At 64.2% G+C, this 55,070-nt stretch carries 57 protein-coding genes (1 of these 57 running past the window's edge); 23 read left to right on the top strand and 34 right to left on the bottom strand.

Translation table 11 applies throughout. The features are described 5' to 3' along the window. Positions 1 to 604, bottom strand: the 5' portion of a protein-coding gene (locus CRO75_RS27000; protein ID WP_097139345.1) for an L-cystine transporter. 788 nt of this gene lie to the left of the window's left edge; only the first 604 of its 1,392 coding nucleotides appear in the window; it begins with the start codon at positions 602 to 604; its stop codon lies beyond the left edge, outside the window. Positions 605 to 845: 241 nt separating this feature from the next. Between CRO75_RS27000 and CRO75_RS26995 the strand changes: the two genes are divergently transcribed. After that, a complete protein-coding gene (locus CRO75_RS26995) occupies positions 846 to 1,901 on the top strand; it encodes a phosphorylcholine phosphatase (protein ID WP_097139343.1) in 1,056 nt (351 codons plus the stop codon). 100 nt (positions 1,902 to 2,001) lie between these two features. Here CRO75_RS26995 and ilvD read toward each other — a convergent pair whose 3' ends face one another. Continuing rightward, the gene (gene ilvD, locus CRO75_RS26990) at positions 2,002 to 3,843 is read right to left on the bottom strand and encodes a dihydroxy-acid dehydratase (RefSeq protein WP_097139341.1); all 1,842 of its coding nucleotides are present in this window, start codon (positions 3,841 to 3,843) and stop codon (positions 2,002 to 2,004) included. 310 nt (positions 3,844 to 4,153) lie between these two features. On the opposite strand from ilvD, the gene CRO75_RS26985 reads away from it, so the two are divergent. Beyond that, the gene (locus tag CRO75_RS26985) at positions 4,154 to 4,717 is read left to right on the top strand and encodes a hypothetical protein (protein ID WP_097139339.1); all 564 of its coding nucleotides are present in this window, start codon (positions 4,154 to 4,156) and stop codon (positions 4,715 to 4,717) included. 84 nt (positions 4,718 to 4,801) lie between these two features. On the opposite strand, the gene CRO75_RS26980 is transcribed toward CRO75_RS26985, so the two are convergent. Continuing rightward, complete coding sequence (locus tag CRO75_RS26980) at positions 4,802 to 5,998, bottom strand: class I SAM-dependent rRNA methyltransferase (RefSeq protein WP_007921262.1); 1,197 nt, start codon at positions 5,996 to 5,998, stop codon at positions 4,802 to 4,804. Positions 5,999 to 6,274: 276 nt separating this feature from the next. On the opposite strand from CRO75_RS26980, the gene CRO75_RS26975 reads away from it, so the two are divergent. Both CRO75_RS26975 and mutM read left to right on the top strand, forming a co-directional pair. Further along, positions 6,275 to 7,087, top strand: coding sequence for an HDOD domain-containing protein (locus CRO75_RS26975; RefSeq protein WP_164486322.1), 813 nt, complete (start codon positions 6,275 to 6,277; stop codon positions 7,085 to 7,087). 35 nt (positions 7,088 to 7,122) lie between these two features. Then, positions 7,123 to 7,935: a bifunctional DNA-formamidopyrimidine glycosylase/DNA-(apurinic or apyrimidinic site) lyase gene (gene mutM / locus CRO75_RS26970; RefSeq protein ID WP_097139337.1), complete on the top strand. Its 813-nt coding sequence runs from the start codon at positions 7,123 to 7,125 to the stop codon at positions 7,933 to 7,935. Positions 7,936 to 8,063: 128 nt separating this feature from the next. Here mutM and CRO75_RS26965 read toward each other — a convergent pair whose 3' ends face one another. The 5 genes from CRO75_RS26965 to CRO75_RS26945 form a co-directional block, all read right to left on the bottom strand. Continuing rightward, entirely contained in the window at positions 8,064 to 8,315 is a 252-nt protein-coding gene (locus tag CRO75_RS26965) for a YfhL family 4Fe-4S dicluster ferredoxin (RefSeq protein ID WP_007921257.1), read from the bottom strand. Positions 8,316 to 8,472: 157 nt separating this feature from the next. Beyond that, complete coding sequence (gene coaD, locus CRO75_RS26960; RefSeq protein ID WP_003229157.1) at positions 8,473 to 8,952, bottom strand: pantetheine-phosphate adenylyltransferase; 480 nt, start codon at positions 8,950 to 8,952, stop codon at positions 8,473 to 8,475. A gap of 115 nt (positions 8,953 to 9,067) precedes the next feature. Further along, complete coding sequence (locus CRO75_RS26955; protein WP_097139335.1) at positions 9,068 to 10,663, bottom strand: GMC family oxidoreductase; 1,596 nt, start codon at positions 10,661 to 10,663, stop codon at positions 9,068 to 9,070. 156 nt (positions 10,664 to 10,819) lie between these two features. After that, on the bottom strand, positions 10,820 to 11,365 hold the full coding sequence (locus CRO75_RS26950) for a twin-arginine translocation pathway signal protein (protein ID WP_097139333.1): 546 nt from the start codon (positions 11,363 to 11,365) through the stop codon (positions 10,820 to 10,822). A gap of 27 nt (positions 11,366 to 11,392) precedes the next feature. Next, positions 11,393 to 12,823: a coniferyl aldehyde dehydrogenase gene (locus CRO75_RS26945; protein WP_097139332.1), complete on the bottom strand. Its 1,431-nt coding sequence runs from the start codon at positions 12,821 to 12,823 to the stop codon at positions 11,393 to 11,395. 144 nt (positions 12,824 to 12,967) lie between these two features. Between CRO75_RS26945 and CRO75_RS26940 the strand changes: the two genes are divergently transcribed. Together CRO75_RS26940 and CRO75_RS26935 are read left to right on the top strand one after the other, a co-directional pair. Beyond that, positions 12,968 to 13,639, top strand: a complete 672-nt coding sequence (locus CRO75_RS26940; protein ID WP_009046046.1) for a TetR/AcrR family transcriptional regulator — start codon at positions 12,968 to 12,970, stop codon at positions 13,637 to 13,639. Between the two features lie 39 nt (positions 13,640 to 13,678). After that, positions 13,679 to 14,533 carry a sulfurtransferase gene (locus tag CRO75_RS26935; RefSeq protein WP_097139329.1) on the top strand — a complete coding sequence of 285 codons (855 nt, stop codon included), beginning with the start codon at positions 13,679 to 13,681 and terminating at the stop codon, positions 14,531 to 14,533. A gap of 130 nt (positions 14,534 to 14,663) precedes the next feature. Here CRO75_RS26935 and CRO75_RS26930 read toward each other — a convergent pair whose 3' ends face one another. The 6 genes from CRO75_RS26930 to CRO75_RS32900 form a co-directional block, all read right to left on the bottom strand. Beyond that, the gene (locus CRO75_RS26930) at positions 14,664 to 15,497 is read right to left on the bottom strand and encodes an AraC family transcriptional regulator (protein ID WP_053262997.1); all 834 of its coding nucleotides are present in this window, start codon (positions 15,495 to 15,497) and stop codon (positions 14,664 to 14,666) included. Continuing rightward, positions 15,494 to 16,498, bottom strand: a complete 1,005-nt coding sequence (locus CRO75_RS26925) for a hydrolase (RefSeq protein ID WP_097139327.1) — start codon at positions 16,496 to 16,498, stop codon at positions 15,494 to 15,496. The genes CRO75_RS26930 and CRO75_RS26925 overlap by 4 nt, the downstream gene beginning before the upstream one ends. A 63-nt stretch (positions 16,499 to 16,561) precedes the next feature. Further along, positions 16,562 to 17,182, bottom strand: a complete 621-nt coding sequence (gene rsmD, locus CRO75_RS26920; RefSeq protein WP_009046042.1) for a 16S rRNA (guanine(966)-N(2))-methyltransferase RsmD — start codon at positions 17,180 to 17,182, stop codon at positions 16,562 to 16,564. Then, positions 17,182 to 18,672, bottom strand: coding sequence for a pitrilysin family protein (locus CRO75_RS26915; protein ID WP_097139326.1), 1,491 nt, complete (start codon positions 18,670 to 18,672; stop codon positions 17,182 to 17,184). Before CRO75_RS26915 ends, rsmD begins: the two co-directional genes overlap by 1 nt. Next, on the bottom strand, positions 18,665 to 20,020 hold the full coding sequence (locus CRO75_RS26910) for a pitrilysin family protein (protein WP_007921220.1): 1,356 nt from the start codon (positions 20,018 to 20,020) through the stop codon (positions 18,665 to 18,667). Before CRO75_RS26910 ends, CRO75_RS26915 begins: the two co-directional genes overlap by 8 nt. 168 nt (positions 20,021 to 20,188) lie before the next feature. Beyond that, positions 20,189 to 20,380, bottom strand: coding sequence for a hypothetical protein (locus CRO75_RS32900; RefSeq protein ID WP_158245997.1), 192 nt, complete (start codon positions 20,378 to 20,380; stop codon positions 20,189 to 20,191). Here CRO75_RS32900 and ftsY point away from each other — a divergent pair. The 4 genes from ftsY to rpoH all read left to right on the top strand — a co-directional run bounded on the left by ftsY (position 20,379) and on the right by rpoH (position 24,586). Further along, on the top strand, positions 20,379 to 21,929 hold the full coding sequence (ftsY, locus tag CRO75_RS26905) for a signal recognition particle-docking protein FtsY (RefSeq protein ID WP_097139324.1): 1,551 nt from the start codon (positions 20,379 to 20,381) through the stop codon (positions 21,927 to 21,929). The two genes, CRO75_RS32900 and ftsY, sit on opposite strands and share 2 nt — an antisense overlap. Next, positions 21,926 to 22,597: a cell division ATP-binding protein FtsE gene (gene ftsE / locus CRO75_RS26900; RefSeq protein WP_007921216.1), complete on the top strand. Its 672-nt coding sequence runs from the start codon at positions 21,926 to 21,928 to the stop codon at positions 22,595 to 22,597. The genes ftsY and ftsE overlap by 4 nt, the downstream gene beginning before the upstream one ends. Continuing rightward, entirely contained in the window at positions 22,594 to 23,616 is a 1,023-nt protein-coding gene (gene ftsX / locus CRO75_RS26895) for a permease-like cell division protein FtsX (protein WP_009046038.1), read from the top strand. Before ftsE ends, ftsX begins: the two co-directional genes overlap by 4 nt. A gap of 115 nt (positions 23,617 to 23,731) precedes the next feature. Then, complete coding sequence (gene rpoH, locus CRO75_RS26890; protein WP_007921212.1) at positions 23,732 to 24,586, top strand: RNA polymerase sigma factor RpoH; 855 nt, start codon at positions 23,732 to 23,734, stop codon at positions 24,584 to 24,586. A 148-nt stretch (positions 24,587 to 24,734) separates the two neighbouring features. Here the strand turns inward: rpoH and mtgA are convergent, their stop codons facing one another. Then, a complete protein-coding gene (gene mtgA / locus CRO75_RS26885) occupies positions 24,735 to 25,457 on the bottom strand; it encodes a monofunctional biosynthetic peptidoglycan transglycosylase (protein ID WP_092419711.1) in 723 nt (240 codons plus the stop codon). A 73-nt stretch (positions 25,458 to 25,530) separates the two neighbouring features. Between mtgA and CRO75_RS26880 the strand changes: the two genes are divergently transcribed. From CRO75_RS26880 to trmB, 4 genes are all read left to right on the top strand, one after another. Beyond that, on the top strand, positions 25,531 to 25,902 hold the full coding sequence (locus CRO75_RS26880) for a DUF423 domain-containing protein (protein WP_097139322.1): 372 nt from the start codon (positions 25,531 to 25,533) through the stop codon (positions 25,900 to 25,902). 90 nt (positions 25,903 to 25,992) lie between these two features. After that, positions 25,993 to 26,193 carry a sulfur carrier protein ThiS gene (gene thiS, locus CRO75_RS26875; RefSeq protein WP_007921206.1) on the top strand — a complete coding sequence of 67 codons (201 nt, stop codon included), beginning with the start codon at positions 25,993 to 25,995 and terminating at the stop codon, positions 26,191 to 26,193. A 67-nt stretch (positions 26,194 to 26,260) separates the two neighbouring features. Then, the gene (locus tag CRO75_RS26870) at positions 26,261 to 27,055 is read left to right on the top strand and encodes a thiazole synthase (RefSeq protein WP_009046034.1); all 795 of its coding nucleotides are present in this window, start codon (positions 26,261 to 26,263) and stop codon (positions 27,053 to 27,055) included. A 9-nt stretch (positions 27,056 to 27,064) separates the two neighbouring features. Further along, a complete protein-coding gene (gene trmB, locus CRO75_RS26865) occupies positions 27,065 to 27,790 on the top strand; it encodes a tRNA (guanosine(46)-N7)-methyltransferase TrmB (protein ID WP_016704842.1) in 726 nt (241 codons plus the stop codon). A 107-nt stretch (positions 27,791 to 27,897) separates the two neighbouring features. On the opposite strand, the gene CRO75_RS26860 is transcribed toward trmB, so the two are convergent. From CRO75_RS26860 to CRO75_RS26810, 11 genes are all read right to left on the bottom strand, one after another. Further along, complete coding sequence (locus CRO75_RS26860) at positions 27,898 to 28,446, bottom strand: RNA 2'-phosphotransferase (protein WP_097139375.1); 549 nt, start codon at positions 28,444 to 28,446, stop codon at positions 27,898 to 27,900. A 141-nt stretch (positions 28,447 to 28,587) separates the two neighbouring features. Next, on the bottom strand, positions 28,588 to 28,911 hold the full coding sequence (locus CRO75_RS26855; protein WP_007921199.1) for a DUF3392 domain-containing protein: 324 nt from the start codon (positions 28,909 to 28,911) through the stop codon (positions 28,588 to 28,590). Positions 28,912 to 28,933: 22 nt separating this feature from the next. Continuing rightward, on the bottom strand, positions 28,934 to 30,136 hold the full coding sequence (hemW, locus tag CRO75_RS26850; protein ID WP_097139320.1) for a radical SAM family heme chaperone HemW: 1,203 nt from the start codon (positions 30,134 to 30,136) through the stop codon (positions 28,934 to 28,936). Next, entirely contained in the window at positions 30,133 to 30,729 is a 597-nt protein-coding gene (gene rdgB / locus CRO75_RS26845) for an RdgB/HAM1 family non-canonical purine NTP pyrophosphatase (protein WP_009046030.1), read from the bottom strand. The genes hemW and rdgB overlap by 4 nt, the downstream gene beginning before the upstream one ends. Then, on the bottom strand, positions 30,726 to 31,160 hold the full coding sequence (locus CRO75_RS26840) for a DUF4426 domain-containing protein (RefSeq protein ID WP_007921193.1): 435 nt from the start codon (positions 31,158 to 31,160) through the stop codon (positions 30,726 to 30,728). Before CRO75_RS26840 ends, rdgB begins: the two co-directional genes overlap by 4 nt. A gap of 27 nt (positions 31,161 to 31,187) precedes the next feature. Further along, a complete protein-coding gene (gene metW, locus CRO75_RS26835) occupies positions 31,188 to 31,808 on the bottom strand; it encodes a methionine biosynthesis protein MetW (protein WP_007921185.1) in 621 nt (206 codons plus the stop codon). A gap of 7 nt (positions 31,809 to 31,815) precedes the next feature. After that, entirely contained in the window at positions 31,816 to 32,955 is a 1,140-nt protein-coding gene (locus tag CRO75_RS26830; protein ID WP_097139318.1) for a homoserine O-acetyltransferase, read from the bottom strand. A gap of 209 nt (positions 32,956 to 33,164) precedes the next feature. After that, complete coding sequence (locus CRO75_RS26825) at positions 33,165 to 33,458, bottom strand: DUF167 domain-containing protein (protein ID WP_009046027.1); 294 nt, start codon at positions 33,456 to 33,458, stop codon at positions 33,165 to 33,167. 13 nt (positions 33,459 to 33,471) lie between these two features. Further along, positions 33,472 to 34,062 carry a YggT family protein gene (locus CRO75_RS26820; RefSeq protein WP_007929986.1) on the bottom strand — a complete coding sequence of 197 codons (591 nt, stop codon included), beginning with the start codon at positions 34,060 to 34,062 and terminating at the stop codon, positions 33,472 to 33,474. 10 nt (positions 34,063 to 34,072) lie between these two features. Further along, positions 34,073 to 34,891, bottom strand: coding sequence for a pyrroline-5-carboxylate reductase (gene proC / locus CRO75_RS26815; RefSeq protein WP_097139316.1), 819 nt, complete (start codon positions 34,889 to 34,891; stop codon positions 34,073 to 34,075). Between the two features lie 34 nt (positions 34,892 to 34,925). After that, positions 34,926 to 35,624: a YggS family pyridoxal phosphate-dependent enzyme gene (locus tag CRO75_RS26810; RefSeq protein ID WP_097139314.1), complete on the bottom strand. Its 699-nt coding sequence runs from the start codon at positions 35,622 to 35,624 to the stop codon at positions 34,926 to 34,928. Positions 35,625 to 35,681: 57 nt separating this feature from the next. On the opposite strand from CRO75_RS26810, the gene CRO75_RS26805 reads away from it, so the two are divergent. After that, positions 35,682 to 36,716, top strand: a complete 1,035-nt coding sequence (locus tag CRO75_RS26805) for a type IV pilus twitching motility protein PilT (RefSeq protein WP_097139312.1) — start codon at positions 35,682 to 35,684, stop codon at positions 36,714 to 36,716. A gap of 76 nt (positions 36,717 to 36,792) precedes the next feature. On the opposite strand, the gene CRO75_RS26800 is transcribed toward CRO75_RS26805, so the two are convergent. Next, the gene (locus CRO75_RS26800) at positions 36,793 to 37,425 is read right to left on the bottom strand and encodes a C40 family peptidase (protein ID WP_097139310.1); all 633 of its coding nucleotides are present in this window, start codon (positions 37,423 to 37,425) and stop codon (positions 36,793 to 36,795) included. Between the two features lie 250 nt (positions 37,426 to 37,675). Here CRO75_RS26800 and CRO75_RS26795 point away from each other — a divergent pair, with 250 nt between their 5' ends. Further along, positions 37,676 to 38,095, top strand: coding sequence for a TM2 domain-containing protein (locus CRO75_RS26795; RefSeq protein ID WP_085532999.1), 420 nt, complete (start codon positions 37,676 to 37,678; stop codon positions 38,093 to 38,095). A gap of 128 nt (positions 38,096 to 38,223) precedes the next feature. Here CRO75_RS26795 and CRO75_RS26790 read toward each other — a convergent pair whose 3' ends face one another. From CRO75_RS26790 to gshB, 7 genes are all read right to left on the bottom strand, one after another. Further along, positions 38,224 to 39,495: a dihydroorotase gene (locus tag CRO75_RS26790; protein WP_097139308.1), complete on the bottom strand. Its 1,272-nt coding sequence runs from the start codon at positions 39,493 to 39,495 to the stop codon at positions 38,224 to 38,226. Continuing rightward, entirely contained in the window at positions 39,492 to 40,496 is a 1,005-nt protein-coding gene (locus CRO75_RS26785; protein ID WP_007929978.1) for an aspartate carbamoyltransferase catalytic subunit, read from the bottom strand. The genes CRO75_RS26790 and CRO75_RS26785 overlap by 4 nt, the downstream gene beginning before the upstream one ends. A gap of 26 nt (positions 40,497 to 40,522) precedes the next feature. After that, entirely contained in the window at positions 40,523 to 41,029 is a 507-nt protein-coding gene (pyrR, locus tag CRO75_RS26780; RefSeq protein WP_007929976.1) for a bifunctional pyr operon transcriptional regulator/uracil phosphoribosyltransferase PyrR, read from the bottom strand. Positions 41,030 to 41,150: 121 nt separating this feature from the next. Next, on the bottom strand, positions 41,151 to 41,588 hold the full coding sequence (gene ruvX, locus CRO75_RS26775) for a Holliday junction resolvase RuvX (protein ID WP_009046019.1): 438 nt from the start codon (positions 41,586 to 41,588) through the stop codon (positions 41,151 to 41,153). Further along, positions 41,588 to 42,157, bottom strand: a complete 570-nt coding sequence (locus CRO75_RS26770) for a YqgE/AlgH family protein (protein ID WP_097139307.1) — start codon at positions 42,155 to 42,157, stop codon at positions 41,588 to 41,590. Before CRO75_RS26770 ends, ruvX begins: the two co-directional genes overlap by 1 nt. 224 nt (positions 42,158 to 42,381) lie before the next feature. Further along, positions 42,382 to 43,281, bottom strand: a complete 900-nt coding sequence (locus CRO75_RS26765) for an energy transducer TonB (protein WP_062824340.1) — start codon at positions 43,279 to 43,281, stop codon at positions 42,382 to 42,384. Positions 43,282 to 43,401: 120 nt separating this feature from the next. After that, the gene (gene gshB, locus CRO75_RS26760) at positions 43,402 to 44,358 is read right to left on the bottom strand and encodes a glutathione synthase (protein WP_053262978.1); all 957 of its coding nucleotides are present in this window, start codon (positions 44,356 to 44,358) and stop codon (positions 43,402 to 43,404) included. 236 nt (positions 44,359 to 44,594) lie between these two features. Between gshB and pilG the strand changes: the two genes are divergently transcribed. From pilG to CRO75_RS26725, 7 genes are all read left to right on the top strand, one after another. Continuing rightward, the gene (pilG, locus tag CRO75_RS26755; RefSeq protein ID WP_007929962.1) at positions 44,595 to 45,002 is read left to right on the top strand and encodes a twitching motility response regulator PilG; all 408 of its coding nucleotides are present in this window, start codon (positions 44,595 to 44,597) and stop codon (positions 45,000 to 45,002) included. A 43-nt stretch (positions 45,003 to 45,045) separates the two neighbouring features. Continuing rightward, positions 45,046 to 45,411: a twitching motility response regulator PilH gene (gene pilH / locus CRO75_RS26750; RefSeq protein ID WP_097139373.1), complete on the top strand. Its 366-nt coding sequence runs from the start codon at positions 45,046 to 45,048 to the stop codon at positions 45,409 to 45,411. Positions 45,412 to 45,422: 11 nt separating this feature from the next. Further along, positions 45,423 to 45,962: a chemotaxis protein CheW gene (locus tag CRO75_RS26745; RefSeq protein ID WP_062824341.1), complete on the top strand. Its 540-nt coding sequence runs from the start codon at positions 45,423 to 45,425 to the stop codon at positions 45,960 to 45,962. 124 nt (positions 45,963 to 46,086) lie between these two features. After that, on the top strand, positions 46,087 to 48,123 hold the full coding sequence (locus CRO75_RS26740; protein WP_239990645.1) for a methyl-accepting chemotaxis protein: 2,037 nt from the start codon (positions 46,087 to 46,089) through the stop codon (positions 48,121 to 48,123). Between the two features lie 30 nt (positions 48,124 to 48,153). Next, entirely contained in the window at positions 48,154 to 54,108 is a 5,955-nt protein-coding gene (locus CRO75_RS26735; RefSeq protein WP_097139305.1) for an Hpt domain-containing protein, read from the top strand. Continuing rightward, a complete protein-coding gene (locus CRO75_RS26730) occupies positions 54,101 to 54,556 on the top strand; it encodes a chemotaxis protein CheW (protein ID WP_009046013.1) in 456 nt (151 codons plus the stop codon). Before CRO75_RS26735 ends, CRO75_RS26730 begins: the two co-directional genes overlap by 8 nt. A 313-nt stretch (positions 54,557 to 54,869) precedes the next feature. Continuing rightward, positions 54,870 to 55,070: helix-turn-helix domain-containing protein (locus tag CRO75_RS26725; protein ID WP_143504076.1), on the top strand; the 201-nt coding region annotated here is incomplete at its 3' end.

Here is a 55,070-nt window from a genome sequence, read left to right as displayed (position 1 = left end):
GGGCGGCGACGCCGAGGAAGGCGGCGAAGATCACCACGCTGATGATCGAGGTCGGCTTGGCCCGGGCCAGGTCGGCGAAGGGGTTCTGCGGAATGAACGACAGCAGCAGTTGCGGGATATTCAGGTCGGCGACCTTGCCCGCGTAATCGCTCTGGATCACCTGCAGGCGGGCCATTTCCTGGGTCCCGGCCACCAGCCCTTCGGCGGTCAGGCCGAACAGGTTGGTCAGGGCGATGCCGATCAGCGCGGCGATGGCGGTGGTGAACAGCAGGGTGCCGATGGTCAGGAAGCTGATCCTGCCCAGGGACGAGGCGTTGTGCAGGCGCGCCACGGCACTGAGGATCGAGGCGAACACCAGCGGGATCACGATCATCTGCAGCAATTGCACATAACCGTTGCCCACCAGGTCGAACCAACCGATGGAGGTTTTCAGGACGGGATTGCCGGCCCCGTAGATGCTGTGCAGGGCAACACCGAAAACCACGCCCAGCACCAGTGCCAGCAGGACCTTCTTGGCCAGGCTCCAGGTGGTGTGACGGGTTTGTGCCAGGCCCAGCAGCAAGGCGAGGAACACCAGCAGGTTGAGGATCAGCGGCAGGTTCATTAAGGCTCCGATAAGACTTGTGCCAATCGCTTGTGGCTGCGATTGCGAACCGGCAAGCCTAACAGCTTGATATCTAATGAATTAATATCAAAAACGCATTGGGACTGTCGTTTTTGGAATAAGCCGCTGACGCTCAGGCACATGCCGGTGACGGGATCAGGACGCGGGCGGTCGCCCACAGGCGAGAATTGTCACACCGATTTGTTAGCGTCGATCTCTTTAAATCAGGGAGAAAACGCCGATGAAACTCGCTCCGAAATTTCTGGTTGCCGCACTCTGCCTGGGCCTTGCCGGCCAGGTTCTCGCCACCGACTTGCAGCACTGGCCCGCGGACCAGGCCAGGCAACTGGACGCGATGATCGCGGCCAACGCGAACAAGGGTAACTACGCGGTGTTCGACATGGACAACACCAGTTACCGCTACGACCTGGAAGAGTCGCTGCTGCCGTTCATGGAGAACAAGGGCCTGATCACCCGCGAGACCCTCGACCCCTCCCTGAAGCTGATGCCGTTCAAGGACACCGCCGAGCACAAGGAAAGCCTGTTCAGCTATTACTACCGCCTTTGTGAAATCGACGATATGGTTTGCTACCCCTGGGTGGCGCAGGTGTTCTCCGGCTTCACCCTCAAGGAACTCAAGGGCTATGTCGACGAATTGATGGCCTCGGGCAAGCCGGTGCCGGCCACCTATTTCGAAGGCGACGTGGTCAAGAACACCGAGATCAATCCGCCGAAAATCTTCACCGGCCAGAAAGAGCTGTACAACAAACTGATGGAGAACGGCATCGAGGTCTACGTGATGACCGCCGCCTCCGAGGAACTGGTGCGCATGGTCGCGTCCGATCCGAAGTACGGCTATAACGTCAAGCCGCAGAACGTCATCGGCGTGACCACCCTGCTCAAGGACCGCAAGACCGGCGAGCTGACCACCGCGCGCAAGCAGATCACCGCAGGCAAGTATGACGAGAAGGCCAACCTCGGCCTGGAACTGACCCCTTACCTGTGGACCCCGGCGACCTGGATGGCCGGCAAGCACGCGGCGATCCTGACCTACATCGACGAGTGGAAAAAACCGGTGCTGGTGGGCGGCGACACCCCGACCAGCGATGGCTACATGCTGTTCCACGGTGTCGACGTGGCCAAGGGCGGCATCCACCTGTGGATCAACCGCAAGGACAAGTACATGGCCCAGATCAACGGCATGATGGCCAAGCACGCCGCGGCCCAGGCCAAGGAAGGGCTGCCGGTGACGGCGGACAAGAACTGGGTGATCGTCAAGCCGGAGGACATCCAGTAACCGCGGGTTGAGCCCATCGCGGGCAAGTCTCGCAGAGGCCGATCTCCAGACAAAAAAATGCCCCGCACTTGGCGGGGCATTTTCATTCAGCGGCTGGCAATCACAGACCGTCGAGCATCGCCTTGTTGCGCACCGCGCCCTTGTCGGCGCTGGTGGCCAGCAGGGCATAGGCTTTCAGGGCGGTGGTCACCTTGCGTGGGCGTTTTTCCACCGGTTTCCAGCCTTTCTTGTCCTGCTCGACGCGGCGCGTGGCCAGTTCTTCGTCGCTGACCAACAGATTGATCGAGCGGTTCGGAATGTCGATCAGCACCTTGTCGCCGTCCTGAACCAGGCCGATGGCGCCGCCAGCCGCTGCCTCTGGCGAAGCGTGGCCGATGGACAGGCCCGAAGTACCGCCGGAGAAGCGGCCGTCGGTCAGCAGGGCGCAGGCTTTGCCCAGGCCCTTGGACTTCAGATAAGACGTCGGGTACAGCATTTCCTGCATGCCCGGGCCGCCTTTCGGACCTTCGTAGCGAATGATGACGATGTCGCCTTCCTTCACTTCGTCGGCGAGGATGCCGCGCACCGCGCTGTCCTGGCTTTCGAAGATCTTCGCGTTGCCTTCGAAGACGTGGATCGACTCATCGACGCCGGCGGTCTTCACCACGCAGCCGTCCAGGGCGATGTTGCCGTACAGCACGGCCAGGCCGCCTTCTTTCGAGTAGGCGTGCTCGACGCTGCGGATGCAGCCGTTTTCACGGTCGTCGTCGAGGCTCGGCCAGCGGGTCGACTGGCTGAATGCGGTCTGGGTCGGGATGCCGGCCGGGCCTGCCTTGAAGAAGTGGTGCACCGCTTCGTCGTTGGTCTGGGTGATGTCCCACTTGGCGATGGCTTCTTCCATGCTGCGGCTGTGCACGGTCGGCAGGTCGGTGTGCAGCAGGCCGCCGCGCGCCAGGGAGCCGAGGATGCTGAAGATGCCACCGGCGCGGTGCACGTCTTCCATGTGGTACTTCTGGATGTTCGGCGCCACCTTGCACAGTTGCGGCACGCTGCGGGACAGGCGGTCGATGTCGCGCAGGTCGAAATCGATCTCGGCTTCCTGGGCGGCGGCCAGCAGGTGCAGGATGGTGTTGGTCGAACCGCCCATGGCGATGTCGAGCATCATGGCGTTCTCGAACGCCTTGAAGTTGGCGATGTTGCGCGGCAGCACCGACTCGTCGTTCTCGCCGTAGTAGCGCTTGCACAGCTCGACGATGGTACGGCCGGCCTGCAGGAACAGCTGTTCGCGGTCGCTGTGGGTGGCCAGGGTCGAACCGTTGCCCGGCAGGGCCAGGCCCAGGGCTTCGGTCAGGCAGTTCATCGAGTTGGCGGTGAACATGCCGGAGCAGGAACCGCAGGTCGGGCAGGCGCTGCGCTCGTACTCGGCAACCTTCTCGTCAGAAGCGCTGGAGTCGGCGGCGATCACCATGGCGTCGACCAGGTCGAGGCCGTGGGCGGCGAGCTTGGTCTTGCCGGCTTCCATCGGGCCGCCGGAAACGAAGATCACCGGGATGTTCAGGCGCAGGGCGGCCATCAGCATGCCGGGGGTGATCTTGTCGCAGTTGGAGATGCAGACGATGGCATCGGCGCAGTGGGCGTTGACCATGTACTCCACGGAGTCGGCGATGATCTCGCGGCTCGGCAGCGAATACAGCATGCCGTCGTGGCCCATGGCGATGCCGTCATCCACGGCGATGGTGTTGAATTCCTTGGCCACGCCGCCGGCGCGTTCGATTTCGCGGGCGACCAGCTGGCCCAGGTCCTTGAGGTGCACGTGGCCCGGGACGAACTGGGTGAAGGAGTTGGCAATGGCGATGATCGGCTTCTTGAAGTCGTCATCTTTCATCCCCGTGGCGCGCCACAGTGCGCGGGCGCCGGCCATGTTGCGGCCGTGGGTGGATGTTTTCGAGCGGTAATCAGGCATGGAGCACTCCGGGCGGCTAATCAGGTAACAAATGGGGAGTGAGCTTCTATTGACCCCTGGAACACTCAGAAATGGCCGTGTGTCCTGAAGCTGCCGATGACGCCGCGGGATCGCCGCGCGCCTCAGCCTGAGCTCATAAACCCGCCGGGGGATGACTGGCGATGAATCTCGCGATTCTACACCGCTGGCGCCAGGAAGGAATGCCGTGGCCGCTCTACGGCGTCGAATGCCTGGATATGGAAATGGGCAGCCGGCGATCAGGGACTGGTTTAGACTCGCCGGCCTTCGATCACCTTCCAATGGAGCTGGAATGTCCGCGACGCTGCGATCCCTGAGGTTCTACCTTGTCATCGGCCTGGCGCAGGGCCTGCTGCTGATGTGGACCGTCCTCTACAGCGGCGGGTCCGGTGTCGCCATGGCCGCGCTGGCGGCTGCCCTGTTGGTGGGTGGCGGGCTGTTGCAGCTGCTGGCCGAGCAGCGACGTCAGCCGCGGATCTGGATCGCGATGCTGCTGGTGGCACTGGGTGCGGCGGGGCTGGTGTGGGTCTGCCGTGGCCTGCCCTTCACCCTTGGCGTGGGGGTGGGTGTGATGGCCGGCCTGCTGCTGATGATCCTGCTCGGTGCCACGCTGTTGCAAGGGCGTGCTGACCTGTGGCGACGGCTGCTTGGGAATGGCGCCTGGGTGCTGCTGGCTTTGCCAATGCCCTGGCTGGTGCAGTGGCTGTTCAAGCTATGGATTCAGCACCGCCACCTCGACCCCTTCAAGAGCGGGTTGCTGTCCCTGGCGTTCTTCGCCGCGCCGACCCTCGCGTTCTCCGGCGCCATGTTCCTCGGTTCTTTATGGCGCGCGCGCCGTCGGGCACAGGTCGCTTGAGCGCTGAGCCTTGGGTGAGGAGGGGGTGGGAGCAATCGGTTTGGGCACCCCTTGCCGCATGGGGCAAGGGGCGTCCGGTCAGGCTCAGCTGTTAGGCAGCAGGCGGCAGGTGATGCTCTTGATGTAGCGGGTTTCCGGGATGGCCGGGTGTACCGGATGGTCCGGACCCTGGCCGCCGCGCTCCAGCAGCTGGATATTGCGGTCCAGGTGGCGGGCGCTGGTGAGCAGGATGTTCTGCAGGTCGTCTTCGGGCAGGTGCATCGAGCACGAAGCGCTGACCAGGATGCCGTCCTTGCTGAGCAGGCGCATGGCCTGTTCGTTCAGGCGGCGGTAGGCGCCTTCGCCGTTCTTCAGGTCCTTCTTGCGTTTGATGAAGGCCGGCGGGTCGGCGACGATCACGTCGAAACGTTCTTCGGCGGCCTTGAGTTCTTTCAGGGCTTCGAACACGTCGCCTTCGATGCAGGTGACTTTCTCGGCGATGCCGTTGAGCGCGGCGTTGCGCTCGACACCGTCAAGGGCGAAACCCGAGGCATCGACGCAGAACACTTCGCTGGCACCGAAGGCGCCGGCCTGCACGCCCCAGCCGCCGATGTAGCTGAACAGGTCCAGCACGCGCTTGCCCTTGGCGTAAGGCGCCAGGCGGGCGCGATTCATGCGGTGGTCGTAGAACCAGCCGGTCTTCTGGCCTTCCATCACCGGGGCCTCGAACTTCACGCCGTTCTCTTCCAGGGCGACCCACTCCGGCACCAGGCCGAACACGGTTTCCACGTAGCGGTTGAGGCCTTCGGCGTCGCGCGCGGCGGAGTCGTTCTTGAACAGGATGCCGCTTGGCTTGAGGACCTGGACCAGGGCGGCGATCACGTCGTCCTTGTGCTGTTCCATGGTCGCCGAAGCCAGCTGCACGACGAGGATGTCGCCGAAACGGTCAACCACCAGGCCCGGCAGCAGGTCGGAGTCGCCGTACACCAGGCGGTAGAACGGCTTGTCGAACAGACGCTCGCGCAGCGACAGGGCCACGTTCAGGCGGTGCACCAGCAACGACTTGTCCAGCGCCAGCTTGGCGTCGCGCGACAGCAGGCGGGCGCAGATCAGGTTGTTCGGGCTCATGGCGACGACGCCCAGCGGCTTGCCGCCGGCGGCTTCCAGTACTGCCTGGTCGCCTGCCTTGAAGCCGTGGAGTGGGGTGGCGGCTACATCGATTTCGTTGCTGTAGACCCACAGGTGGCCGGCGCGCAGGCGGCGATCGGCGTTGGCTTTGAGGCGCAGGCTTGGCAGGGACATGACGTCGCTCCGGAAAAAAGAGCGGGAGTATAACGTGTTGCGCTCGCCGAGAGGCTGGCGAGTGGATATGCGGTGACAGGGCAAACCCGCTGTGGATATCCCGCGCCTGGCCCGGCATTGCCCCGAGGCGCCCGTTGTAAAGTTCCTTCCGGCTGGCCATGGGCGCCATCTAAAGGGTTAGAATCGCCGCCTAGCCCAGAGTGCGTACCTATGTCCCAAGCGATGTCCCAAGAGCTTTCCGCCGAACAGATTCAACAGGCCCTGCAAGGCATCAGCGTGCCGCCCCAACCGCAGATCATGGTGGATCTGCAGATGGAGCAGTACATGCCCGACCCTGACCTGGAAGTGATCGCGCGGCTGATCTCCCAGGACCCGGGCCTCTCCGGCGCCCTGCTGAAAATCGTCAACTCGCCGTATTACGGGCTGAGCAACAAGATCGCCTCGATCCAGCGCGCGGTGAACCTGCTGGGCAGCCGTTCGATCATCAACCTGATCAACGCGCAGTCGATCAAGGGCGAGATGAGCGACGAAACCATCGTCACCCTCAACCGCTTCTGGGACACCGCCCAGGATGTGGCGATGACCTGCCTGACCCTGGCCAAGCGCACCGGCTCGCAAGCGGTCGACGAGGCTTATGCCCTGGGCCTGTTCCACGATTGCGGCGTGCCGCTGATGCTCAAGCGCTTCCCCGACTACATGACGGTGCTGGAAGAGGCCTACGCCAGCGCGGGCCCCGAGAACCGCGTGGTGGATACGGAAAACCGTGTGTTCAACACCAACCACGCGGTGGTCGGTTACTACACGGCCAAGTCCTGGCGCCTGCCGGAGCACGTGACCAATGCGATCGCCAATCACCACAACGCCCTGGCGATCTTCAGCGACGAGTCGTCGCGCAACAGCCAGCTGAAGAACCTGCTGGCGATCCTGAAAATGGCCGAGCATATCTGCGCGTCCTACCGGGTGCTGGGCAATCAGGTCGATGACCACGAATGGAGCAGCATCGGCCATCTGATCCTCGATTACGTCGGCCTGTCCGACTACGACTTCGAGAACCTCAAGGAAACCGTGCGCGAACTGGGCGCGCACTGATTCCCGACCACGTTATAGAGAATACGAGGCGCAACATGCCTGAATTACCGGAAGTCGAAACCACCCGGCGCGGTATCGCGCCGCACCTGGAAGGGCAGCGCGTCAGCCGCGTGATCGTGCGCGACCGGCGTCTGCGCTGGCCGATTCCGGAGGACCTCGATGTGCGCCTGTCCGGCCAGCAGATCGTCAAGGTCGAGCGCCGCGCCAAGTACCTGCTGATCAATGCCGAAGTCGGCACCCTGATCAGTCACTTGGGCATGTCGGGCAACCTGCGCCTGGTGGAGGTCGGCTTGCCGGCGGCCAAGCACGAGCATGTCGACATCGAGCTGGAGTCCGGTCTGGCCCTGCGCTACACCGACCCGCGGCGCTTTGGCGCGATGCTCTGGAGCCTCGACCCGCTCAATCACGAGTTGCTGATCCGCCTGGGGCCGGAGCCGCTGACCGACCTGTTCGACGGCGAGCGCCTGTATCAGCTGTCGCGGGGACGTTCGATGGCGGTCAAGCCGTTCATCATGGACAACGCGGTGGTGGTGGGGGTGGGCAATATCTATGCGACCGAAGCGCTGTTCGCCGCCGGCATCGACCCGCGTCGCGAAGCCAAGGGGATTTCCCGGGCGCGCTACCTGAAGCTGGCGATCGAGATCAAGCGCATCCTGGCCGCGGCCATCGAGCGCGGCGGCACCACCCTGCGCGACTTTATCGGCGGCGACGGGCAGCCGGGCTATTTCCAGCAGGAACTGTTCGTCTACGGGCGCAGCGGGGAGCACTGCAAGGTCTGTGGCACGGGGCTGCGGGAGATCAAGCTGGGGCAGCGCGCGAGCGTGTATTGCCCTAAATGCCAGAGCTGATCGCCTGTAGCCGCTGCCGAAGGCTGCGATAGGTCCGTAGGACCTGTGGCGATCTTACTGGCGTCGCGGCCGTTTCGGCCGATCGCAGCCTTCGGCAGCGGCTACGGTCGCAAGTCTCGATGGCTGTGTTATGCCTTGCCGGTGATCTTCCGGTACTTGGCCATCAACTCTTCTTCGGTTTCCGGATGGGCCTCGTCCAGCGGGATGCAATCCACCGGGCAGACCTGCTGGCATTGCGGCTCGTCATAGTGGCCGACGCATTGGGTGCACAGGTTCGGGTCGATCACGTAGATCTCTTCGCCTTGGGAAATCGCGGCGTTCGGGCACTCGGGTTCGCAGACGTCGCAGTTGATGCAATCGTCGGTGATGATCAGGGACATGGGGCACTCCGGCCGGGGCGGCGGGCCCAGGCATTTGAAAAACCAATGGCGCAATTGTGCCGCATTGGCGAGCGCAGTGCACGCGGGCGCGATGGGAGGGGCGTTTGCAGGTCGACTGCGCGGAAGCTGGCGCGGGCTGCGCCAGCTTCCGCGGGGGTTATTTCTTGAAGCGCAGGGTCAGGGCGTCGGCCACGGCCGGATGCACGAACTTGCTGATGTCGCCGCCCAATGCCGCGATTTCCCGGACCAGGGTCGAGGAAATGAACGAATAACGCTCCGACGGCGTGAGGAACAGGCTTTCCACGTCCGGCGCCAGTTGGCGGTTCATGTTGGCCAGCTGGAATTCGTATTCGAAGTCCGAAACCGCCCGCAGCCCCCGCAGGAAGACATTGGCGTTCTGCTCCTTGGCGAAATGCGCCAGCAGCGTGGAAAAACCGACGACTTCAACGTTCGGCAGATGCTTGGTGACCTCGCGAGCCAGTTCCACACGCTGTTCCAGGGGAAAAAGCGGGTTTTTCTTCGGGCTGGCGGCGACGGCGATGATCACATGATCGAACAGGCGCGAGGCGCGTTCGACCAGATCGCCATGGCCCTTGGTAATAGGGTCGAAGGTACCTGGGTACAACACTCGGTTCATCGCGTCGTCCTGGCGGGAGTCCGTTGGGGAGTCGGATGGTATCGCAGCCTTTCCGGTCGGCCAAGTCGCCTGTAACGGAAGAAAGCACTATAGACGACGAAAATAAGCGGCGTTTTCACCCGCTTTTCAGCCGTTCGGCCAGGGCCGTGGCCAGTTGCGCGGTCAGGCCGTAGACCGACAATTGCGGATTGGCGCCGATGCTGGTGGGGAACAGCGAACCGTCGTGGATCGACAGATTGGCCAGCTGGTGATGCCGGCCCAGGCTGTCGGCGACGGCGTTCTTCGGGTCTTCGCCCATGGCGCAACCGCCCATCACATGGGCGCTGCCCAGGCGGGTGCGGTACAGCGCAAGGTTCAGGCCGTCGATCAGTGTCTTGGCCTCGGCCAGGGTCTTCACGTAGCGGGCATCGCTGTGTATCGGCATGACTGCCTTGGCGCCGCCGGCGAACTGGATCTGCGCCATGCTGTGAAAGGCCCGGCGCACGCCGTCCCAGGCGTAGTCCGAGACCTGATAGTCGAGCACCGGCGAGCCGTCGCCGCGCAGTTCCACGCTGCCGCCGCTGCTGTCCGGGTGAAAACCGTCGCGCAGCAGCGCGAGCATGGCGTGGGTATGGGGCAACTGCTGCATGTTCAGGGCGCTCTGCGGGCCGAAACCGCCGAGCAGGGTGGTGGCCAGCGCCGGTTGCAGCGGCGGCACCTCGAGCTTGTAGGACATTTTGCCGGTAGTACCGTCCAGCCACTGGAAATGATCGGAGTAGATCGACTGCGGCGCCCCGTAGAACGGGTTGATCACCTGGTCGAACAGCCCGGCGGAAAAGTTCACCAGGTGCAGGAAGGTACGTTTGCCCAGGCGCTTGTGCGGGTCGGCCGCGTCGGAGCGCAGCAGCAGGGCCGGGCTGTTGATCCCGCCACCGGCCAGCACGTAGTGCCGGGCCTTGACCTTGATGGCGTGCCCGGTGGGCGCCACGCAGCGCTCGTCCATGGCCAGGCAGAGCAGGCTCTCGACCTGGTCGCCCTTGATTTGCAGGCGCTCGACGCGGGCCAGGTACAGCAGCTCGCCGCCTTTCTCCAGGGTCGCGGGAATGGTGGTGACCATCATCGACTGCTTGGCGTTGGTCGGGCAGCCCATGCCGCAATAGCCGAGGTTCCAGCAGCCGCGCACGTTGCGCGGGATCACGTGCCAGCTGTAGCCGAGCTTCTCGCAGCCGATCCTGATCACGTCGTTGTTGGCGTTGGGTGGCATGATCCAGGGGGTGACGCCCAGGCGTTGCTCCATTCTTTCGAACCAGGGCGCCATTTCGGCCGGACTGTGGCCCTTGACGTCGTGCTCCTTGGCCCAGTGCTCCAGGGTCGGCTCGGGGGTACGGAAGCTGGACGTCCAGTTGATCAGGGTGGTGCCGCCGACCGCGCGGCCTTGCAGGATGGTGATGGCGCCATCCTTGCTCATGCGGCCGATGCCTTCCTGATAGAGGCTGGCGTAGGCCTGGTCCTCGAGCATCTTGAAGTCGTCGCTGGTCTTGAGCGGCCCTTCCTCGATCAGCAGCACCTTGTAGCCGGCGGCGCTGAGGATCTCGGCGGTGGTGCCGCCGCCCGCGCCGCTGCCGATGATGGCGACATCCGCTTCGAGGGTCAGGTCCTCCTGCAATTGCGAACCGTTGTAGGTTTTCCAGCCTCGGGCCAAGCCTTCGCGAAACAGATCGGGTACGGGCATATCAGGCGCTCTCTTGTTGTTCTGGGGCTTCTGGGTGCTTGTGTAGCCGCTGCCGAAGGCTGCGACAAGGTCCGTAGGACTTTCCGAGGGCTCTAGGAGCGCGTCTCCTGCGGAGCCGATCGCAGCCTTCGGCAGCGGCTACAGAATGAGCAGTCTTCAGATCCTGGGCGGCCCGGGATAACCGCAATGGGCCCAGGATTCGGGGCGGCTGTACCAGGCCATCATCACCAGTTGCAGCAGGGACGCGTGGCCCATGCGCAGCAGGCTGAGGGAGCTGTTTTCCCAGCGCTTGAGGAAGTGCCGGATATCGTCGGCGCTGGCGTTCTCCCAACGGCCCCAGATGCCGGTCAGGGGGCCGCGCGTGATGCCCATGCCCAGCACGTCGAACAGCTGCTGGGTGAGCTTGAGCATTTCCGGCGACAGGTGGTCGAGGCTGTGATCCAGGCTTTTCAGGGTGGCGTCGAGCGCCGCTGGCAGCTTCTCGGCGGCCACGGCACCGTCGAGCATGACCGGAAGCAGCGCCCGCAGAATCGGCAGGTCGCTGCTACGCAATGCGGCAAAGCCGTTGGCAGGGGTACTGGACGAGCAACCGCTGAGGCTGGCGCCGAGGCCGGCGGTGGTCAGGAACGCGCTGGCGCACAGGCCGATTTTCAACAGGCCACGGCGCGACAGTACGGGTGCGGCAGGCAGGCTGGGGGTCATTATTGTTATTACCCGGCAATGGTCTGGTTAACGGATGAACAGCTTCTGGATCAGCTTCTGGATCGGTTTGCCGTAGGGCGGGTAGATCAGCCGCGCGGCATTCAGGCGCTGCTTGCTCAGCACCCCCTTGGCCTTGCTGAAGGTCAGGAAACCCTCGTGACCGTGGTAATGGCCCATGCCCGAGTGGCCGATGCCGCCAAACGGCATGTCGTCCTGGGCGACGTGCAGCAGGGTGTCGTTGAGGCAGACCCCGCCCGAGTGGGTTTCGTTGAGTACCCGGTCCTGCTCGGCCTTGTCGTAGCCGAAGTAATAGAGCGCCAGCGGGCGAGGGCGCTGGTTGATGTAGGCGAAGGCCTGGTCCAGGCCGGTGTAGGGCACGATCGGCAGGATCGGGCCGAAGATCTCATCCTGCATCACCGTCATGTCGTCGCTGACATTCAGCATCAGGCTGTGGCCCATGCGCCGTTCCTGGTTTTCTTCGAACAGCGGGATCAGCAGCGCGCCCTTGCTGGTGGCGTCGCTGATGTAGCTGTTCAGGCGCGCCAGCTGCCGCGGGTTGATGATCGCGGTGTAGTCGGGGTTGTCGACCAGGGTCGGGAAGAAACCACGGACCACCTGGCGATAGACGTCGACGAAGGCGCCGACGCGGTGTTCCGGGACCAGCACGTAGTCCGGGGCGACGCAGGTCTGGCCGGCGTTCATGGTCTTGCCGAAGGCGATGCGTTCGGCGGCGTCCTTGAGCGGTACGTCGTCGGACACGATGGCTGGAGACTTGCCGCCCAGCTCCAGGGTCACCGGGGTCAGGTTTTCCGCCGCGGCGCGCATCACATGCTTGCCGATGCTGGTGGCGCCGGTGAACAGCAGGTGATCGAAGGGCAGCCGGGAGAAGGCCACGCCCACGTCGGCTTCGCCCAGCACCACGGCGACCAGGTCCTCGGGGAACGCCTTGGCCAGCAGGCGCTTGAGCAGCAGGCCGGTGGCGGGGGTCGATTCGCTGAGCTTGAGCAGCACCCGGTTGCCGGCGGCGAGCGCGCCCACCAGCGGGCCGATGGCCAGGTACAGGGGGTAGTTCCACGGCACGATCACCCCGACCACGCCCAGTGGCTGGTAGACGACCTTGGCCGAGGCCGGCTGGAAGGCCACGCCGACCTTGCGCCGCGAAGGTTTCATCCAGCCCTTGAGGTGTTTGCTGGCGTAGTGGATGCCATGCAGGCTGGGCATGATTTCGGCGAACAGGGTTTCGTCGGCGCTGCGATGGCTGAAATCTTCGCTGATGGCATCGATCAGGGCCTGGCGTTCGCTGTCGAGCAGCTCGCGCAGGCTCTTGAGCCATTGCTGGCGCTGGGCGGCCGGCGGCATGGGGTTGGCCGCGAAGGCCTGGCGCTGGGCGGCGAACAGACGGTGGAGCTCATCCAGCTGCTGGTGGGCTTCCGGCAAGTAGGCGATTTCGGCAGGCATGGGCGGCTCCGGGTTTGTGGGTGGGAGATTTTTAGAGTTTATGCTCTAAAATGTCAAATGACATCCCGGGTCGGCTTTGATTTATCCCGTTGGGGATAGGTCGTAAGATGCCGGGCAACGCCTTCTCGATTAAAGCCCACGCTCATGGCCCCACGCATAAAAACCCGCGAACGTATCGTCCAGAACAGCCTGGAGCTGTTCAACCAGCAGGGCGAACGCAGTGTCAGCACCAATCACATTGCGGCCCACATGGAGATTTCGCCGGGCAACCTGTATTACCACTTCCCCAACAAGCAGGCGATCATCGCCGTGCTGTTCTGCGAGTACGAAGCCCTGGTCGACAGCTTCCTGCGCCTGCCCCAGGGCCGTACCGTGACCGTCGAGGACAAGCGCTATTACCTGCAGGAGCTGCTGGCCGCCATGTGGCGCTATCGCTTCCTGCATCGCGACCTGGAGCACCTGCTCGACAGCGACGCCGAACTGGCCGCCCGTTATCGGCGCTTCTCCCAGCGCTGCCTGATCCACGGCACGGCGATCTACGAAGGTTTCGTCGAGGCCGGCATCCTGCGGATGGACAAGGTGCAGATCGAGTCCCTGACCCTCAATGCCTGGATCATCCTTACCTCCTGGGTGCGTTTTTTGTGCACCACCCGGGAAAACTCCGCGCACCTGAGCGAAGAAGCCATCAAGCGCGGCGTGTATCAGGTGCTGGTGCTGGAAGCCGGATTTGTCACCGACCACGCCCGGGAGGCGGTCGACGCGCTATACGACGAGTTTTACGTGCCCCTGGCGCAAGCCCTGGAAGAAGTGCAGTAGGATCTGGATCAAGTCATCGTTCAATTACTGGAGCCCGTCATGCCCATCGCGCAACTGATCAGTCCACAGCAATTGGCCGCTCGCCTGGAGCAGCCCGGGCTGGTGATTCTCGATTGTCGTTTTGCCCTGGAAGACCCGGATTACGGCCAGCGCAGTTATGCCAGTGGGCATCTGACCGGCGCGCATTTTGCCGACCTGGAGCGCGACCTCAGTGGCCGGGTAGTCAAGGGCGTGACCGGGCGCCATCCGTTGCCCGAACCGGCGACGCTGATCGCGCGCCTGCAAGCCTGGGGCATCGACGCCGACAGTGACATCGTGCTTTACGACGACGGCCCCGGTGCCTATGCCGCCCGTGCCTGGTGGCTGCTGGCCTGGCTGGGCAAGCGCGACGGCGTGTTCATTCTTGATGGCGGCCTGAAAGCCTGGCACGCCGCGGGCCTGCCGTTGAGCCTGGATCCACCGGCCAATGTCCCCGGCCACTTCACTGGCCAGCCCGACCAATCCCTGCTGTTGAGTGCCGAGCAACTGCAAAAGCGCCTCGGCCAGCCGACCCTGACCCTGCTCGACGCCCGCGCCCAGCCGCGTTTTCGCGGCGAAGTGGAGCCGATCGACCCGGTGGCCGGGCATATCCCCGGCGCGCAATGTGCGGCTTTCACCGACAACCTGGACAGCGACGGCCGTTTTCTGCCGGCCGATCAGCTCAAGAAGCGCTTTGCCGCGAAGCTGGGCGAGCGTTCGCCGAGCGAACTGGTGGCGTACTGCGGCTCGGGCGTGACCGCCTGTCACAATCTGTTTGCCCTGTGCCTGGCCGGTTATCCCCTGGGCAGGCTGTATGCCGGCTCCTGGAGCGAATGGATCACCGATCCGCAGCGCGCAGTCGCCACGGGCGACTGAGCCAAAACCATTCCTGTAGGAGCGAGCTTGCTCGCGAAAAAATCCTTTCGGCGGCGTGTTCTGCCAGAAATAGCGCGCCGTCTGCAAGGGAGGATCGCGAGCAAGCTCGCTTCTACAAGGGAGTGTTGGTTCAGAGGGACTGGCGGGCGCTGCGATAGGCCGCCGGCCCCACGCCGTAGACCTGCTTGAACTGCCGGCTCAGATGGCTCTGGTCGGCGAACCCCAATTGTGTCGCCACTTCCAGCGGCAGGCAGCCGTCGCGCAGCAGTGCCCGGGCCTGGGCGATGCGCTGTTGCATCAGCCAGGTGTGCGGCGGCATGCCGGTGGCGCGGCGGAACACCCGGGCGAAATGGAAAGGCGAGAGATTCACCGCCGCGGCCAGTTCCTCCAGGGAGGGCGGGGCTGCCAGCTGCGCTTGCAGCAACTCCTTGGCCTGGACGATCGCCCGGTGTTCCCGCCCGGGTTTGCCCGGCGCCTTGACCCCGGCGTGACGCCGCAGCAGCAAGAGCATCATTTCCCGCCACAGGGTCTGTTGTTGCAGGGCGGTGGCCGGGCTTTCCAGCAGTTGATGCAACTGGCAGAAACCGCTGACCAGATCGGGGTCGCGATACAGCGTGGCGCCGAAGGCCGGCAGGCTGTCGGTGGGCAACTCCAGTTCGCCGAGCATGGCGAGGATCTGCGCGTTGTCCGGATAAAACGCCCGGTACAGCCAGCCGTCCTCGGTGCCTTTGTGGCCGGTGTGCAGCTCGTCCGGGTTGATCAGCACCAGGGTGCCACGCCCCGCCAGATGCTCGGCGCCGCGATAACGGTAGCGCTGGGCGCCGTCCATGATCATGCCGATCACATAGCCGTCATGCACATGGGGCACGAAGCGATGTTCGATGTAACGTGCGGCCAGCAACTCCACGCCAGCCAGAGGCGCGGTTTGCCAGAAACGGATCGACTCGCCCTGGCCGCCGTTCATCGCAACTGGCCCCCCAGGCCGGACAGCCACTGGGGAATGCGCCGCTCCAGGTAATAACCCGGAGTCTTCACCGAACCCTCGACAAAACCGACGTGCCCACCCTTGGCCTGCAGCTCGAAGTGGGTGGTGTTGGACAGCTCGCGGGCTTCCGGCAGGCTGTGGGGGAACACGAAAGGATCGTCTGCGGCCTGGATAATCAGGGTTTGCGTTCGGATTTCGCCGAGGAAATAACGGCTGGAGGCGCGCCGGTAATAGTCCTGGGCATCGGCGAAGCCATTCAGCGGCGCGGTGACCCGGCCGTCGAAGTCCCAGAAGGTGCGCATCTTCTCCAGCGGCCCGAGCCGCTCCAGCACGGCCAGGCCCTCATGGTGCCCGTCGTGCTGGAACTGGCGCTGCTTGTCCTTGATGTAGGCCAGCATCTCGCGCATGAAATGCGCCTGGTAGACCTTGGAAAACCCCTGGCCGATGCGGTCGGCGCACTGGTCCAGGCGAAACGGCACCGACACCGCGACGGCGCCTTGCAGCTGGCTGGCGCTGCCGCTTTCCCCCAGGTGCTTGAGCAATACATTGCCGCCCAGTGAGTAGCCCACCGCGAACAGCGGGGCCTGCGGGCGTTTGCTGCGCAGGTGGTCGATGGCGGCGGCCAGGTCTTCGCTGGCCCCCGAGTGGTAACTGCGAGGCAGCAGGTTGGGTTCGCCTGAGCAGCCACGCCAGTTCAGCGCCGCGCTGGCCCAGCCCTGGCTCGCCAGGGCCTTTTGCAGGCCGGCCACGTAAGGCGAGTTGGAAGAGCCGGTCAGGCCGTGCAGCACCAGCACCAGGGGCGCGGTGGCGGAGTGCGGGCCGTGCCAGTCGAGATCGAGAAAGTCGCCGTCGTCGAGCCACAGGCGTTCGCGCTGGCGCTCGAGGTGAGTGGTCTTGCGCCACAGCGGGCCCCACAGGGTCTGCAGGTGCGGGTTGCCGAGGCCGAAGGCGGGAATGAAACGATCTGACGGAGTAGGCACGGTGATTCTCGTCGCAGCGGTGCGCGTCCCCGGCGGGGCTGCGCACCTTTTCAGGCCAGTGGTTTAACCGGCGATCTCTGCCGTACGTTGCCACAAGGCGTAGTACACCTGCCCGGATTTTTGCTCGCGGTGCAGGCGCCAGTTCGCCGGGAGGCCGAGGGTCGAAGGCGCGGTTTCACTTTCGGTATAGACCCAGGCGTCGTCGGCCAGCCAGTCGCGTTCTTCCAGCAGGGCACAGGCGGCCGGCAGCAGGTTCTGATGGAACGGCGGGTCGAGGAACACCAGGTCGAAACGGCTGGCCGGCTGGGTTTCCAGATAACGCAGGGCGTCGGCGGTCTGCACCTGGCCGACGGTGCAGCGCAGGGTGCCCAGGTGTTCGCGCAGGCGCGACACGGCCAGGTTGCTGGCATCCAGCGCCTGGCCCATGGCGGCGCCACGGGACAAGGCTTCGAGAAACAGCGCGCCGCTGCCGGCGAACAGGTCGAGCACCTTGGCCCCGGCGACATAGGGCGCCAGCCAGTTGAACAGGGTTTCGCGCACCCGGTCCGGAGTCGGGCGCAGGCCCGGTACATCGGGGAAGCTCAGGCGGCGGCTGCGCCACTCGCCGCCGATGATGCGCAGTTGGCCCACACCGTTGTGCTGGTTATGGACGGGTTTCTTGCTGGGACGCGATGGGCTGGCCATTAGTGCTCCGGAACCCCGAGCGGCTGCTCGGTGGGTTTGTCAGTAGGGGCCGGCAGCGGCTTTTGCGGCACGGTCGGGCCGGCGGTGACGATGACTATCTTGTCGGCGCTCAGGTGCTTGTTCAGTACGTCCCGGACCTGCTCCACGGTCAGGCTCTGGGACTGCTGCATGAAGTCTTCAAGATAGCTCAGCGGCAGGTTGTAGAAGCCGATGGCGCCCAGTTGGCCGACGATGTCGGCGTTGCTGGCGGTGGACAGCGGGAAGCTGCCGGCCAGTTCGCGCTTGGCGTCGTCGAGTTCCTTCTGGGTCGGGCCAGTCTTGAGGTAGTCGGCGAGCACGTCCTGCACCAGCTTGAGGGTACCCTCGCTCATTTCGGCACGGGTCTGCAGGTTGATCATGAACGGGCCACGGGCCTGCATCGGGCTGAAGCCGGAATAGACGCCGTAGGTCAGGCCGCGCTTCTCGCGCACTTCACTCATCAGCCGGGTGCCAAAACCACCACCGCCAAGGATCTGGTTGCCCAGGGACAACGCGGCGTAGTCCGGATCGTCACGATCGATGCCCAGTTGCGCCAGCAGCAGGCTGGTCTGGCTGGAGGGATATTCGATATGGCCGATGCTGGCCTGTGGCTCGCTCGGTTGCGGGATTTTCGCCAGCGCCGGGCCTTTGGGCAGGGCGGCGGAGATCTGCGCGGCAATCGCCTCGGCATCGCTGCGCGACAGGTCGCCCACCAATGCGATCACCACGTTGCCGGCGGCATAGGCCTTGGCGTGGAACGCCCGCAGTTGGGCCAGGCTGATCGGCGGCACGCTCTGCGCGGTGCCATCGCTGGAATGGGCATACGGATGGCTGCCGTACAGGCGCTTCATCAGTTCCAGGCTCGCCAGCTTGCCGGGGTTCTGCTTCTGGTACTCGAAGCCGGCGAGCATCTGGTTCTTGATGCGCGCCAGGGAGTCGGCCGGGAAGGTCGGCTTGCCGACGACATCGGCGAACAGCTGCAGGGCCGGCGTGCGTTTGTCCGGCGCGCTGAGGCTGCGCAGGGACGCGATGGCCATGTCCTTGTAGGCACCATTGCCGAAATCGGCACCCAGGCCCTCGAAACCTTCGGCGATCGCGCCGACATCCTTGCCGGCCACGCCTTCGTTGAGCATGGCGTTGGTCAGCATCGCCAGGCCCGGCGCGTCGCCATCCTGGCTGCTGCCGGCGGCGAAGGTCAGGCGCATGTCGAACATCGGCAGCTCATGGGCTTCGACGAACAGCACCTTGGCGCCTTCGGCGGTGCTCCAGGTCTTGATGTCGAGGCTGCGGTGGCTTGGGGCCTTGCCGTCGAGCTCGGCCAGGGATTGCAGCTTTTGGCTGCTCTTGGCCTTGTCCAGCGCCTGGCTGGCGTCGGATGGGGCCGCGCGCAGCAGATACAGGCCGGCGGCGGCGATCAGGGCCACGAGTGCCAGGCCGAGCAGGACCGGGCTGGCGCTTTTGCGCTTACTCATGAGCGGACTCCTCAGGCAATACGTGGGCAACGCTCAGGCGTTCGCGGGTGAAATAGGTACGAGCGGCCTTCTGGATGTCTTCAGGGGTCACGCTTTGCAGTTCGGCGAGTTCGGTGTCCATGAGTTTCCAGGACAGGCCGACGGTCTCCAGCTGGCCGATGGCGGTGGCCTGGCTGGTGATGGAGTCACGTTCGTAGACCAGGCCGGCGATCACCTGGGCGCGCACGCGTTCCAGTTCTTCGGCGGTCGGCGGGGTGGTTTTCAGCTCTTCGAGCAGGCGCCACAGTCCGGCTTCGGCCTGGGCGATGGTTTTCTTCTTCTGGCTGTTGGGCATGGCCGAAAGCAGGAATAGGCTGTCGCCGCGGGTGTAGGCGTCGAAGCTCGACGAGCCGCCGGACACCAGCTCTTCGCCGCGCTCCAGGCGCGTCGGGATGCGGGCGCTGTAGCCGCCGTCGAGCAGCGCGGCGATCAGGCGCAGGGCATGCACCGAATGCTTGTCTTCGGCGGTGGCGATGCTCGGCACGTTGAAGGCCAGCATCACGCTCGGCAGCTGGGTCTTCACCCGCAGGGTGATCTGCCGCTCGCCGGGCTCGGCCAGTTCCAGGGGAATCTTCGCCGCGGGCACGGCGCGCTTGGGAATGGCGCCGAAATAACGTTGGGCCAGGGTTTTGACTTCGTCCGGGGTCACGTCGCCGACCACCACCAGGGTGGCGTTGTTCGGCACGTACCAGGATTCATACCAGTGGCGCAGTTCCTCGACCTTCATCCGGTTGAGGTCGGCCATCCAGCCGATGGTCGGTGTGTGGTAGCCGCTGGCCGGGTAGGCCATCGCCTTGAAGCGCTCGAAGGCCTTGGACATCGGCTTGTCGTCGGTGCGCAGGCGGCGCTCTTCCTTGATCACTTCGATTTCGCGGCTGAACTCGTCGGGCGGCAGGCGCAGGCTGGCCATGCGATCGGCTTCCAGCTCGAAGGCCACGCCCAGGCGGTCACGAGCCAGCACCTGGTAATAGGCGGTGAAATCGTCGCTGGTGAAGGCGTTCTCTTCGGCGCCCAGGTCGCGCAGGATCAGCGAGGCTTCGCCGGGGCCGACCTTTTCGCTGCCTTTGAACATCATGTGTTCCAGGGCGTGGGACAAACCGGTCTGGCCTGGGGTTTCGTAGCTGGAGCCGACTTTGTACCAGACCTGGGAGACCACGACCGGAGCCCGATGGTCTTCGCGGACCACGACCTTGAGGCCGTTGTCGAGGGTGAATTCGTGGGTGGGTTGTGGATCGGCAGCCAAGGCTGAAAGGGGCAGACAAACCGTACTGAGCAGCAGGCCTGCGGCGCGGCGGGCTAGAGCATTCATTCGTTTTTTAAACCTGTTGGACTGCCCGCTTGGTCTTAGCGTCGGCGGGCGAGGAGATGCTAGGATACTGATCCGTTTTACTGGCGGCCACGCCTATCAGGTTCGCACGGATCAATGTGTGCTTGAGCAGGTTGTATGGGTTCCCGGCAAGAAGTGCTGTTTTATCGACTAGACTTCGACTTTTCGCCGATTTTGCCGTTTCAGTCCTTTAGTAAAATCGATCCTTGAGATGCCATTGGGCACCTCGACAAAATGTTGCGCGTGAACAAGCCGGCGGAAACGCAGTCTGTTCTGCATCGAATATTTATTTGCCGGTGCGCCTTGATGGCGCGTCGCTACCTTGAGATAGCCGTCCTCCATGTTTGGTTCCAACGACGACAAGAAGACCCCAGCCGCGGCTGGCGAGAAGAAAGGCCTGTTCGGATGGCTGCGCAAAAAGCCGCAGGAAACCGTCGTTGAACAGCCACAAGTCCCTGTCGAGCCTGCCCCGGCTCCCGCTCCCGTGATAGAACAAGCCCCGGTTGCCGAGGCCGCGGCTCCTGTGGCGTTGCCGATCGCCGAGCCGATCCGGCAGCCTGAACAGCCCGCACCAGCGGCCGAACCTGCTCCTGCGCCAGAACTGCCGCTGACCCCCGATCTCGAGCACAAGCCCTGGCTGACCCTGCCGGTGGCGGAAGAGCCGGTGGCGCTGGTGGAAGACGGGCAGGCGCCGCACATTACCCCGCCGATTCCGGCCGCGACCGATCTGCAGCAAGCCGCCGAGCTGTTGGTGGCTGAGCTGGCACACAGCAGCGAGCCAACTGAAGCCCAGGTGCAGATTGAAGCAGAGGATGTGCCGCAACCGGTGATCGCGGCTTTCGTGAAACCCGAACCTGTTCCAGAACCGGAGCCTGCCCCGGTTGTCGTTGCTTCAGTCGCGCCAGTCGCGGCGGTCGAAGCGCCCGCTGTCGCCGAGCCGCCCCGTGCCGAGGAAAACAAAGTCGGCTTCTTCGCTCGCCTCAAGCAGGGCCTGTCCAAGACCAGCGCCAGCATCGGCGAAGGCATGGCCAGCCTGTTCCTGGGCAAGAAGACCATCGACGACGAGCTGCTGGAAGATATCGAAACCCGCCTGCTGACCGCCGACGTGGGCGTGGAAGCCACCGCGGTGATCATTCGGAACCTGACCCAAAAGGTCGCGCGTAAACAGCTGACCGACGTCGATGCGCTGTACAAGTCGCTGCAGGCCGAGCTGGCGAGCATGCTCAAGCCGGTGGAGCAGCCGCTGCGGATCGCTTCGCAAACCAAGCCGTTCGTGATCCTGGTGGTGGGCGTCAACGGCGCCGGCAAGACCACCACCATCGGCAAGCTGGCCAAGAAGCTGCAGCTCGAAGGCAAGAAGGTCATGCTCGCCGCGGGCGACACCTTCCGCGCCGCGGCCGTGGAACAGCTGCAGGTCTGGGGCGAGCGCAACAAGATCCCGGTGATCGCCCAGCACACTGGCGCCGATTCGGCTTCGGTGATTTTCGACGCCGTGCAGGCCGCCAAGGCCCGTGGCATCGATGTGTTGATCGCCGACACCGCCGGTCGCCTGCACACCAAAGACAACCTGATGGAAGAGTTGAAGAAGGTTCGCCGGGTGATCGGCAAGCTGGACGCCGACGCGCCGCACGAAGTGCTGCTGGTGCTCGACGCCGGTACTGGCCAGAACGCCATCAACCAGGCCAAGCAGTTCAACCAGACGGTCGAGCTGACCGGCCTGGCCCTGACCAAGCTCGATGGCACCGCCAAGGGTGGGGTGATCTTCGCCCTGGCCAAGCAGTTCGGCCTGCCGATCCGCTACATCGGCGTCGGTGAGGGCATCGACGACCTGCGTACCTTTGAAGCCGAACCCTTTGTCCAGGCACTGTTTGCCGAGCGGGAGCGTTCATGATTCGTTTCGAACAGGTCGGTAAGCGTTACTCGAACGGCCATGTCGGCCTGCATGAGCTGAGTTTCCGGGTTCGTCGCGGCGAGTTTCTGTTCGTCACCGGCCACTCCGGCGCCGGCAAGTCCACGCTGCTGCGGTTGCTGCTGGCCATGGAGCGTCCAACCAGCGGCAAGCTGCTGTTGGCCGGTCAGGACCTGAGCACCATCAGCAATGCGCAGATTCCATTCCTGCGGCGGCAGATCGGCGTGGTGTTCCAGAACCACCAACTGCTGTTCGATCGCACCGTTTTCAACAATGTCGCCTTGCCGCTGCAGATCCTCGGCCTGTCCAAGGCTGAAATCGCCAAGCGCGTGGACTCGGCCCTGGAGCGCGTGGCGCTCTCGGACAAGACCGATCTCTACCCGGGCGACCTGTCCACCGGTCAGCAGCAGCGTGTCGGCATTGCCCGCGCCATCGTGCACCGCCCGGCCTTGCTGCTGGCGGACGAACCCACAGGTAACCTCGACCCGCGTCTGGCGGCGGAAATCATGGGCGTATTCGAAGATATCAACCGTCTGGGCACCAGTGTGCTGATCGCCAGTCACGACCTGGCGCTGATCGCGCGCATGCGTCACCGCATGCTGACCCTGCAACGCGGCCGATTGATCGGCGACGGGGAGGCTGGCGTATGAGTGCGACCCGTAGCCCCAAAGTGGCCGAACGCGTGGCTCCGAAAGCCTCGGACCAGCCGCCGCAGAAGAAAAAGCGCGACGAAGACGACGGCCCGGATTTCGGCACCCTGTTGCATGCCTGGATCGAAAGCCACCGCGCCAGCCTGCTGGACAGCCTGCGCCGCCTGGGCAAGCAGCCGATCGGCAGCTTCTTCACCTGCCTGGTGATGGCCGTGGCCCTGAGCCTGCCGATGGGCTTGTCGTTGTTGCTCAACAATGTCGAGCGCCTGGGCGGGTCCTGGCAGCGCGCGGCGCAGATTTCCCTGTACCTGGAACTCGACGCCAGCGCCACCGAGGGCGAAAGCCTGAGCGAGCAGATCAAGGCCATGCCGGGCGTGGCGGATGCCGAGTTCATCAGCAAGGACAAGGCCCTGGACGAGTTCCAGCAGCAGTCCGGGCTGGGCGAGGCGCTCAAGGAGTTGCCGCAGAACCCGCTGCCGGGCGTGGTCCTGGTCACGCCGAACGAAGTGGACAAGGCAACCCTGGAAGCCTTGCGTCAGCGCCTGGCAGAAATGCCCAAGGTGCAACAGGCGCAACTGGACCTGGTGTGGGTCGAGCGGCTGGCGGCGATCCTCAAGCTGGGTGACCGGTTTGTCTTCGGTCTGACGGTGTTGCTGGTTTCCGCATTACTTTTGGTGATAGGCAATACCATTCGTCTTCATATTGAAAACCGCCGCACCGAGATAGAAGTGATTAAACTCGTCGGCGGCACGGACAGTTATGTGCGGCGTCCCTTCCTTTATATGGGCGCCCTGTATGGCTTCGGTGCGGGGATTCTGTCCTGGGGTGTTCTGGCGTTCGGCCTCGATTGGCTGAACGACGCGGTAGTGGGGTTGGCCGGCTTGTACGGCAGTGATTTCGCCCTGGCTGGCGTGCCGGTCGCCGATGGTCTATCACTCTTGCTTGGCGCGGTGTTGTTGGGGTATATCGGTGCGTGGATTGCGGTCGCCCGTCACTTGCGGGAGCTGGCGCCGAAATAGTGTCTTTTTGCTTGTATTGACCTTTTAGAATTTTTGGGAACTTGTTTTGCGGTTTCCGGTCAATTTTCAGCAGTGCTGAATAAGCACGAGTTATGTGAGTCGGAGGTTTTTTCGTATGACCACTTCTTTGCAACCTGCTTATGCCTTGGTCCCGGGTGCGAACCTGGAGGCCTATGTGCACACGGTGAACAGCATTCCACTGCTGACGCCCGAGCAGGAGCGTGAACTGGCCGAGAGTCTCTACTATGAGCAGGATCTTGAGGCGGCTCGGCAGATGGTGCTCGCCCACCTGCGTTTTGTCGTACATATCGCCCGTAGCTATTCCGGCTACGGTCTGGCCCAGGCCGACCTGATTCAGGAAGGCAACGTCGGCCTGATGAAAGCTGTAAAACGCTTCAACCCGGAAATGGGTGTGCGTCTGGTTTCGTTCGCCGTGCACTGGATCAAGGCGGAAATCCACGAGTTCATCCTGCGTAACTGGCGCATCGTGAAAGTCGCGACCACCAAGGCCCAGCGCAAGCTGTTCTTCAACCTGCGCAGCCAGAAGAAGCGCCTGGCCTGGTTGAACAACGAAGAAGTCCATCGTGTGGCGGAAAGCCTCGGTGTGGAGCCGCGCGAAGTGCGCGAGATGGAAAGCCGCCTGACCGGCCATGACATGGCCTTCGACCCAGCCGCCGAAGCGGATGACGACAGCGCCTTCCAATCGCCGGCCAACTACCTGGAAGACCACCGGTACGATCCGGCCCGTCAGCTGGAAGATGCCGACTGGACCGACAACTCCACCAGCAACCTGCACGAGGCGCTGGAAGTGTTGGACGACCGCAGCCGCGACATCCTCTACCAGCGCTGGCTGGCGGAAGAGAAAGCCACGCTGCACGACCTGGCGCAGAAGTACAACGTGTCGGCCGAGCGTATTCGTCAGCTCGAGAAGAGCGCGATGAACAAGCTCAAACTGTCGATTGCCGCGTAAGACGCCACGCAATAAAAAACGCCCCGATCCGATCGGGGCGTTTTTGTTTGTGGCGTTGGCGCTGTGGTGTCTGTGGGGACGTTATCGCGAGCAAGCTTCGCTCCTACAGAAGAAGACGCGGGCCTGTAGCGCGATCAGATCCTGGGCGTCACTGCGCCCACAGCGCCTTGCGCGAATCGTTCAGGCCCAGCAGGTAGCTGTCGCCACCCAACTGGCTCATCTGCCGGCGGATCCAGCCGGCCCGTTGTGCCACGTAGCTGCTCGGATGGCTGGCGCTCCATACCCGAGGGTTGGGCAGGACCGCGGCAAGCAGGCTGGCCTGTTGCCGCGACAGCGAGCCCGCGCTGACACCGAAGTGATGCCGCGCCGCGGCCTCGGCGCCAAATACGCCTTCGTCCCACTCGGCGCTGTTGAGGTAGACCTCGAGAATCCGTTGTTTGGGCCAGAAGATCTCGATCAGTCCGGTGAACCAGGCTTCCAGCCCTTTGCGCAGCCAACTGCGCCCAGACCACAGGAACAGGTTTTTCGCCACCTGCTGGCTCAGGGTGCTGGCGCCGCGAATCGAGCCCCCGCGCTCGTTGTGGGCAAAGGCGGCCTGGATCGCGCCAATGTCGAACCCCCAGTGCTCAGGGAACTTCTGGTCTTCGCCGGCGATCACCGCCACCTTCAGGTCGTCGGAGATTTCGTCCCAGGGTTTCCAGCTGCGTTGCAGGTCGATGGGCTCGCCGTCGATCCAGGATTCGATCTTGCGTTCGACCATCAAGGCCGTGCCCGGAGGCGGTACGACGCGGAACACCAGCACCAGCAAAACGCTGCCGACGGCGAACCAGAGCAGGGCTTTAGAGAAACGACGGAAAAATAAACGCAGCATAGAGATGGCTTGGCCGAACCCATTGAGCGCGCCATTATACAGGCCCGACCGACGATTCTGACTGGAGTTCCTCATGCTGCGTGGCTTCCTGATGCTGGCCGCCTTTTTCGGCTTTACCGGCGTTGCCCTGGGCGCATTTGCCGCCCACGGCCTGAAAAATCGCCTGAGCGCGGAATACCTGGCGATTTTCCATACCGGCGTCACCTACCAGCTGGTGCATGCCCTGGCGCTGCTGGCGGTGGCGCTGCTGGCCACGCAGATTCCCGGCCGCCTGGCGACCTGGGCCGGCGGTTCGTTCGCCAGCGGCATCCTGCTATTTTCCGGCAGCCTCTACCTGCTGACCCTGACCGGTTTCAGCAAGCTGGGCATCGTCACCCCCTTCGGTGGCCTGGCCTTCCTGGTCGGCTGGTTATGCCTGGGTCTTGCCGCCTGGCGGTTGAGCTGACCGGCAGGTCCATTTCGAGACGAATGGCTTGGGTCGGCCAGACTGATCGGGCTAGAATGCTGGCCCCTAAAAATGATGGCGGCATTCGGCATGCGCATTCAATTGAACGGCGAATCCTTTGAACTGCCCGACGGCGAAACCGTTGCGGCCCTGCTGACCCGTCTGGACCTGACCGGACGCCGGATCGCGGTCGAACTCAACCTGGATATCGTCCCGCGCAGCCAGCACGCCGAGACCACCCTCAACGAGGGCGATCAGGTCGAAGTGGTACACGCCATCGGCGGCGGCTAGCCACCCGGGCCAGGGCTGGCCCCACCCACGTATTCTGCAAGAACCTCACCCCAACAGAGGATTTCCGATGAGCAACGTTCGCAGCGACAAGCCTTTCGTCCTGGCCGGTCGTACTTACCAGTCGCGTTTGCTGGTAGGCACCGGCAAGTACCGTGACATGGAAGAAACCCGCCTGGCCATCGAAGCCTCGGGGGCCGAGATCGTCACCGTCGCCGTGCGCCGGACCAATATCGGGCAGAACCCGGGCGAACCGAACCTGCTGGATATCCTGCCGCCGGATCGCTACACCATCCTGCCGAACACCGCTGGCTGCTATGACGCGCTCGAGGCCGTGCGCACCTGCCGCCTGGCCCGTGAGCTGCTCGACGGTCACAATCTGGTGAAGCTGGAAGTGCTGGCCGACCAGAAAACCCTGTTCCCCAACGTGCTGGAAACCCTCAAGGCCGCCGAAGTGCTGGTCAAGGAAGGTTTCGACGTGATGGTGTACACCAGCGATGACCCGATCATCGCCCGCCAGCTGGCGGAGATGGGCTGCATCGCGGTCATGCCGCTGGCCGGCCTGATCGGTACCGGCCTGGGGATCTGCAACCCGTACAACCTGCAGATCATCCTTGAAGAAGCCAAGGTCCCGGTGCTGGTGGATGCCGGTGTCGGCACTGCCTCCGACGCCACCATCGCCATGGAACTGGGTTGCGAAGCGGTGCTGATGAACTCGGCCATCGCCCATGCGCAACAACCGGTGCTGATGGCCGAAGCCATGAAGCACGCCATTGTGGCAGGCCGCCTGGCGTACCTCGCCGGCCGCATGCCGAAGAAACTCTATGCCAGCGCCTCCTCGCCGCTGGATGGTCTGATCAAGTAAGAGCCATTGATGACTGAATCAAACGACACGCCAATCCAGCCGGAAGCCGGCGACGAGCGCCAACACCGCCGCATCAAGAGTTTCGTGATGCGCGCCGGGCGCATGACCGAAGGCCAGCAGCGCGGCCTGGAGCAGGGCGCGCCGCTGTATGTGCTGCCACTGGCCGACGCGCCGGTGGATTTCGATCAGGTGTTTGGCCGCTCGGCGCCACGCTCCCTGGAAATCGGCTTCGGCATGGGCCACTCGCTGCTGGAAATGGCCGCGGCCGCGCCGGAGCAGGATTTCATTGGTGTGGAAGTGCACCGTCCGGGTGTCGGCGCGTTGCTCAACGGCGTGCTGACCCAGGGCCTGACCAACCTGCGGGTCTACGATTGCGATGCGATCGAGGTGCTCAACCGCTGTATCGCCGATAACAGCCTGGATCGCCTGATGCTGTTTTTCCCCGATCCGTGGCACAAGAGCCGTCACCACAAGCGGCGTATCGTCCAGGCGTCCTTCGCCGAGCTGGTGCGCAGCAAGCTGAAGGTCGGCGGCATCCTGCATATGGCCACCGACTGGGAGCCTTATGCCGAGTACATGCTGGAAGTGATGAATGTCGCGCCGGGTTATCGCAACCTGGCCGAAGACGGCAAGTGCGTGCCGCGCCCGGCCGAACGCCCGATCACCAAGTTCGAGCGCCGCGGCGAACGCCTGGGCCATGGGGTGTGGGACCTGAAGTTCGAAAAGCTGGCGTGAGCCCTGCTGTGTAGGAGCATCCGGTCGATGCTCGATTGCTCGCGATCGGCTGCCAGGCTGAAAGATAGCGGCGCTGCGAAGTCCGCTATCGCGAGCAAGCTTCGCTCCTACAGGGGCGAGAGGAAATCGACGGGAACGTGATCGGTCAGCCAGACCCCGTTCTCCGCCTGATAGAACTTGAAGCCCTGCGCCTGCATGTCCTGTGCGGCGATCTTGAGTACCACCACCTTCCCGTAACGCTGCCCCACTGCTTCGGCGGTCGCCAGGTCCTGTGACAGGTGCACGTGATGACGTGAGCCTGGGATCAGGCCTTTCTCGTTGATCGAGTCCATGAACCGCGTGGCGGTGCCGTGGTAAAGCACGGCCGGTGGCTGCTGTTCAGCGAGCTGCAGGTTCACGGTCTTGCCGGAATGGCCTTGCACGGCGCGGATACGCTGGCCGTCCTCGGACAGGGCAAAGCGTTTCTTGTCGTTGCTGGCGACCACCTCGGTGATCAGTTCGGGCGTCAACTGGCGTCCTTCCCTGGCTGCACCGCCGATCAAGGCCTCGACTTCGGCCCAGCCTTCGCTGTCCAGCCGCAGGCCAATCGCCTGCGGCTCGTGACGCAGCACGTAGCTGAGGAACTTGCTGGTGTCGTCCAGGCGCTTTTTACTCATGTTCTGCATATCCCTGCATTTCGTATTCAGTAGGCGCGAGCGGGCGGCGATCCGACTTGCTCGCGATGCCCGCCACGGGTAATGCCTGACACAGCACGTCATCGTTCATCGCGAGTAAGCTTCGTTCCTCCGGGGCGCGGCTTATCGACGGTCGGCGACGACACCGATCAGCACCAGCACCACCAGCAGCACCGGCGCCAGGCTGTAGTTGTTGAACTGGCTCAGGCCGCGGACGATCCACGGCGTGGCGTAGATCAGCGCGGCGCCGCTGCCGATCATGCACAGCAACGCCATCATCGGTACGCGCAGGGCGCCGGCGAGGCCACCCAGGCGTGCTTCGACCCAGCCCTTGATATCGGCGCCGAACAGCACCAAGAGGCAGCCGACGAGGGCCAGGGAGATTTCTGAAAGGTTGCTGCGACTCCAGCGGGACACGGTAGCGAGCAGGTCGAGTATCAAATCCATTCGTTTTCCCTTAGGGCTGAAATCAGCTCAGAAATTTCTGCAGCAAGTCATTGAGGAACAGCTGGCCGCGCGGGGTGGCGGCCAGGCGTGACGGTTCGACCTGCAACAGGCCGCTTTGTTCGGCGTCGCGACGACCTTCGGCGAGGCTTTCCAGGGGCAGCCCGGTACGCTGCGGATACAGCCGCGCCTCGACGCCCTCGGTCAGGCGCAGGGCGTTCATCAGGAACTCGAATGGCAGCTCTTCGTTGCTCAGGTCCTTTTCGCCGGCCTTGAAGTTTTTCGCCGGGTTGAGGTAGTCCTTGGGCAGGCGGGTCTTCCAGGTGCGCACGATGCGCCCGTCCGGATGGCTGAGCTTGCCGTGTGCCCCGGCGCCGATGCCGATGAAGTCGCCGAAGCTCCAGTAATTGAGGTTGTGCCGGGCCGCCCGGCCGGGCTGGGCATAGGCCGAGACTTCGTACTGGGCATAGCCGTGCTCGGCCAAAAGCGCCTGGCCGGCTTCCTGGATGTCCCACAGGGTGTCGTCTTCCGGCAGCGTCGGCGGCTGGTTCCAGAACACCGTATTGGGTTCCAGGGTCAGCTGGTACCAGGACAGGTGGGTCGGCTTCATGGCGATGGCCTGGCGCAGGTCGCCCAGGGCGTCGTCCAGGGACTGGTCGGGCAGGCCGTGCATCAGGTCCAGGTTGAAGTTGTCGAACCCGGCCTGGCGCGCCATGCCGGCGGCGCGCACGGCTTCGTCGCCATTGTGGATGCGGCCCAGGGCCTTGAGCTTGTCTTCCTGGAAACTCTGGATGCCGATCGACAGGCGATTGATGCCCAGGGCGCGATAGGCGGTGAACTTCTCCTGTTCGAAGGTCCCGGGGTTGGCTTCCAGGGTGATCTCGATGTCGCGGGCGAACGGGATGCGTTGCTCCACGCCTTTGAGCAACCGGCCCAGGGCCTGGGCGCTGAACAGGCTCGGCGTGCCGCCGCCGAAGAAGATCGAACTCAGCTCGCGGCCGTAGACGGCGGGCAGGTCCTGGTCGAGGTCGGCCAGCAGGGCGTCGACGTACTCTTCTTCCGGCAGCACCGGGCTGGCGGCGTGGGAGTTGAAGTCGCAGTAAGGGCATTTGCGTACACACCACGGGATGTGGATGTACAGCGCCAGGGGCGGCAGTTGGGGCAGGGCCGCCCGGGGCGTTTGCGCACCGCCGAGAATCAGCGGTGGCGCGGACGAATCAATGGTCATTGCAGGCTCAAGCGTTGCCGCAGAATGGCCATGGCGCGGGCGCGATGGCTGAGTTGGTTCTTTTGGATCGGGTCCAGCTCGGCGCTGGAGCAGTTGCGCTCCGGCACCCAGAACAGCGGGTCGTAGCCGAAACCGTGCTCGCCGCTGGCGGCCGTGAGGATGCGCCCGTGCCACAGGCCTTCGCAGAGGATCGGCAGTGGATCCTCGGCATGTCGCACCAGCGCCAGGACGCAGACGAACTGCGCGCCGCGCTCGGCCTCGGGAACGTCCTTCAGGGCGTCCAGCAGCTTGGCGTTGTTCGCCGCGTCGCCCTGGCCGTCGGCGTAACGCGCCGAATAGATGCCCGGCGCGCCGCCGAGGAAATCCACCGCCAGGCCGGAATCGTCCGCCAGCGCCGGCAGGCCGGAAATGCGCGAAGCGTTGCGGGCCTTGAGGATGGCGTTCTCGACGAACGACAGGCCGGTTTCTTCCGGTTCGACGCTGCTGAACTCGCCGATCGAGCGCAGGTGCACCGAGTCGCCGAGCATGGCCTGGAGTTCCTTGAGTTTGCCGGCGTTATGGCTGGCCAGTACGAGTTGGGTAAAAGTCATCATTCGCCGGGGAAAAGCTCTTGGTTGAAGTTGATGGTGTTGATCGCGTCACCAGTCTGCACCTTGATTTCGAAGGTGCGGGTTTCCTGCTGTTCCACCGGGTACTGGGCGATGTAGTAGATCGCGCCCTGTTCGGTGACCTGCTTGAATTTCAGCGGCACCGACTGGCTGGTCAGGTCCTTGACGGTCCCGGTGACCTGGGCGACCAGCGGTTTGCCGGCCTTGAGCACGGAAACGTTGATCACGCCCTGGTTCTTGCTGCGCACCAGCTCCGCGGCTTTGGCGATATCCGGTTGCAGGAAGGTGGAGTTGAAGGTGTTGTAGTGCACGGTCACGTCACCGAACACTTCCTGGCGCTCGCCCTTGATGGGCTCGGCGGCCATCGCCGATGCGCTCAGGCACGCTGCCAATAGAAAAGTAACCAAGCGACCCATGATCGTTCTCCTTGCTTTGAACCTGGTTTATACCGCGATCTGGTGGTCCTGCAGGCCGGGGCTGCTGACGCGGTAGATGCCGATCTCACCTAACAGATTAGGCCATAGCTTACTGGCCCACCCGTGCCGGTGCTGTTGATCCACCGCAAGGCGATCGATGACCTTGGCTTCACGTTCGCGGCAAAGCTCTTCAAAGTCCTCGAACGTGCAGAAGTGGATGTTCGGCGTGTTGTACCAGGTGTACGGCAGGAATTCGGAGACCGGCATCCGCCCCTTGCTGGCCAGGTACCAGCGGCAGCGCCAGTGGCCGAAGTTGGGGAAGGTGATGATGCACTGGCGGCCGACCCGCAGCATTTCGTCGAGGATCCGATCCGGGTAGTGCACGGCCTGCAGGGCCTGGGTCATGACCACGATATCGAAGCTGTTGCTGGCGAAGTTGCCCAGGCCCTTGTCCAGGTCCTGCTCGATGACGTTGATGCCCTTGGCCACGCACTCGGCGATGTTGTCCGGGTCGTTTTCCAGGCCGTAGCCGGTGACTTGCTTGTGATCGCGCAGCCAGCTCAGCAGTTCGCCATTGCCGCAACCGAGGTCGAGCACGCGGCTGCCGGCGGGGATCCATTCCTGGATGATTTCCAGATCAGCTCTCATGGCGTCCTCACAGCGTTATACGGTTCATGTAGTTGCCGAACGCCTGCAGGTAACGCGGGATCGGAATCAGGAAGGCGTCGTGGCCCTGTGGGGCATCGATTTCCAGGTAGCTGACGTCCTTGCGCGCGGCCATCAGGGCATCCACCAGCTCCCGCGAGCGGGCCGGGGAGAAGCGCCAGTCGGTGGTGAAGGACATCACGCAGAACTTGGCCTTGGCGCCTTCGAAGGTTTTCGCCAGGTTATCGTCGAAGTTCGCCGCCGGATCGAAGTAATCCAGCGCCTTGGTCATCAGCAGGTAGGTGTTGGCGTCGAACCGCCCGGAGAACTCCTCGCCCTGATAACGCAGGTAGCTTTCGACCTGGAACTCGACGCTGTGGAAGTCGTAGTTGAGCTTTTCGCTCTTCAGGCCACGGCCGAATTTCTCGCCCATGGAGTCGTCGGACAGGTAGGTGATGTGCCCGACCATCCGCGCCAGCATCAGCCCGCGCTTGGGGATCACGCCCTGTTCCTGGAACGAACCACCGTGGAATTCGGGGTCGGTGAGGATGGCCTGGCGCGCCACTTCGTTGAAGGCGATGTTCTGCGCCGACAGCTTGGGCGCCGAGGCGATGGCCAGGCAATGGCGCACCCGGTCCGGGTAGGTGATGGTCCATTGTAGGGCCTGCATGCCGCCCAGGCTGCCACCGATCACGGCGGCCCACTGCGGGATGCCGATGCGGTCGGCCAGGCGCGCCTGGCTGTGCACCCAGTCTTCCACGGTCAGCACCGGGAAATCGGCGCCGAACGGCTTGCCGGTATCCGGGTTGATGCTGCTCGGGCCGGTGGAGCCATTGCAGCCGCCGAGGTTGTTCAGGCTGACGACGAAGAACTTGTTGGTGTCGATCGGCTTGCCCGGGCCGATGCAGCTGTCCCACCAGCCCGGCTTGCGGTCGTCGGGGCTGTGGTAGCCGGCGGCGTGGTGATGGCCGGACAGGGCGTGGCAGATCAGCACGGCATTGCTCGCCGTGGCGTTCAGTTGGCCGTAGGTCTCGTAGATCAGATCATAGGCTGGCAGGGAGCGGCCGCAGGCCAGGGCCAGGGGCTCGCTGAAATGCGCCACTTGCGGCGTCACCAGACCAACGGAATCGGCGGGAAAGGCAGTTGGCATCGACCCTGCTCTCGTTTAAATGAGGCGTAAGTCTAAAGACCGCTGCCCCCAGCGGCAAGCAAAGGCCGGAGCTGATTCTCCCGCGGTTTGTGACGAACCTTGTAGCCGCTGCCGCAGGCTGCGATCGGCTCCGCAGGAGACGTGCTCTTGAGGGCCTCGAAGGGCCTTCGGCCCTTATCGCAGCCTACGGCAGCGGCTACAGAGAGTGATCAGGATGGACGCTGCAGTCCGGGCAGGTCCGGGAGTTTTTTCGGCGCGTTGATCCGCACCCGTTTCTGCCGGTTCAGCTCGCCGCTGATCAGGCTGACCTGGCTCTTGGACACGCCGAATGCCTTGGCCAGGAACGCCATCAAATAAGCGTTGGCCTTGCCCTCCACTGGCGGCGCGGTGAGGCGGATCTTCAGGCGCTCGCCATGCAGCCCGGCGAAGTCATCGCTACGGGCCGCAGGTTGCAGGTGGCACTCCAGGATCAGGTCGTCGCCGTCCCAGCGAAAGTAACTCATCGCAGAGGCCGGGTCAGATCAGCAGACGCAGGATTTCCGGCATCATGGTCATGGCCGCCAGGTTGTTGATCACCAGCATGTCGATCAGCTTGAGGACCATGAACGCCAGGATCGGCGAGATATCCAGGCCGCCCATGCTCGGCAGGATGCGGCGGAACGGCGCCAGGGCCGGCTCGCAGATCTGGTTGACCAGTTCGGCGCCCGGGTTATGGCTGCCCGGGGCGACCCAGGAGAGGATCACGCTGATGATCAGGGCGAAGAAGAAAATCTTCATGAACAGCGCGGTCACGCCGATGATCGACCAGATCAGCAGTTGCAGCGGGTTGCCGGTGGTGCCGTAAGTCAGCAGCAGGGTCAGGGCCATCAGCAGCAGTTGCACGACGATCGCCAGGATCAGCGACGACATGTCCAGGCCGAACAGGCTCGGGATGACCCGGCGCATCGGCTTGAGCAGCGGCTGGGTGGCGCGCACGGCGAACTGGCACAGCGGGTTGTAGAAGTCGGCGCGTACCAGTTGCAGCACGAAGCGCAGCAGCACGATCAGCAGGTACAGGCTGCCCAGGGTTTGCAGCACGTACACCGCCGCAGTGTTCAATCCAATCATCATTGGCTCCTTATTGGCCCAGTTGTTCGGCCATCTCGGCCGAGCGGTGCGCGGCGGCACCCAATGCTTTTTCCACCAGGGCTTCGAAGCCACTGGCCTGGAACGACTTGATCGCGGCTTCCGTGGTCCCGGCCGGCGAGGTCACGCGGCGGCGCAGTTCGGCCGCGTCCACGTCGCTGGACACCGCCATGTGCGCCGCGCCCAGCGCGGTCTGCAGGGTCAGTTGGCGGGCGGTTTCCCGTGGCAGGCCGAGTTTCTCGCCGGCGGCGGTCATGGCTTCGATCAGCAGGAAGAAATACGCCGGACCGCTGCCGGACACGGCGGTCACCGCGTCCAGTTGCTGTTCCTGTTCCAGCCACAGGACGATGCCCACGGCCGACAGCAGTTCTTCGGCCTGCTGGCGTTGCGCCGCGCTCACCGCGGCGGTGGCATACAGGCCGCTGGCGCCCTGGCGCAGCAGGGCCGGGGTGTTGGGCATGCAGCGCACGATCGGCTGTTCGCCGAGCCACTTGTTCATGCTGGCGCAGGTGATGCCGGCGGCGATGGACACGATCAACTGATGCGGTTTCAGGCTGGGGCGCAGGGCTTCGCACACGGCCTTCATGGCCTGTGGCTTGATCGCCAGCACCACCACGTCGACGCCGGCGATGGCCTCGGCGTTGTCGGCGAACAGTTCAATGCCGTGCTCGGCCTGGACCTTGGCGCGGGTTTCGGCGCCCGGGTCGCTGGCGCGGATCTGGCTGGCGTCCAGGCCCTTGGCGCGCAGGCCGCCGATCAAGCTGGCAGCCATGTTGCCGGCGCCGATAAAGGCGATACGAGTCTTGCTCATGACAGGTCCTTATTCAGAGGTGAGGCCGCCACAGTCATGGCTGGCCATAATCGCGTGCGCCAAACAAAGCGGTACCGATACGTACCCAGGTGGCGCCTTGGGCAATGGCCGCTTCGAGGTCGTGGCTCATGCCCATGGAAAGTGTGTCGGTTGGCAGGTCCAGGCTGTCGCGCAGGTTTTCGTTCAGGCTGCGCACGGCCGCGAAGGCAGCATCCTGGGCGGCACGATCTTCAGTCGGCTCGGGAATCGCCATCAGGCCGCGCAGTTTCAGGCGCGGCAAGGCGCTGATGGCGCTGGCCAGGGCCGGCAGGTCGGCCGGTGTGCAGCCAGATTTGCTGGCCTCGCCACTGACATTGACCTGAATGCAGATGTTCAGCGGCGGCAAGTCGGCCGGGCGTTGCTCGGACAGGCGTTGAGCGATTTTCAAGCGATCCACGGAATGCACCCAGGCGAAGTTCTCGGCGATAGCTCGCGTCTTGTTCGACTGAATGGGGCCGATGAAGTGCCAACTCAAGGGCAGGTCGCCAAGTTCCGCCTGTTTGCCCAGGGCTTCTTGCAGGTAGTTCTCGCCGAAGTCGCGCAGGCCGGCCGCGTAGGCTTCACGCAGCGCCGCGGCGGGCTTGGTCTTGCTCACGGCCAGCAGATGGATGCTGCTTTCGTCACGTTGCGAGGTCTGCGCCGCGGCACGGATCCGTGCGCTAACCAGGGCGATGTTGTCTGCTATCGTGGACATTCGATGTACGCCAGCGGGTCTTGGGTTCGCGGCATTCTACTGGAATTGGGGAACGCTATGGATATCACTGAGTTGCTGGCCTTCAGCGTCAAACAGGGCGCTTCGGACCTGCACCTCTCGGCCGGTTTGCCGCCGATGATTCGCATCGACGGCGATATTCGCCGGATCAATCTGCCGGTGCTGGAGGCGCAACAGGTGCACGAGCTGATCCTGGCCAGCATGACTGATCCGCAACGGGCCGAGTTCAAGGCCGCGCTGGAGATCGACTTTTCCTTCGCGGTGCCGGGCCTGGCGCGCTTTCGGGTCAATGCCTTCAACCATCAGCGCGGCGCCGGCGCGGTCTTTCGCAGTATTGCGGACAAGGTGCCGGGCATGGACGAGCTGGGCATGGGCGAGGTCTTTCGGCGGATCAGCGAAGTGCCCCGCGGCCTGGTGCTGGTGACCGGGCCGACCGGTTCGGGCAAGTCGACCACCCTGGCGGCGATGATCGATCACCTGAATCAGCACCGGCACCAGCACATCCTCACCATCGAGGATCCCATCGAGTTCATCCACGAATCGAAAAAGTGCCTGATCAACCAGCGCGAGGTGCATCGCGACACTCGCAGCTTCTCCACGGCCCTGCGCTCGGCCCTGCGCGAAGACCCGGATGTGATTCTGGTAGGGGAAATGCGCGATCTGGAAACCATTCGCCTGGCGCTGACCGCCGCGGAGACCGGGCATCTGGTGTTCGGCACCCTGCACACCACGTCGGCGGCGAAAACCGTGGACCGGGTGGTGGACGTGTTCCCGGCCGAGGAGAAGGCGATGGTCCGCTCCATGCTCTCGGAGTCGCTGCAGGCGGTGATTTCCCAGACGCTGGTGAAGCGTATCGGCGGAGGCCGGGTAGCGGCTCACGAGATCATGCTGGGCAGCGCGGCGATCCGTAACCTGATCCGCGAGGACAAGGTGGCGCAGATGTACTCGGCGATCCAGACCGGCGGAGCACTGGGGATGCAGACCCTGGACATAAGCCTGAAGGCGCTGGTGGATGCGGGGCTGGTCAGCCGGGAGCACGCCCGGGAAAAGGCGCGGGCGCCGGACAACATTTGAAGAGGTATCGGAGCGGTAAATGCAAGCGCGAGCCATCGAGCATGGTGGCTCGATGGCTCGCGATCAGGGAGGGCGATCAGCGCTGAACGATGCGCAGGGTGTTCTGCTCTTTTGGCAGGACCCGCTTGGCCACTACGTAGTTCTTGTCCCAGTACGGCTTCTTCAGGGTATCGATGGTCACCGACTTGCCGCGGCGCGGCGCGTGGATGAAGCGATCGTTGCCCAGGTAGATGGCGACGTGGTTGACCCGACGGCTCTTGATGTTGAAGAACAGCAGGTCGCCAGGCTTGAGGTCCTTGCGCTCGACTTTCTGCCCGTGACCGCTGGCCATGGCGTTCGAGGTGCGCGGCAGATCGACGGCGGCGACGTCATTGAAGGCGTATTTCACCAGGCCGCTGCAGTCGAAGCCTTTACTTGGGCTGCTGCCGCCCCAACGGTAAGGGGTACCCAGTACGTTGACGGCACGGCTGAGCACGGTGCTGCTCTGCTTGGCCGCCATCTGCGGTACCGGCTTGCTGCTGACGCTGCTCAGGTGAGTCGGGCGTTTGACCGACAGCTTGTTCTTGGAGCTGTTCTTGCTGATTTGGGTGACGTGGGCTTTTGGAGTGAAGCCGTTCACGTTGGGAAGACGTTGCTCACGATTGGTGGCGTGGGCAGCCAGTGGCATCAATAGGCAAATGGTTAGCCATGTCTTGAAAAATGGACGCATTAGGCAAGGCTCATATGGGTTAGCGCGCAACTTTATAACAGCTTTTTTGTCACTTCTCAGGCCGTTGGTCGATTCAACCTGGAGGTCAAATTCGCTGAAGAGGCGGCAAATTGACGCAATTGTCCGACAGAAGTCAGGCAGTACAAGGGTTTCACGGCAGCGACCTTAACATTTGCCACACGTCGGCTGCCTGTAAAAAAGTCACAAAGAATTAAAGAAAATTTATCTATTGCGTGGAACGAGGTACTCAATGAACACCTATCGCCCGGACGGTTCGACCCATGACACCCACAGCAAGGTGATCGGTTACCTGTTGTGGATTTTCGGTTTTACCGGCTCTCACCGCTTCTATTACGGCAAGCCGGTTACCGGAACCCTCTGGTTTTTCACCCTGGGCTTGCTGGGCATCGGCTGGCTGATCGACCTGTTCCTGATCCCGGCCATGGACCGCGAGGCCGACCTGCGTTTTACCCCGGGACCCATCGAATACAGCGTCGCCTGGATCCTCCTGACCTTTCTCGGGATCTTCGGCGTGCACCGCATGTATCAGGGCAAATGGATCAGCGGCCTGCTGTACCTGCTGACTGGCGGGGTGTTCTTTCTGGGGGTCTTGTATGACTTCTGGACGTTGAACGACCAGGTGTCGTTGCGTAACGCGCAGCGGCGTTGATGGGTGTGTAGCCGCTGCCGAAGGCTGCGATAAGGTCGGAACGACCTTTCCGCAGCCTCAAGCGCGCGTCCGCTTCGTACGGAATGCCGCCCAGGCCGATCGCAGCCTGCGGCAGCGGCTACATTGACTCAGCCCTTGTGGCTGATCCGTCCATCCACCAGGGTGTAACGCACCACGCCCGGCAGGCTATGGCCGAGGAACGGGCAGTTCTCGCCTTTCGACAACCAGTGTTCGCCGGCCACGGTGGACGTGCTCGGGTCGAACAACACCAGGTCCGCCGGAGCGCCTACCGCCAGCTTGCCGGCCGGCAGGCGCAGGGCGTCGGCCGGGCCGCTGCTCAGGCGTGCCAGCAGGGTCGGCAGGTCGAGCAGGCCGTCTTCCACCAGGGTCATGGCCAGCGGCAGCAGCAGCTCGACGCTGCTGATGCCCGGCTCGGTGGCGCCGAAAGGCGCCAGCTTGGCGTCGCGTTCGTGGGGCTGGTGATGGCTGGAGATGGCCTGGACCACCCCGGACTTCACGGCCTCGCGCAGGCCTTCGCGGTCGGCGCGCGAGCGCAGCGGCGGCTGGACGTGATAGAGGCTGGAGAAGTCGATCAGCGCGTCGTCGGTGAGGATCAGCTGGTACAGCGCCACGTCGGCGGTCACCGGCAGGCCACGGGCCTGGGCCTGGGCGATCAGGGCCACGCCCCGGGCGCTGGTCAGCTGGCTGAAGTGGGCGCGTACGCCGCTTTGCTCCACCAGCAGCAGGTCACGGGCCAGGGCCACGGTTTCCGCGGTTTCCGGAATGCCCGGCAGGCCGAGGAAGCTGGCGGTGGCACCTTCGTGGGCCAGGCCGCCTTCGGCCAGGTCGCGGTCCTGAGAGTGGAAAATCACCGTCAGGTCGAAGGTCGCCGCGTATTCCAGCGCCCGGCACAGGGTGCGGGTGCTGCGAAAGCCCTCCAGGCCGTTGCCGAAGGCCACGCAACCGGCGTCGCGCAGGGCGATCAGCTCGGCCAGCTGTTCGCCGTCCAGGCCTTTGCTCAGGGCGCCGATCGGGAACACCTTGGTATTGCCGGCTTCGCGGGCGCGATCGAGGATCAGCTCGGCCACCGCCGAGGTGTCCAGCACCGGCTTGGTGCGCGGCGGGCAGCACAGGCTGGTGACGCCACCGGCCGCGGCGGCTCGGGTTTCGCTGGCGATGGTGCCTTTGCGGCTGTAGCCCGGCTCGCGCAGGGAGACGTTCAGGTCCACCAGCCCGGGCGCGGCCACCAGGCCTTTGGCGTCGAGGCTTTCAGCCGCGTTGAAACCGGCGGTCGCGGCGCCGATGGCGACGATCTTGCCGGCTTCCAGATGGATATCGCTGACTTGATCCAGGCCGCTGCTTGGATCGATGACACGGGCGCCGAGAATGCTGAGCTTCACTGGGCGTTCTCCTGCTCGAATTGTCGCTGGGCGGTCTGCCCGCTCATGGCCATGGACAGTACGGCCATGCGTACCGCGATGCCGTAGGTCACCTGATTGAGGATCACCGAATGCGGACCGTCGGCCACCGCCGATTCGATCTCCACACCGCGGTTGATCGGGCCCGGGTGCATGACGATGGCGTCCGGCTTGGCGCCGGCCAGGCGCGCGGTGGTCAGGCCGAACAGGCGGTAGAACTCGCCCTCGCTCGGCAGCAGGCCGCCCTGCATGCGCTCGCGCTGCAGACGCAGCATGATCACCACGTCGACGTCCTTCAGGCCTTCGGCCATGTCGGTGTAGACCTTCACCCCGTATTGCTCGATGCCGATCGGCAGCAGGGTCTTGGGCGCGATCACGCGGATGTCCGGGCACCCCAGGGTTTTCAGGGCCAGCATGTTCGAGCGCGCCACCCGCGAGTGCAGGATGTCGCCGACGATGGCCACCGAGAGGTTTTCGAAGCCGCCCTTGTGCCGGCGGATGGTGAGCATGTCGAGCATGCCCTGGGTCGGGTGGGCGTGGCGGCCGTCGCCGCCGTTGATGATCGCCACCTGCGGGCACACATGCTCGGCAATGAAGTGCGCGGCGCCGGAGTCGCCGTGGCGCACGACGAACATGTCGGCGGCCATGGCTTCGAGGTTGCGCAGGGTATCGAGCAGGGTTTCACCCTTGCTGGCCGAGGAGGTGGACACGTTGAGCGTGATCACGTCCGCCGACAGGCGCTGGGCCGCCAGTTCGAAGGTGGTGCGGGTGCGGGTGGAATTTTCGAAGAACACGTTGCACACGGTCTTGCCGCGCAGCAAAGGGACTTTCTTCACCGCCCGGGCGCCGACTTCGAGGAAGGAGTCGGCGGTGTCGAGGATTTCCGTCAGCAGCTCGCGACGCAGACCGTCGAGCGAGAGGAAGTGGCGCAGCTGGCCCTGATCGTTGAGCTGCAGCGGGCGCTTGGCGTCTAGAGGCGTCATCGCAATGGACTCTTTAGAGGGGCGAATTAAAGGGCGAGGTCTTGAAGCTCGAGTTGAAGCGGCGCAGGACCGGACAATTTTACCCGCTCGTGGGCGGCCAGCGACAGGGTGGCGCCGACCACATTCGGACGAATCGGCAGCTCGGCGGCATCCAGGTCCAGCAGGCAGACCAGGGTCACGCTGGCCGGGCGGCCATAGTCGAACAGCTCGTTGAGGGCGGCGCGAATGGTGCGGCCGCTCATCAGCACGTCGTCGATCAGGATCAGGTGCTGGCCCTCGATCTCGAACGGCAGTTCGGAAGGGCGCACTTGCGGATGCAGGCCGTTCTGGCTGAAGTCGTCGCGGTAGAAGGACACATCCAGGGTGCCCAGCGGCGCGTCGCTGCCCAATTCGGCGAGCAGGGCCTGGGCGACCCAGACGCCGCCGGTACGGATGCCGATATAGCGGGGCTCGCTGATGGCGCGTTGTTCCAGGTGGGCGGTGAGACGCACGGCCATCTGGCTGATCAGTTCGGCGGGATTGGGCAGGCTCATGATTGCTCCTTCGTGGGCCCGCGCCTGGTTGCATGCAGCAAGGCGCAGGGTCTTACGGCTGGTGTTGTGGCCAGGAGGCGCGTGGCCGGGGGTTGACCACGCATCTTCAGGATTCGGCGTTTCAGTTGTTCAACAGCGCTGCGTTTTCGTCGAGCCAGCCTTGCAGCAGCAGGGCGGCGGCGATGGCGTCGACCGGGTTGTCGCGGTAACTGCCTTTCTGGCCGCCCCGGGCTAGGCGTTCGCCCTTGGCCTCGAAGGTGGTCAGGCGTTCGTCATGGGTATAGAAGGGCAGGTTGTAGCGGCCATTGAGGCGCCGGGCGAACTTCTCGGCGCGCACGCACATCTCGCTCGGGGTGCCGTCCATGTTCAATGGCAGGCCGACCACCACCGCATCCGGCTTCCATTCCTTGATCAGGGCTTCGACCTGGTTCCAATCCGGCACGCCGTTCTGCGCCTTCAGGGTGCACAGCTCGCGGGCCTGGCCGGTGATGGCCTGGCCAACCGCCACACCGATCTGCTTGGTGCCGTAGTCGAACCCGAGGATCAGTCGCAGGGCCATCAGGCGTGGCCCGCCTGGCTGGTCAGCAGGGCGAGGTTGATGCCCAGGTGCTTGGCCGCCGCCTCCAGGCGCAGTTCGCTGCTGGTGTTGAACAGGATGTCGGCGTCGAACGGGCAGGTCAGCCAGGCGTTGTCCGCCAGCTCGGCTTCCAGCTGCCCGGCTTCCCAGCCGGCATAACCGAGGGCGATCAGGCTTTTGGCCGGACCGACGCCATCGGCGATGGCGAACAGCACGTCCTGGGACGTCGACAGCGACAGGCCATCAAGCTCGACCGTGGCCTGGAAGGTCGGGCCGTTGGGGTGCAGGACAAAACCGCGATCGGTCTGCACCGGGCCGCCGATGAAGATCGGTACATGCTGGCAGAGCGCTGGCGGGTCGATCTCGGGGCGCAATTGCTCGAGGATATCGGCGAGGTTCAGGTCCTGCGGACGGTTGACCACCAACCCCATGGCGCCATTGGCATTGTGCTCGACGATGTAGGTCAAGGTGTGCGCAAAGTTCGGGTCGGCCATGTGCGGCATGGCGATCAGGAAGTGATGCTTGAGGTAGCTGGGGCTGACGTTTTTCATGAGCGCTAGTGTGGCGGTGGAGGGGCGAACTGACAAGCTGGGGATGCTCTCATTCCCCATGAATCCTGTAGCCGCTGTCGAGCCTGCGAGGCTGCGTACGACTGCGCAGCAGGCGCAAATCTGCCCGCGCGTTTTGCCTGGCACACCGCATGGACATTTTTTGCGGCCGCTACGCGCCCGTACGCAGTCTCGCAGGCTCGGCAGCGGCTACAAGAGGCAGGGAATCAGTTGCTGGACAGCCGGTCGCCGCGGGCGAACTTCCAGGTGCGGATGATCTCCAGGCGGTCGATATCCGACAGGTCGCCGGTAAAGGGCGCGAACGGCGCCGCCAGGCGCACGATGCGCTGGGCCGCCTGGTCCAGCAGCGGCTGGCCGGAGGACTCCAGCACCAGCACCTCGTACAGAGAACCGTCGCGGTTGATCGAGACCATCAGCCGCAGGTTGCCGTAGATCTGCTTGCGCCGGGCTTCTTCCGGGTAGTTGAGGTTGCCGATGCGCTCGACCTTCTTGCGCCACTCGTCCTTGTACCAGGCGCCCTTGTCGCGCATGGTCGAGGCCGCGCTCAGGCGGTGGATGCGTGGGCGCTTGGCGTACAGCTGCTGCTCCTGGGCGAGTTCGGCCTCCAGGCTGGCGATGTCGCTGGACAGCTGCTCGCTGTCGAACGTCGGCACGGGAACCTTGGGTTTGGCCTCGGTCTTGACCTCTTCACGCTGGGTGACGGTCTTTTTCGGCTTCGGCGCGGTGGTGGCGACCGCGGCCTTGGGCGCGGCTTGCTTGACTTCGGTCTTGGCCGGAGGCGGCGGGGTGACCTTGTTTACTTTGTTTTCCTGGAACGGCGCCACTTCGGTGGTCTTCGGGATCGCCTTCTTGTCCAGGGTGCCGCTGCCTTGCTGGTTTTCCTGGGCGAGAAAATCGGCCTTCTTCGGCTTGGTCTCGCTCTTGAAGGTGGCCAGGGTGATTTCCAGGGTCTTGCTGATCTGCTTGGGTTCGGCGAAGGAGAAGCCCAGGCCGAGAATCAGCGCGATATGCAGCAGGGCAGCCAGGAACAGGGTAAACCCCAGGCGATCGGCCGGGCGCACGCCGCTGTGGGCCAGCTCGGGGGGCAGATCGGAAGGGAGAGCCATTAGCGGTTCACAACAGTCATCAGCGGTTCAACATCACAAAAAACTTCACAAGACCAACATCGCGCGTTTCACAGGCGGCGCATGATAACGCAATGTTGGTTTGTGCTTGGCAGTTCTGGATCAACGAGCCTTGAGCTTCTGATCGATGGCATCCATCAGCATTGCGCCGATGTTGGTGCCAAAGGCGTTGTCGATCTCGCGGATGCAGGTCGGGCTGGTGACGTTGATTTCGGTCAAGTGCTCGCCGATCACGTCGAGCCCCACGAACAGCAGGCCTTTCTCGCGCAGGGTCGGGCCGACCTGTGCGGCGATCCAGCGATCTTTCTCGGTCAGCGGCCGGGCTTCGCCACGGCCACCGGCGGCGAGGTTGCCACGGGTTTCACCCTGGGCGGGAATCCGTGCCAGGCAGTAATCCACAGGTTCGCCGTCGATCATCAGGATGCGTTTGTCGCCATCGACGATGGCCGGCAGGTACTCCTGGATCATGATCTGCTGCTTGCCGTGCTGGGTCAGGGTTTCGAGGATCACCGAGAGGTTCGGGTGGCCGGCGGTATGGCGGAAGATCGACGAGCCGCCCATGCCGTCCAGCGGCTTGAGAATCACGTCGCCGTGATGGTCGGCGAATTCGCGCAACACGTCCGGACGACGGCTGACGATGGTCGGCGGCGTGCACTGCGGGAACAGGGTGGCGAACAGCTTTTCATTGCAGTCACGCAGGCTCTGCGGCTTGTTGACCACCAGCACGCCGTCGCGCTCGGCCTGCTCCAGCAGGTAGGTGGAGTAGACGAACTCCATGTCGAACGGTGGGTCCTTGCGCATCAGGATCACGTCCAGCTCGCTCAGGGCGCTGTCGGTCTCGGCTTCCAGTTCGAACCACTTGTGCGGGTCGGCGAACACCTTCAGCGGGCGCATCCGCGCCCGGGCCACGCCACCGGTCGCCTGGTACAGGTCGCGCTGTTCCATATAGAACAGGGTCCAGCCGCGCTCCTGGGCGGCCAGCAGCATGGCCAGCGAGCTGTCCTTCTTATAGGAGATGCTGGCGATAGGGTCCATGACAATCCCGACGCGAACGCTCATGGGCGGTTTCCTCGAAAATTAGTGGGCGCAATGGCTTGAAAAAGTGGCGTCAGAGTGGCGCTCGGGCGGTTCCCGGTCAAGGAAAAACCACCGCGCCGGTCGGCCGATAGATTGCATGGGGAGAGTATGCTAAAAAGGCTCGCATGCCGTGCTCAGGCCTTGAACATCAAGGGCTTGGGGCATTGGCCACCAGTACGGGCAGAAAATCGATTCGCTGTGGCGATGGTAGAGCAGATATGGAACAGCAATCCAGCGCCCTCAAGGTGATGGTGATCGATGATTCGAAGACGATTCGCCGCACGGCCGAAACGCTGCTGAAGAATGTGGGCTGTGAAGTCATCACCGCGGTCGACGGTTTCGAGGCCCTGGCCAAAATCGCCGACAACCACCCGGGCATCATCTTCGTCGACATCATGATGCCGCGGCTCGATGGCTATCAGACCTGCGCGTTGATCAAGAACAACAGCGCGTTCAAGTCCACGCCGGTGATTATGCTGTCCTCCAAGGACGGTCTGTTCGACAAGGCCAAGGGCCGCATCGTCGGCTCTGACCAGTTTTTGACCAAGCCTTTCAGCAAGGAAGAGCTGCTGAGCGCGATCAAGGCCCATGTGCCGGGGTTCGCCGCAGTAGAACAAGCACATTGAGGTTCGGCCAGCGGGCCGCACGCCTATTCGTATGGGGAAGACCATGGCTCGTATTCTGATCGTCGATGACTCGCCGACTGAAATGTACAAACTGACCGGCATGCTGGAAAAGCACGGCCATGAAGTCCTGAAGGCCGAAAACGGCGCCGACGGCGTGGCCCTGGCGCGCCAGGAAAAGCCCGACGCGGTCCTGATGGACATCGTCATGCCCGGCCTCAATGGTTTCCAGGCAACCCGTCAGTTGACCAAGGACGTGGAAACCAGCCATATCCCGGTGATCATCATCACCACCAAGGATCAGGAAACCGACAAGGTCTGGGGCACTCGCCAGGGCGCCAAGGATTACCTGACCAAGCCGGTCGACGAAGACACCCTGATCAAGACCCTGAACAGCGTCCTGGCCGGCTGACCGCCCGCGCCATGGCCGAGTCGCAAACCGCCTTCGAACTGCTGCTCGAGATCGACCAGCGCTGCCGCCTGCTGGCAGCCGACCTGCCTTCCCAGGAAACCCGCCAGCACGGCTGGAGCGGTATCGGCTTTCGCATCGGCGAGCATTGGTATGTGGCGCCGATGGGCGAAGTCAGCGAAGTCCTGCACGAGCCCCGTTACACCCTGCTGCCCGGGGTCAAGCCCTGGGTGAAAGGCGTGGCCAACCTGCGCGGACGGCTGCTGCCGATCATGGACCTGTGCGGGTTCTTCGGCCATGAGCTGTCGGCCCTGCGCAAGCAGCGGCGGGTGCTGGTGGTCGAGCACAAAGAGGTGTTCGCCGGCTTGATGGTGGACGAGGTGGCCGGCATGCAGCACTTCGAGCAGAGCAGCCTGGAAACCGCGGCCAACGCTAGCGAACAGGGCGCCATCACGCCGTACCTGCGGGGGTATTTCCCGTGTGAGCCGGTCTGGTGGGTATTCAGTCCCTTCGCCCTGGCGCAGTCGCCGGGGTTCCTGGATGTGGCGCTGTAGGCGCGAGGCTTGCTCGCGATAAATATTGCGCGATGAACCTGCAGGACCGCGCCGTCCATGGCGCGGGCAACAGAACAACCGGAATTCAGGTGTGCAGATGCTAAAAGCCAACCCAGGCAAGCCAATGGAAGGATCGCGCAGCCGCTCGCAGATCATCGTGCTGTTCATCGCCCTGATCGTGTTCATCATGCTGCTGTTCGCCAACTTCGCTTACCTCAACACCCAGGCCACGTACGACAAGCAGTACATCGGCCACGCCGGCGAGTTGCGGGTGCTGTCCCAGCGCATTGCCAAGAACGCCACGGAAGCCGCGGCGGGCAAGGCCGCGGCCTTCAAGCTGCTGGGCGATGCGCGCAACGACTTCGCCCAGCGCTGGGGCTACTTGAAAAAAGGCGACCCGGCCACCGGGCTGCCCGCCGCGCCGGTGGCGGTGCGTCAGGAAATGCGCGCGGTGCAGCAGGACTGGGACAAGCTGCTGCACAACGCCGACGCGATCCTGGCCAGCGAACAGACCGTATTGTCCCTGCATCAGGTGGCCGCGACCCTGGCGGAAACCGTGCCGCAGTTGCAGGTCGAGTATGAAAAGGTCGTGGAGATCCTCCTGCAACGCGGCGCTCCGGCCGCCCAGGTGGCCATGGCGCAACGCCAGTCGCTGCTCGCCGAACGGATTCTCGGCGCGGTGAATACCGTGCTGGCCGGCGACGAAAACGCGGTGCAGGCCGCCGACGCCTTCGGCCGTGACGCGGCGCGCTTCGGCCAGGTGCTGAGTGGCATGCTCCAGGGCAACCCGACCCTGAAGATCAGCCAGGTCGAGGACCGCGATGCACGGGCGCGCCTGACCGAGATCAGCGAGCTGTTCCAGTTCGTCTCCGGCTCGGTGGACGAAATCCTCGAAACCTCCCCCGAGCTGTTCCAGGTCCGCGAGTCGGCGAGCAATATCTTCAGCCTGTCGCAGACCCTGCTCGACGAGGCCTCGCACCTGGCTACCGGCTTCGAGAACCTGGCCGGCGGCCGTTCGCTGGACACCATCGGCGGTTATGTCCTGGGCCTGGCGGCGCTGGCCTCGATCATCCTCATTGGCCTGGTGATGGTCCGCGAAACCAACCGCCAGCTGCACGAGACCGCGGAGAAGAACGAGCGCAACCAGAACGCGATCATGCGTTTGCTGGACGAGATCGAAGACCTGGCCGACGGCGACCTCACCGTGACCGCCTCGGTGACCGAGGACTTCACCGGTACCATCGCCGACTCGATCAACTATTCCGTGGACCAACTGCGCGACCTGGTGGCGACCATCAACCTCACCGCCGGCCAGGTCGCCGGCGCGGTGCAGGAAACCCAGGCCACCGCAATGCAACTGGCCGAAGCCTCGGAGCATCAGGCCCAGCAGATTTCCGAGGCCTCCACCGCGATCAACGAAATGGCCCAGTCGATCGATCAGGTGTCGGCCAACGCCGCCGAGTCCTCGGCGGTGGCCGAGCGTTCGGTGGAGATCGCCAACAAGGGCAACGAGGTGGTGCACAACACCATCCACGGCATGGACAACATTCGCGAGCAGATCCAGGACACCGCCAAGCGCATCAAGCGCCTGGGCGAGTCGTCCCAGGAAATTGGCGACATTGTCAGCCTGATCGATGACATTGCCGACCAGACCAATATCCTCGCCCTCAACGCGGCGATCCAGGCTTCCATGGCCGGGGATGCCGGGCGTGGGTTCGCGGTGGTGGCCGATGAGGTGCAGCGCCTGGCGGAACGTTCTTCGGCGGCGACCCGGCAGATCGAGACCCTGGTGCGGGCGATCCAGACCGACACCAACGAGGCGGTGATCTCCATGGAGCAGACCACTTCGGAAGTGGTGCGCGGCGCCCGGCTGGCGCAGGATGCCGGCGTGGCCCTGGAAGAAATCGAAGGCGTCTCCAAGACCCTGGCGGCGCTGATCCAGAGCATCTCCAACGCCGCCCAGCAGCAGACGTCGTCGGCCGGACAGATATCCTTGACCATGAACGTGATCCAGCAGATTACTTCACAGACTTCGTCCGGCTCGACCGCGACGGCCGAGAGCATCGGCAACCTGGCGAAAATGGCCAGCCAGCTGCGGCGCTCGGTGTCCGGTTTCACCTTGCCGGCCGGTCGCGAGCAGACGCCGCGGGACAACCGCTGAGGCCGGAGCACGACTTTGATGGGAATGGTAATGGGTGATCGGCACGACTATGTGGCCCTGGAATGGGTCAAGGGCGAAATTGCCGAAACGCTGAAGCAGGCCCACCAGGCGCTCGATCATCTGGTCGACGAGCCGCAGGCGGTGGAAGCGCTCGAACAGTGCCTGGACTGCATCCATCAGGTCCACGGCAGCCTGCAGATGGTCGAGTTCTATGGGGCGGCGCTGCTCGCCGAAGAAATGGAAGCCCTGACCCTGGCCCTGCGCGAGTACCGCGTGGCTCAGCGGGACGAGGCGATTTATCTGCTGCGCCAAGCCATCAGCCAGTTGCCGCAGTACCTCGACCGGGTGCAAAGCGCGCGCCGCGACCTGCCGTTGGTGGTATTGCCGTTGCTCAACGACCTGCGCAGCGCCCGGGGCGAAGGCCTGCTGAGCGAAACCAGCCTGTTCAGCCCGCAGCTGCCGGACCTGCCGGCGCTGGACCAGGCGACACTGAACCGCCTGGCGCCCCCCGACCTGACCATCCTGCTGCGCAAGTTGCGGCACATGTTGCAAACCGCGCTGGTCGACCTGCTGCGCGAACAGGATGTGAAAAACAGCCTGGGCTATATGGCCAAGGTTTTCGAACGCCTCCAGGTGTTGTGCCAGAACGCCCCGCTGGGGCCCTTGTGGCAGATCGCCCTGGCCCTGGTGGAAGGCATGGGCAGCGGGGCGATCGCCAACAGCCCGGCGGTGCGCAGCCTGCTCAAGGATGCCGACCGCGAACTCAAGCGTCTCTATGAACAAGGCATCGCCGGGATCAACCAGGCGGCCCCCGACGAACTGCTGAAAAGCCTGCTGTTTTACATCGCCAAGGCCCGCTATCCCACCGCGCAGATGCAGACCATGAAAGACACCTACGGACTCGATGACGCTTTGCCCGACAATGCGCTGGTCGACCAGGAGCGGGCGCGCATGGCCGGTCCCGACCGCGACGCCATGCGCTCGGTGCTGTCGGCTTTGTGCGAGGAATTGGTGCGGGTCAAGGAGCGCCTGGACCTGTTCGTGCGCAGCGACCGCCAGCACGCGTCGGACCTGGACAGCCTGCTGGCGCCCCTGCGACAGATCGCCGACACCCTGGCGGTGCTGGGTTTCGGCCAGCCGCGCAAGGTCATCATCGACCAGCTGGCGGTGGTGCTGAGCCTGGCCCAGGGCCAGCGCGAACCGAATGACGCGGTGCTGATGGATGTGGCCGGGGCCCTGCTGTATGTCGAGGCGACCCTGGCCGGCATGGTCGGCCCGGCCGAACCCGAGAGCCGCGAAGAAAGCCGCCTGCCGACCACCGACCTGACCCAGATCCACCAACTGGTGATCAAGGAGGCGCGGATCTGCCTGCAACAGGCCAAGGACCTGATCGTCGACTACATCGACGCCGGTTGGGACCGCGAACACTTGCAGGCCCTGCCGGAGCTGCTGACCCAGGTGCGCGGCGCCCTGGCGATGATTCCCCTGGGCCGTGCGGCGGGCCTGCTGCAAGCCTGCATCGGCTTTGTGCGCGAACACCTGCTGCTGGACCCGCGCCAGCCCGGCTGGCAGCAACTGGACAATCTGGCCGACGTGATCACCAGCATCGAGTATTACCTGGAGCGCCTGAGCGACGATCCCCTGGCGCCGGGGGAAAAGATTCTCGACGTGGCGGAGCAGGGCCTGGCCGCGCTGGGCTATGTGCCGCAAAAGCGGGCGCCGGACGAGTGGCTGCCGAACGAACAGGTGCCGCTGCTCAGCGATGTGCTCAGCCCCAACGAAGCCCTGGTGATGCAGGACCTGCAGGAGCTGGACAACCCCGAAGTGGTGCAGTCCCTGGCCGATGTGCTGGCCAGCCCGGTCTCGGCGCTCAACCCGCCAGCGCTGGACACGCCGGGCAGCCTGTTGCCGCCGCCGGGCGATGAAGCGCCGGTGGACGATGAGCTGCGTGAAGTCTTCCTCGAAGAGACCGACGAAGTGCTCGACGTGCTGCGCGAGTACCTGCCGCGCTGGGCCGCCGAGCCCCATGGCAAGGCGGCGCTGGGCGAAATCCGCCGGGCCTTCCACACCCTCAAGGGCAGCGGGCGGATGGTTCGTGCGCTGGTGCTGGGCGAGTTGGCCTGGGCCGTGGAGAACCTGCTCAACCGGGCCCTGGAACACAGCGTGGAGCCGGGGCCGCAGATGCGGCAACTGCTTGAAGAGGTATTGCAGCTGCTGCCGGAGCTGGTCGCCGAGTTCGCCGCCCAGGCCCAGCGCCAGCGCGACGATGTCGACCGCCTGGCTGCCCGGGCGCATGCCCTGGCCAAGGGCGACGTAGTGTGGCCAGACGGCTTGGCAGACGAGCTCGACCCGCAGTTGCTGGAGATCTTCCGCAACGAGGCCGAAACCCATCTGGAGAGCATCAAGCGCTTTCTCGATCAGGCTGCCGAGCACCTGCCGCTGCAGGCCAGCGACGAATTGCAACGCGCCTTGCACACCCTCAAGGGCAGCGCCTACATGGCCGGTGTACTACCGATCGCCGAGCTGGCGGCGCCGCTCGACCTGCTGGCCCGGGAATACCGCGCGCACCTGATGGCCCTGGACCTGGACGAGGTCGAACTGCTGCTGGAGGCCGAAGGTCTGTTTCGCCACAGCCTGCAACAGCTGGGCAGCGATCCGCTGGCGCCCATCGAAGGCGCCGCCGACCTGATCGAACGGGTCAAGGCGCTGACCGCCGAGCGCCTGGAAACCCTGCTCAACGCGCCCAATACCGGGCTGCGGGTCAAGCGCGATGCGCAGTTGATCAGCAGCTTCCTGGCCCAGGGCATGGACATCCTGCTGGATGCCGAAAACCTGCTGCGCCGCTGGCAACAGCACCCCGGCGAGCGGCAGGAACTCAGCGCCCTGCTGGACGAGTTGACCACCCTTGGCGAAGGCGCGCACCTGGCGGACCTGCAGCCGATGGACGAGCTGTGCGAAGCGCTACTGGACCTGTACGGCGCCGTGGAAGAAAGCAGCCTGGCGGTGGGCGAACGGTTTTTCCATGAGGCGGAAAACGCCCACGAAGCCCTGATCAACATGCTCGACGAACTGGCCGCCGGCCAGGAAATCAGCCCGCAACCGGCCATGGTCCGGGCCTTGCGCGAACTGCTCGAGGAAAGCCTCGACCCTGCGGCCATGGGCCTGATCCGCAGCGACGGCAGCCGCACCCTGAGCATCACCGACTTGGCCAGTGCCACCGCCGAGATGGAGCAGGAGGCGCAGATCGAGGTGGAGGAGCCGGATGACGAGATCGTGGCGATCTTCCTCGAAGAGGCGATGGATATTCTCGAAAGCGCCGGCCAGGCCTTGCAGCGCTGGCTGGCCGACCCGGACAACGTTGCACCGCTGTCTTCCCTGCAACGCGACCTGCACACCCTCAAGGGCGGTGCGCGCATGGCTGAAGTCGGGCCGGTGGGCGACCTGGCCCAGGAACTGGAAAATCTCTACGAAGGCCTGGTGGATCGCCGTTACCAGCATGGCGAGGCCCTGGCCGACCTGCTGCAACGCAGCCATGCGCAACTGGCGCTGCTGTTGCAGCAATTGCAGGCACAGCAAGCGCTGAGCGATCCCAAGGCGCTGATCGAAGCGATTCGCGGTTTTCGCCAGCGCAGCGGGGCCACCAGCGAGGTGCCCGAGGCCGCGGTGACCGACGATTCTGCGGCCCACGATCCGGAGCTGCTGGAGATTTTCCTCGAAGAAGGTTTCGACATCCTCGACAGTTCGGGGGCGGCGCTGACGCGCTGGCAGGCCGAGCCGGCCAGCCGCCAGGAAGTGGAAACCCTGCTGCGTGACCTGCACACCCTCAAGGGCGGTGCGCGCATGGTGGAGATCGTGCCGATCGGCGACCTGGCCCATGAACTGGAGTTTCTCTATGAAGGCCTGTCCGCGGGCCTGCTGCAACCGACCCCGGCGCTGTTCGGCCTGTTGCAGAAAAGCCAGGACCGGCTGGCGCAGATGCTCGACGCCGCCCGTGCCGAACAACCGATCAAGCCGGCCGACAGCCTGATCGAGGCGATTCGCGGCTTCACCCATCCGGCCCAGGCCGAAGCCCCGCCTCTGCTGCTGCCCGACCTTAGCCCACCGAGCAAGCCCGAACCGCCAGCGGTACCGGCGGAAGCGGCGGTGGCCGGGGATATGGTCAAGGTCTCGGCCGAGCTGCTGGACGACCTGGTCAACCTGGCCGGGGAAACCTCGATCTTCCGCGGGCGCATCGAGCAACAGGTCAACGATGCGCGGGTGGCCCTGAGCGAAATGGAAACCACCATCGAGCGTATCCGCGACCAGTTGCGTCGCCTGGACACCGAAACCCAGGGGCGGATTCTCAGCCGCCAGCAGGTCGAGGCCGAGCGCCTGGGCTACGAGGAATTCGACCCGCTGGAGATGGACCGCCATTCGCAGTTGCAGCAACTGTCGCGGGCCTTGTTCGAGTCGGCGTCCGACCTGCTCGACCTCAAGGAAACCCTGGACCGGCGCAACCAGGACGCGGAAAACCTGTTACAGCAGCAAGGGCGGGTCAATACCGAATTGCAGGAAGGCCTGATGCGCACGCGCATGGTGCCGTTCGAGCGCCTGGTGCCGCGCCTCAAGCGCATCGTCCGCCAGGTGGCGGAGGAGTTGGGCAAGGATGTCTCGTTCAGCGTCGGCAACGCCGAGGGCGAGATGGATCGCAATGTGCTGGAGCGCATGGTCGCGCCCTTGGAGCACATGCTGCGCAACGCCGTCGACCATGGCCTGGAGTCCGCCGAGGTGCGGCGCGCCTCGGGCAAGCCGGAGCAGGGGCGGATCACCCTGGACCTGTCCCACGAAGGCGGCGATATCGTTTTCGACATGCGCGACGACGGCGCCGGGGTGCCGCTGGAGGCGGTGCGGCGCAAGGCGATCAAGCGTGGCCTGCTCGCCCCCAATGCCGAGATCAGCGACCGCGACGTGCTGCAGTTCATCATGCAGCCGGGGTTTTCCACAGCGGAGAAAATCACCCAGATTTCCGGGCGCGGGGTGGGCATGGACGTGGTCCATGAAGAGGTGCGCCAGCTCGGCGGCTCGATGACCATCGACTCGATCCCGGGGCAGGGCGTGCATTTCCGCATCCGCCTGCCGTTCACCCTGTCGGTCAACCGCGCGCTGATGGTGCAGTGCCTGGAGGAGCAGTACGCGATCCCGTTGAACACCATCGAAGGCATCGTGCGGGTGCTGCCCAACGAACTGGAAAGCCATTACCAGCTCGACCCGCCCCATTACGTATACGCCGGCCAGCGTTATGAGTTGTGCTACCTCGGCGAGCTGCTGCACACCGTGGCCCGGCCGAAACTGCTGGGGCAGAGCCTGCCGCTGCCAGTGCTGCTGGTGCATTACAACGAACACCGGATCGCCGTGCAGGTGGACGCCATGGCCGGCACCCGGGAGATCGTGGTCAAGAGCCTGGGGCCGCAGTTCGCGGCGGTGCAGGGGCTGTCCGGCGCGACCATCCTCGGCGATGGCCGGGTGGTGCTGATCCTCGATCTGCTGGCGCATATCCGCGCCCTGCAAACGCGCTTGCCGGTGCCGCGCATGGCGGCTGGCGACGAAGTGATTGCCGAGGTCGAACCGCTGCGGCCGAGGCTGGTGCTGGTGGTCGACGATTCGGTGACGGTGCGCAAGGTCACCAGCCGCCTGCTGGAACGCCACGGCATGAACGTGTTGACCGCCAAGGACGGAGTCGACGCCATGGCGCTGTTGCAGGAGCACACCCCGGACTTGATGCTGCTGGACATCGAAATGCCGCGCATGGACGGCTTCGAGGTGGCGATGCAGGTGCGCGCCGACCCGCGCCTGCACCAGCTGCCGATCATCATGATCACCTCGCGCACCGGGCAGAAACACCGCGACCGGGCCATGGCCATCGGCGTCAACGACTACCTCGGCAAGCCTTACCAGGAGTCGGTGCTGCTGGAGAGCATCGCCCAGTGGAGCAGACCCCATGCATGACTATCGCGCCAGCTTCCTCACCGGGCTGCTGCTGCCCCTGGCCGACCGCACCCTGATCCTGCCCAACGTCGCGGTGGCCGAATTGATCGACTATCAACGCGGCGAACCGGCCAGCGACGCGCCACCCTGGTACCTGCGCTCTGTTGCCTGGCGCGACCGCCAGCTGCCGCTGATCAGCTTCGAGGCCGCCTGCGGCCAGCCCCTGGCCATCGGCGAGCGCGCGCGCATCGTCGTGCTCAATACCCTGGGCGGTCGCGAGCGTCTGAAGTTCATCGCCCTGGTGATCCAGGGCATCCCGCGCTCCTGCCGGCTCGATAGCCAGCTGAGCTATGTCGATGTGCCGTTGTGCCGGCTGGAGAAAGCCGCGGTGCAGGTGGGGGAGCAGGTGGCGAAGATTCCGGATCTGTTGGGGTTGGAGGAGATGCTGGTGAAGGCGGGGTTGTCCTAGGCCCTGTCGAGCGGCTTGATCGGTCCCTTTTTGGGACTGATGGGGCGCCACTGATCTGGAGGAGCGGCCGGTTGACGTTCGATTGCCCGCGATGGCGGCGCTGGCCTCGCTGGGGATGTTGGACGGGGTACATATCCGTTTCTGCGGTCACGGCTGCTGGCGGTTCCGCCCTTACGGCGGGTCACTTTTTTTCAAACGCCAAAAAAAGTAACCAAAAAACGCTTGGGTATGACTCACCCACATAGGTAACAGAAAAGTTCAAGCACATAGGTAACAGTTTTTAACTGGCAGGGTCGATTCCGAGGAGCTGACCATGCCGTGGCGAGAGCTGAACCCTATGGACCTTAAAGTGATGTTCATTGCCGACTATCTGTCGAGACGCTTTAACTTCCGCGAACTGTGTGCGGCACACAGCATCAGTCGAAAAACGGGCTACAAATGGGTAGCCCGTTACAACGCAGAGGGTGTGCAGGGCTTGGATGAGCGCAGTCGCAGTCGGCATGCTCAGGCACAT

Source organism: Pseudomonas sp. LAMO17WK12:I10, from assembly GCF_900215185.1.
In the GTDB taxonomy this organism is placed as follows: domain Bacteria; phylum Pseudomonadota; class Gammaproteobacteria; order Pseudomonadales; family Pseudomonadaceae; genus Aquipseudomonas; species Aquipseudomonas chlororaphis.
This window is presented reverse-complemented; position numbering and strand designations above follow the sequence as displayed.

Coding starts and splice junctions, on each gene's coding strand:
- CRO75_RS26995 (WP_097139343.1), top strand. CDS start 846: ATGAAACTCGCTCCGAAATTTCTGGTTGCCGCACTCTGCCTGGGCCTT.
- ilvD (WP_097139341.1), bottom strand. CDS start 3,843: ATGCCTGATTACCGCTCGAAAACATCCACCCACGGCCGCAACATGGCC.
- CRO75_RS26985 (WP_097139339.1), top strand. CDS start 4,154: ATGTCCGCGACGCTGCGATCCCTGAGGTTCTACCTTGTCATCGGCCTG.
- CRO75_RS26980 (WP_007921262.1), bottom strand. CDS start 5,998: ATGTCCCTGCCAAGCCTGCGCCTCAAAGCCAACGCCGATCGCCGCCTG.
- mutM (WP_097139337.1), top strand. CDS start 7,123: ATGCCTGAATTACCGGAAGTCGAAACCACCCGGCGCGGTATCGCGCCG.
- CRO75_RS26965 (WP_007921257.1), bottom strand. CDS start 8,315: ATGTCCCTGATCATCACCGACGATTGCATCAACTGCGACGTCTGCGAA.
- coaD (WP_003229157.1), bottom strand. CDS start 8,952: ATGAACCGAGTGTTGTACCCAGGTACCTTCGACCCTATTACCAAGGGC.
- CRO75_RS26955 (WP_097139335.1), bottom strand. CDS start 10,663: ATGCCCGTACCCGATCTGTTTCGCGAAGGCTTGGCCCGAGGCTGGAAA.
- CRO75_RS26950 (WP_097139333.1), bottom strand. CDS start 11,365: ATGACCCCCAGCCTGCCTGCCGCACCCGTACTGTCGCGCCGTGGCCTG.
- CRO75_RS26945 (WP_097139332.1), bottom strand. CDS start 12,823: ATGCCTGCCGAAATCGCCTACTTGCCGGAAGCCCACCAGCAGCTGGAT.
- CRO75_RS26940 (WP_009046046.1), top strand. CDS start 12,968: ATGGCCCCACGCATAAAAACCCGCGAACGTATCGTCCAGAACAGCCTG.
- CRO75_RS26935 (WP_097139329.1), top strand. CDS start 13,679: ATGCCCATCGCGCAACTGATCAGTCCACAGCAATTGGCCGCTCGCCTG.
- CRO75_RS26930 (WP_053262997.1), bottom strand. CDS start 15,497: ATGAACGGCGGCCAGGGCGAGTCGATCCGTTTCTGGCAAACCGCGCCT.
- rsmD (WP_009046042.1), bottom strand. CDS start 17,182: ATGGCCAGCCCATCGCGTCCCAGCAAGAAACCCGTCCATAACCAGCAC.
- CRO75_RS26915 (WP_097139326.1), bottom strand. CDS start 18,672: ATGAGTAAGCGCAAAAGCGCCAGCCCGGTCCTGCTCGGCCTGGCACTC.
- CRO75_RS26910 (WP_007921220.1), bottom strand. CDS start 20,020: ATGAATGCTCTAGCCCGCCGCGCCGCAGGCCTGCTGCTCAGTACGGTT.
- ftsY (WP_097139324.1), top strand. CDS start 20,379: ATGTTTGGTTCCAACGACGACAAGAAGACCCCAGCCGCGGCTGGCGAG.
- CRO75_RS32900 (WP_158245997.1), bottom strand. CDS start 20,380: ATGGAGGACGGCTATCTCAAGGTAGCGACGCGCCATCAAGGCGCACCG.
- ftsE (WP_007921216.1), top strand. CDS start 21,926: ATGATTCGTTTCGAACAGGTCGGTAAGCGTTACTCGAACGGCCATGTC.
- ftsX (WP_009046038.1), top strand. CDS start 22,594: ATGAGTGCGACCCGTAGCCCCAAAGTGGCCGAACGCGTGGCTCCGAAA.
- rpoH (WP_007921212.1), top strand. CDS start 23,732: ATGACCACTTCTTTGCAACCTGCTTATGCCTTGGTCCCGGGTGCGAAC.
- mtgA (WP_092419711.1), bottom strand. CDS start 25,457: ATGCTGCGTTTATTTTTCCGTCGTTTCTCTAAAGCCCTGCTCTGGTTC.
- CRO75_RS26880 (WP_097139322.1), top strand. CDS start 25,531: ATGCTGCGTGGCTTCCTGATGCTGGCCGCCTTTTTCGGCTTTACCGGC.
- thiS (WP_007921206.1), top strand. CDS start 25,993: ATGCGCATTCAATTGAACGGCGAATCCTTTGAACTGCCCGACGGCGAA.
- CRO75_RS26870 (WP_009046034.1), top strand. CDS start 26,261: ATGAGCAACGTTCGCAGCGACAAGCCTTTCGTCCTGGCCGGTCGTACT.
- trmB (WP_016704842.1), top strand. CDS start 27,065: ATGACTGAATCAAACGACACGCCAATCCAGCCGGAAGCCGGCGACGAG.
- CRO75_RS26860 (WP_097139375.1), bottom strand. CDS start 28,446: ATGAGTAAAAAGCGCCTGGACGACACCAGCAAGTTCCTCAGCTACGTG.
- CRO75_RS26855 (WP_007921199.1), bottom strand. CDS start 28,911: ATGGATTTGATACTCGACCTGCTCGCTACCGTGTCCCGCTGGAGTCGC.
- hemW (WP_097139320.1), bottom strand. CDS start 30,136: ATGACCATTGATTCGTCCGCGCCACCGCTGATTCTCGGCGGTGCGCAA.
- rdgB (WP_009046030.1), bottom strand. CDS start 30,729: ATGATGACTTTTACCCAACTCGTACTGGCCAGCCATAACGCCGGCAAA.
- CRO75_RS26840 (WP_007921193.1), bottom strand. CDS start 31,160: ATGGGTCGCTTGGTTACTTTTCTATTGGCAGCGTGCCTGAGCGCATCG.
- metW (WP_007921185.1), bottom strand. CDS start 31,808: ATGAGAGCTGATCTGGAAATCATCCAGGAATGGATCCCCGCCGGCAGC.
- CRO75_RS26830 (WP_097139318.1), bottom strand. CDS start 32,955: ATGCCAACTGCCTTTCCCGCCGATTCCGTTGGTCTGGTGACGCCGCAA.
- CRO75_RS26825 (WP_009046027.1), bottom strand. CDS start 33,458: ATGAGTTACTTTCGCTGGGACGGCGACGACCTGATCCTGGAGTGCCAC.
- CRO75_RS26820 (WP_007929986.1), bottom strand. CDS start 34,062: ATGATTGGATTGAACACTGCGGCGGTGTACGTGCTGCAAACCCTGGGC.
- proC (WP_097139316.1), bottom strand. CDS start 34,891: ATGAGCAAGACTCGTATCGCCTTTATCGGCGCCGGCAACATGGCTGCC.
- CRO75_RS26810 (WP_097139314.1), bottom strand. CDS start 35,624: ATGTCCACGATAGCAGACAACATCGCCCTGGTTAGCGCACGGATCCGT.
- CRO75_RS26805 (WP_097139312.1), top strand. CDS start 35,682: ATGGATATCACTGAGTTGCTGGCCTTCAGCGTCAAACAGGGCGCTTCG.
- CRO75_RS26800 (WP_097139310.1), bottom strand. CDS start 37,425: ATGCGTCCATTTTTCAAGACATGGCTAACCATTTGCCTATTGATGCCA.
- CRO75_RS26795 (WP_085532999.1), top strand. CDS start 37,676: ATGAACACCTATCGCCCGGACGGTTCGACCCATGACACCCACAGCAAG.
- CRO75_RS26785 (WP_007929978.1), bottom strand. CDS start 40,496: ATGACGCCTCTAGACGCCAAGCGCCCGCTGCAGCTCAACGATCAGGGC.
- pyrR (WP_007929976.1), bottom strand. CDS start 41,029: ATGAGCCTGCCCAATCCCGCCGAACTGATCAGCCAGATGGCCGTGCGT.
- ruvX (WP_009046019.1), bottom strand. CDS start 41,588: ATGGCCCTGCGACTGATCCTCGGGTTCGACTACGGCACCAAGCAGATC.
- CRO75_RS26770 (WP_097139307.1), bottom strand. CDS start 42,157: ATGAAAAACGTCAGCCCCAGCTACCTCAAGCATCACTTCCTGATCGCC.
- CRO75_RS26765 (WP_062824340.1), bottom strand. CDS start 43,281: ATGGCTCTCCCTTCCGATCTGCCCCCCGAGCTGGCCCACAGCGGCGTG.
- gshB (WP_053262978.1), bottom strand. CDS start 44,358: ATGAGCGTTCGCGTCGGGATTGTCATGGACCCTATCGCCAGCATCTCC.
- pilG (WP_007929962.1), top strand. CDS start 44,595: ATGGAACAGCAATCCAGCGCCCTCAAGGTGATGGTGATCGATGATTCG.
- pilH (WP_097139373.1), top strand. CDS start 45,046: ATGGCTCGTATTCTGATCGTCGATGACTCGCCGACTGAAATGTACAAA.
- CRO75_RS26745 (WP_062824341.1), top strand. CDS start 45,423: ATGGCCGAGTCGCAAACCGCCTTCGAACTGCTGCTCGAGATCGACCAG.
- CRO75_RS26740 (WP_239990645.1), top strand. CDS start 46,087: ATGGAAGGATCGCGCAGCCGCTCGCAGATCATCGTGCTGTTCATCGCC.
- CRO75_RS26735 (WP_097139305.1), top strand. CDS start 48,154: ATGGGTGATCGGCACGACTATGTGGCCCTGGAATGGGTCAAGGGCGAA.
- CRO75_RS26730 (WP_009046013.1), top strand. CDS start 54,101: ATGCATGACTATCGCGCCAGCTTCCTCACCGGGCTGCTGCTGCCCCTG.